Annotated in this window: 61 protein-coding genes, 11 tRNA genes, 1 riboswitch and 1 other annotated feature (1 of these 74 only partly in view); of the genes, 54 read left to right on the plus strand and 18 right to left on the minus strand. The window is 49.1% G+C overall.

Annotated features, from left to right (window positions below; all coding sequences use genetic code 11):
• Positions 1–16 precede the first annotated feature (16 nt).
• The 21 genes from ACQKPA_RS26470 to ACQKPA_RS26570 all read left to right on the plus strand — a co-directional run bounded on the left by ACQKPA_RS26470 (position 17) and on the right by ACQKPA_RS26570 (position 10,785).
• Positions 17–93, plus strand: a tRNA-Asp gene (locus ACQKPA_RS26470).
• A gap of 67 nt (positions 94–160) precedes the next feature.
• Positions 161–236 (plus strand) — tRNA-Phe (locus ACQKPA_RS26475).
• Positions 237–258: 22 nt separating this feature from the next.
• Positions 259–334, plus strand: a tRNA-Thr gene (locus ACQKPA_RS26480).
• Between the two features lie 4 nt (positions 335–338).
• A tRNA-Tyr gene (locus ACQKPA_RS26485) sits at positions 339–423 on the plus strand.
• A 6-nt stretch (positions 424–429) separates the two neighbouring features.
• Positions 430–503, plus strand: a tRNA-Trp gene (locus ACQKPA_RS26490).
• 24 nt (positions 504–527) lie between these two features.
• Positions 528–603 (plus strand) — tRNA-His (locus ACQKPA_RS26495).
• A gap of 16 nt (positions 604–619) precedes the next feature.
• Positions 620–694: transfer RNA gene (locus ACQKPA_RS26500), tRNA-Gln, on the plus strand.
• Positions 695–709: 15 nt separating this feature from the next.
• Positions 710–784: transfer RNA gene (locus ACQKPA_RS26505), tRNA-Gly, on the plus strand.
• Positions 785–795: 11 nt separating this feature from the next.
• Positions 796–869: transfer RNA gene (locus tag ACQKPA_RS26510), tRNA-Cys, on the plus strand.
• 12 nt (positions 870–881) lie between these two features.
• Positions 882–958 (plus strand) — tRNA-Arg (locus ACQKPA_RS26515).
• 8 nt (positions 959–966) lie between these two features.
• Positions 967–1,046 (plus strand) — tRNA-Leu (locus ACQKPA_RS26520).
• Positions 1,047–1,476: 430 nt separating this feature from the next.
• Positions 1,477–1,776, plus strand: a complete 300-nt coding sequence (locus ACQKPA_RS26525) for a LiaF transmembrane domain-containing protein (protein ID WP_071222348.1) — start codon at positions 1,477–1,479, stop codon at positions 1,774–1,776.
• Between the two features lie 68 nt (positions 1,777–1,844).
• The gene (locus tag ACQKPA_RS26530) at positions 1,845–2,522 is read left to right on the plus strand and encodes a PspA/IM30 family protein (RefSeq protein WP_071222349.1); all 678 of its coding nucleotides are present in this window, start codon (positions 1,845–1,847) and stop codon (positions 2,520–2,522) included.
• 2 nt (positions 2,523–2,524) lie between these two features.
• The gene (locus tag ACQKPA_RS26535; protein WP_427495466.1) at positions 2,525–3,004 is read left to right on the plus strand and encodes a PspC domain-containing protein; all 480 of its coding nucleotides are present in this window, start codon (positions 2,525–2,527) and stop codon (positions 3,002–3,004) included.
• A 1-nt stretch (position 3,005) separates the two neighbouring features.
• The gene (locus tag ACQKPA_RS26540; RefSeq protein ID WP_071222351.1) at positions 3,006–3,692 is read left to right on the plus strand and encodes a PspA/IM30 family protein; all 687 of its coding nucleotides are present in this window, start codon (positions 3,006–3,008) and stop codon (positions 3,690–3,692) included.
• A gap of 169 nt (positions 3,693–3,861) precedes the next feature.
• Positions 3,862–4,506: a cell wall-active antibiotics response protein LiaF gene (liaF, locus tag ACQKPA_RS26545; RefSeq protein WP_427495467.1), complete on the plus strand. Its 645-nt coding sequence runs from the start codon at positions 3,862–3,864 to the stop codon at positions 4,504–4,506.
• Between the two features lie 41 nt (positions 4,507–4,547).
• Entirely contained in the window at positions 4,548–5,621 is a 1,074-nt protein-coding gene (locus ACQKPA_RS26550; RefSeq protein WP_427495468.1) for a histidine kinase, read from the plus strand.
• Entirely contained in the window at positions 5,605–6,249 is a 645-nt protein-coding gene (locus ACQKPA_RS26555; protein ID WP_006212655.1) for a response regulator, read from the plus strand. Before ACQKPA_RS26550 ends, ACQKPA_RS26555 begins: the two co-directional genes overlap by 17 nt.
• A gap of 300 nt (positions 6,250–6,549) precedes the next feature.
• A complete protein-coding gene (locus tag ACQKPA_RS26560; RefSeq protein WP_427495469.1) occupies positions 6,550–7,398 on the plus strand; it encodes a YwmB family TATA-box binding protein in 849 nt (282 codons plus the stop codon).
• A 137-nt stretch (positions 7,399–7,535) separates the two neighbouring features.
• A complete protein-coding gene (zwf, locus tag ACQKPA_RS26565; protein ID WP_427495470.1) occupies positions 7,536–9,083 on the plus strand; it encodes a glucose-6-phosphate dehydrogenase in 1,548 nt (515 codons plus the stop codon).
• A 121-nt stretch (positions 9,084–9,204) separates the two neighbouring features.
• Positions 9,205–10,785 carry a peptide chain release factor 3 gene (locus tag ACQKPA_RS26570; RefSeq protein WP_071222356.1) on the plus strand — a complete coding sequence of 527 codons (1,581 nt, stop codon included), beginning with the start codon at positions 9,205–9,207 and terminating at the stop codon, positions 10,783–10,785.
• 85 nt (positions 10,786–10,870) lie between these two features.
• On the opposite strand, the gene sspI is transcribed toward ACQKPA_RS26570, so the two are convergent.
• Complete coding sequence (gene sspI / locus ACQKPA_RS26575; RefSeq protein WP_071222357.1) at positions 10,871–11,107, minus strand: small acid-soluble spore protein SspI; 237 nt, start codon at positions 11,105–11,107, stop codon at positions 10,871–10,873.
• A 140-nt stretch (positions 11,108–11,247) separates the two neighbouring features.
• On the opposite strand from sspI, the gene ACQKPA_RS26580 reads away from it, so the two are divergent.
• From ACQKPA_RS26580 to yunB, 6 genes are all read left to right on the plus strand, one after another.
• Positions 11,248–11,910 (plus strand): potassium channel family protein, encoded by a 663-nt coding sequence (locus ACQKPA_RS26580; protein ID WP_427495471.1) that lies wholly within the window; start codon positions 11,248–11,250, stop codon positions 11,908–11,910.
• 74 nt (positions 11,911–11,984) lie between these two features.
• Positions 11,985–12,782: a TrmH family RNA methyltransferase gene (locus ACQKPA_RS26585; RefSeq protein WP_427495472.1), complete on the plus strand. Its 798-nt coding sequence runs from the start codon at positions 11,985–11,987 to the stop codon at positions 12,780–12,782.
• A gap of 229 nt (positions 12,783–13,011) precedes the next feature.
• Positions 13,012–13,437, plus strand: a complete 426-nt coding sequence (locus ACQKPA_RS26590) for a DUF1801 domain-containing protein (RefSeq protein ID WP_427495473.1) — start codon at positions 13,012–13,014, stop codon at positions 13,435–13,437.
• Between the two features lie 187 nt (positions 13,438–13,624).
• Positions 13,625–14,050, plus strand: coding sequence for an SRPBCC family protein (locus ACQKPA_RS26595; protein WP_427495474.1), 426 nt, complete (start codon positions 13,625–13,627; stop codon positions 14,048–14,050).
• 3 nt (positions 14,051–14,053) lie between these two features.
• On the plus strand, positions 14,054–14,425 hold the full coding sequence (locus tag ACQKPA_RS26600; RefSeq protein ID WP_427495475.1) for an ArsR/SmtB family transcription factor: 372 nt from the start codon (positions 14,054–14,056) through the stop codon (positions 14,423–14,425).
• 108 nt (positions 14,426–14,533) lie between these two features.
• Positions 14,534–15,508: a sporulation protein YunB gene (gene yunB, locus ACQKPA_RS26605; protein WP_427495476.1), complete on the plus strand. Its 975-nt coding sequence runs from the start codon at positions 14,534–14,536 to the stop codon at positions 15,506–15,508.
• Positions 15,509–15,614: 106 nt separating this feature from the next.
• Here yunB and ACQKPA_RS26610 read toward each other — a convergent pair whose 3' ends face one another.
• Positions 15,615–16,661, minus strand: coding sequence for a M23 family metallopeptidase (locus ACQKPA_RS26610; protein WP_427495657.1), 1,047 nt, complete (start codon positions 16,659–16,661; stop codon positions 15,615–15,617).
• A gap of 258 nt (positions 16,662–16,919) precedes the next feature.
• On the opposite strand from ACQKPA_RS26610, the gene lipA reads away from it, so the two are divergent.
• A complete protein-coding gene (gene lipA, locus ACQKPA_RS26615) occupies positions 16,920–17,813 on the plus strand; it encodes a lipoyl synthase (RefSeq protein WP_071222365.1) in 894 nt (297 codons plus the stop codon).
• A 27-nt stretch (positions 17,814–17,840) separates the two neighbouring features.
• On the plus strand, positions 17,841–18,380 hold the full coding sequence (locus tag ACQKPA_RS26620) for a YutD-like domain-containing protein (protein WP_427495478.1): 540 nt from the start codon (positions 17,841–17,843) through the stop codon (positions 18,378–18,380).
• Between the two features lie 63 nt (positions 18,381–18,443).
• Here the strand turns inward: ACQKPA_RS26620 and ACQKPA_RS26625 are convergent, their stop codons facing one another.
• Positions 18,444–19,247, minus strand: coding sequence for an NAD kinase (locus tag ACQKPA_RS26625; protein ID WP_009591431.1), 804 nt, complete (start codon positions 19,245–19,247; stop codon positions 18,444–18,446).
• Positions 19,248–19,311: 64 nt separating this feature from the next.
• Positions 19,312–20,541, minus strand: coding sequence for a sporulation integral membrane protein YlbJ (ylbJ, locus tag ACQKPA_RS26630; protein ID WP_427495479.1), 1,230 nt, complete (start codon positions 20,539–20,541; stop codon positions 19,312–19,314).
• Between the two features lie 407 nt (positions 20,542–20,948).
• Between ylbJ and ACQKPA_RS26635 the strand changes: the two genes are divergently transcribed.
• Positions 20,949–21,326 carry a globin gene (locus ACQKPA_RS26635; protein ID WP_071222368.1) on the plus strand — a complete coding sequence of 126 codons (378 nt, stop codon included), beginning with the start codon at positions 20,949–20,951 and terminating at the stop codon, positions 21,324–21,326.
• Positions 21,327–21,372: 46 nt separating this feature from the next.
• Positions 21,373–22,068, plus strand: coding sequence for a DUF2225 domain-containing protein (locus ACQKPA_RS26640; RefSeq protein WP_427495480.1), 696 nt, complete (start codon positions 21,373–21,375; stop codon positions 22,066–22,068).
• Between the two features lie 66 nt (positions 22,069–22,134).
• On the opposite strand, the gene ACQKPA_RS26645 is transcribed toward ACQKPA_RS26640, so the two are convergent.
• Complete coding sequence (locus ACQKPA_RS26645; protein WP_427495481.1) at positions 22,135–22,365, minus strand: hypothetical protein; 231 nt, start codon at positions 22,363–22,365, stop codon at positions 22,135–22,137.
• Positions 22,362–22,541, minus strand: coding sequence for a YycC family protein (locus ACQKPA_RS26650; protein ID WP_427495483.1), 180 nt, complete (start codon positions 22,539–22,541; stop codon positions 22,362–22,364). The genes ACQKPA_RS26645 and ACQKPA_RS26650 overlap by 4 nt, the downstream gene beginning before the upstream one ends.
• Positions 22,542–22,685: 144 nt before the next feature.
• On the opposite strand from ACQKPA_RS26650, the gene ACQKPA_RS26655 reads away from it, so the two are divergent.
• Both ACQKPA_RS26655 and ACQKPA_RS26660 read left to right on the plus strand, forming a co-directional pair.
• A complete protein-coding gene (locus ACQKPA_RS26655) occupies positions 22,686–24,479 on the plus strand; it encodes a M3 family oligoendopeptidase (protein ID WP_427495484.1) in 1,794 nt (597 codons plus the stop codon).
• 287 nt (positions 24,480–24,766) lie between these two features.
• Positions 24,767–25,171 carry an O-methyltransferase gene (locus ACQKPA_RS26660; protein WP_427495485.1) on the plus strand — a complete coding sequence of 135 codons (405 nt, stop codon included), beginning with the start codon at positions 24,767–24,769 and terminating at the stop codon, positions 25,169–25,171.
• A gap of 93 nt (positions 25,172–25,264) precedes the next feature.
• Here the strand turns inward: ACQKPA_RS26660 and ACQKPA_RS26665 are convergent, their stop codons facing one another.
• Positions 25,265–25,486 carry an alpha/beta-type small acid-soluble spore protein gene (locus tag ACQKPA_RS26665; RefSeq protein WP_007131961.1) on the minus strand — a complete coding sequence of 74 codons (222 nt, stop codon included), beginning with the start codon at positions 25,484–25,486 and terminating at the stop codon, positions 25,265–25,267.
• A gap of 208 nt (positions 25,487–25,694) precedes the next feature.
• A complete protein-coding gene (locus ACQKPA_RS26670) occupies positions 25,695–26,687 on the minus strand; it encodes an aldose 1-epimerase (RefSeq protein ID WP_427495486.1) in 993 nt (330 codons plus the stop codon).
• 176 nt (positions 26,688–26,863) lie between these two features.
• Positions 26,864–27,106: a binding site (T-box leader), on the plus strand.
• 89 nt (positions 27,107–27,195) lie between these two features.
• On the opposite strand from ACQKPA_RS26670, the gene trpS reads away from it, so the two are divergent.
• Complete coding sequence (gene trpS, locus ACQKPA_RS26675; RefSeq protein ID WP_100539248.1) at positions 27,196–28,182, plus strand: tryptophan--tRNA ligase; 987 nt, start codon at positions 27,196–27,198, stop codon at positions 28,180–28,182.
• Positions 28,183–28,194: 12 nt separating this feature from the next.
• On the opposite strand, the gene ACQKPA_RS26680 is transcribed toward trpS, so the two are convergent.
• Positions 28,195–28,362: a hypothetical protein gene (locus ACQKPA_RS26680; RefSeq protein ID WP_164817467.1), complete on the minus strand. Its 168-nt coding sequence runs from the start codon at positions 28,360–28,362 to the stop codon at positions 28,195–28,197.
• A 121-nt stretch (positions 28,363–28,483) separates the two neighbouring features.
• Between ACQKPA_RS26680 and ACQKPA_RS26685 the strand changes: the two genes are divergently transcribed.
• The 3 genes from ACQKPA_RS26685 to ACQKPA_RS26695 all read left to right on the plus strand — a co-directional run bounded on the left by ACQKPA_RS26685 (position 28,484) and on the right by ACQKPA_RS26695 (position 30,623).
• A complete protein-coding gene (locus ACQKPA_RS26685; protein ID WP_015737431.1) occupies positions 28,484–28,702 on the plus strand; it encodes an alpha/beta-type small acid-soluble spore protein in 219 nt (72 codons plus the stop codon).
• A 285-nt stretch (positions 28,703–28,987) separates the two neighbouring features.
• On the plus strand, positions 28,988–29,926 hold the full coding sequence (gene cyoE, locus ACQKPA_RS26690) for a heme o synthase (protein ID WP_100539247.1): 939 nt from the start codon (positions 28,988–28,990) through the stop codon (positions 29,924–29,926).
• 79 nt (positions 29,927–30,005) lie between these two features.
• Entirely contained in the window at positions 30,006–30,623 is a 618-nt protein-coding gene (locus ACQKPA_RS26695) for an SCO family protein (protein WP_427495489.1), read from the plus strand.
• 126 nt (positions 30,624–30,749) lie between these two features.
• Here ACQKPA_RS26695 and ACQKPA_RS26700 read toward each other — a convergent pair whose 3' ends face one another.
• Together ACQKPA_RS26700 and ACQKPA_RS26705 are read right to left on the minus strand one after the other, a co-directional pair.
• On the minus strand, positions 30,750–31,097 hold the full coding sequence (locus tag ACQKPA_RS26700; protein ID WP_216530885.1) for a toprim domain-containing protein: 348 nt from the start codon (positions 31,095–31,097) through the stop codon (positions 30,750–30,752).
• Positions 31,098–31,529: 432 nt separating this feature from the next.
• Positions 31,530–32,702: an MFS transporter gene (locus ACQKPA_RS26705; protein WP_427495490.1), complete on the minus strand. Its 1,173-nt coding sequence runs from the start codon at positions 32,700–32,702 to the stop codon at positions 31,530–31,532.
• 181 nt (positions 32,703–32,883) lie between these two features.
• Here ACQKPA_RS26705 and ACQKPA_RS26710 point away from each other — a divergent pair, with 181 nt between their 5' ends.
• From ACQKPA_RS26710 to ACQKPA_RS26720, 3 genes are all read left to right on the plus strand, one after another.
• Entirely contained in the window at positions 32,884–33,330 is a 447-nt protein-coding gene (locus ACQKPA_RS26710) for a hypothetical protein (RefSeq protein ID WP_427495491.1), read from the plus strand.
• A gap of 110 nt (positions 33,331–33,440) precedes the next feature.
• Complete coding sequence (locus ACQKPA_RS26715) at positions 33,441–34,589, plus strand: transglutaminase domain-containing protein (protein ID WP_427495492.1); 1,149 nt, start codon at positions 33,441–33,443, stop codon at positions 34,587–34,589.
• A gap of 143 nt (positions 34,590–34,732) precedes the next feature.
• A complete protein-coding gene (locus ACQKPA_RS26720) occupies positions 34,733–36,784 on the plus strand; it encodes a peptidoglycan D,D-transpeptidase FtsI family protein (RefSeq protein ID WP_427495493.1) in 2,052 nt (683 codons plus the stop codon).
• Positions 36,785–36,847: 63 nt separating this feature from the next.
• On the opposite strand, the gene ACQKPA_RS26725 is transcribed toward ACQKPA_RS26720, so the two are convergent.
• Positions 36,848–37,309, minus strand: coding sequence for an SRPBCC family protein (locus ACQKPA_RS26725; RefSeq protein ID WP_427495494.1), 462 nt, complete (start codon positions 37,307–37,309; stop codon positions 36,848–36,850).
• 257 nt (positions 37,310–37,566) lie between these two features.
• Here ACQKPA_RS26725 and ACQKPA_RS26730 point away from each other — a divergent pair, with 257 nt between their 5' ends.
• Genes ACQKPA_RS26730 through ACQKPA_RS26740 form a run of 3 tightly spaced genes read left to right on the plus strand, consistent with a single transcriptional unit; the run spans position 37,567 to position 40,482 of the window.
• Entirely contained in the window at positions 37,567–38,313 is a 747-nt protein-coding gene (locus ACQKPA_RS26730; protein WP_427495495.1) for a Cof-type HAD-IIB family hydrolase, read from the plus strand.
• A 7-nt stretch (positions 38,314–38,320) separates the two neighbouring features.
• Positions 38,321–38,800: a DUF456 domain-containing protein gene (locus ACQKPA_RS26735; protein ID WP_427495496.1), complete on the plus strand. Its 480-nt coding sequence runs from the start codon at positions 38,321–38,323 to the stop codon at positions 38,798–38,800.
• A gap of 56 nt (positions 38,801–38,856) precedes the next feature.
• Positions 38,857–40,482: a putative polysaccharide biosynthesis protein gene (locus tag ACQKPA_RS26740; protein ID WP_427495497.1), complete on the plus strand. Its 1,626-nt coding sequence runs from the start codon at positions 38,857–38,859 to the stop codon at positions 40,480–40,482.
• Between the two features lie 83 nt (positions 40,483–40,565).
• Here the strand turns inward: ACQKPA_RS26740 and ACQKPA_RS26745 are convergent, their stop codons facing one another.
• Positions 40,566–41,957: a DUF2515 family protein gene (locus ACQKPA_RS26745; protein ID WP_427495498.1), complete on the minus strand. Its 1,392-nt coding sequence runs from the start codon at positions 41,955–41,957 to the stop codon at positions 40,566–40,568.
• A 138-nt stretch (positions 41,958–42,095) separates the two neighbouring features.
• Between ACQKPA_RS26745 and ACQKPA_RS26750 the strand changes: the two genes are divergently transcribed.
• The 7 genes from ACQKPA_RS26750 to ACQKPA_RS26780 all read left to right on the plus strand — a co-directional run bounded on the left by ACQKPA_RS26750 (position 42,096) and on the right by ACQKPA_RS26780 (position 48,880).
• A complete protein-coding gene (locus tag ACQKPA_RS26750) occupies positions 42,096–42,440 on the plus strand; it encodes a thioredoxin family protein (RefSeq protein ID WP_071222388.1) in 345 nt (114 codons plus the stop codon).
• A gap of 241 nt (positions 42,441–42,681) precedes the next feature.
• The gene (locus ACQKPA_RS26755; RefSeq protein ID WP_427495499.1) at positions 42,682–43,656 is read left to right on the plus strand and encodes a COX15/CtaA family protein; all 975 of its coding nucleotides are present in this window, start codon (positions 42,682–42,684) and stop codon (positions 43,654–43,656) included.
• A 557-nt stretch (positions 43,657–44,213) separates the two neighbouring features.
• Complete coding sequence (locus ACQKPA_RS26760; protein ID WP_427495500.1) at positions 44,214–44,933, plus strand: Cthe_2314 family HEPN domain-containing protein; 720 nt, start codon at positions 44,214–44,216, stop codon at positions 44,931–44,933.
• Positions 44,934–45,054: 121 nt separating this feature from the next.
• A riboswitch (SAM riboswitch) is annotated at positions 45,055–45,201 on the plus strand.
• A gap of 107 nt (positions 45,202–45,308) precedes the next feature.
• On the plus strand, positions 45,309–46,325 hold the full coding sequence (locus ACQKPA_RS26765) for a methionine ABC transporter ATP-binding protein (RefSeq protein ID WP_427495501.1): 1,017 nt from the start codon (positions 45,309–45,311) through the stop codon (positions 46,323–46,325).
• Positions 46,325–46,993, plus strand: coding sequence for a methionine ABC transporter permease (locus ACQKPA_RS26770; RefSeq protein WP_427495502.1), 669 nt, complete (start codon positions 46,325–46,327; stop codon positions 46,991–46,993). Before ACQKPA_RS26765 ends, ACQKPA_RS26770 begins: the two co-directional genes overlap by 1 nt.
• Before the next feature lie 66 nt (positions 46,994–47,059).
• Positions 47,060–47,902 (plus strand): MetQ/NlpA family ABC transporter substrate-binding protein, encoded by an 843-nt coding sequence (locus ACQKPA_RS26775; protein WP_427495503.1) that lies wholly within the window; start codon positions 47,060–47,062, stop codon positions 47,900–47,902.
• Positions 47,903–48,106: 204 nt separating this feature from the next.
• Positions 48,107–48,880, plus strand: a complete 774-nt coding sequence (locus ACQKPA_RS26780; RefSeq protein WP_427495504.1) for an SDR family oxidoreductase — start codon at positions 48,107–48,109, stop codon at positions 48,878–48,880.
• 185 nt (positions 48,881–49,065) lie between these two features.
• Here the strand turns inward: ACQKPA_RS26780 and ACQKPA_RS26785 are convergent, their stop codons facing one another.
• The gene (locus ACQKPA_RS26785) at positions 49,066–49,311 is read right to left on the minus strand and encodes a NifU family protein (RefSeq protein ID WP_006212609.1); all 246 of its coding nucleotides are present in this window, start codon (positions 49,309–49,311) and stop codon (positions 49,066–49,068) included.
• 82 nt (positions 49,312–49,393) lie between these two features.
• On the opposite strand from ACQKPA_RS26785, the gene ACQKPA_RS26790 reads away from it, so the two are divergent.
• On the plus strand, positions 49,394–49,642 hold the full coding sequence (locus ACQKPA_RS26790) for a YuzB family protein (protein WP_427495505.1): 249 nt from the start codon (positions 49,394–49,396) through the stop codon (positions 49,640–49,642).
• A gap of 55 nt (positions 49,643–49,697) precedes the next feature.
• On the opposite strand, the gene ACQKPA_RS26795 is transcribed toward ACQKPA_RS26790, so the two are convergent.
• Complete coding sequence (locus ACQKPA_RS26795; RefSeq protein ID WP_427495506.1) at positions 49,698–50,756, minus strand: NAD(P)/FAD-dependent oxidoreductase; 1,059 nt, start codon at positions 50,754–50,756, stop codon at positions 49,698–49,700.
• 157 nt (positions 50,757–50,913) lie between these two features.
• Positions 50,914–52,020, minus strand: a complete 1,107-nt coding sequence (gene mqnE, locus ACQKPA_RS26800; RefSeq protein ID WP_113060088.1) for an aminofutalosine synthase MqnE — start codon at positions 52,018–52,020, stop codon at positions 50,914–50,916.
• 392 nt (positions 52,021–52,412) lie between these two features.
• Between mqnE and ACQKPA_RS26805 the strand changes: the two genes are divergently transcribed.
• Positions 52,413–52,772: a HesB/IscA family protein gene (locus ACQKPA_RS26805; protein ID WP_071222399.1), complete on the plus strand. Its 360-nt coding sequence runs from the start codon at positions 52,413–52,415 to the stop codon at positions 52,770–52,772.
• 171 nt (positions 52,773–52,943) lie between these two features.
• Here ACQKPA_RS26805 and ACQKPA_RS26810 read toward each other — a convergent pair whose 3' ends face one another.
• Positions 52,944–53,153 (minus strand): hypothetical protein, encoded by a 210-nt coding sequence (locus ACQKPA_RS26810; protein WP_071222401.1) that lies wholly within the window; start codon positions 53,151–53,153, stop codon positions 52,944–52,946.
• Between the two features lie 221 nt (positions 53,154–53,374).
• Here ACQKPA_RS26810 and ACQKPA_RS26815 point away from each other — a divergent pair, with 221 nt between their 5' ends.
• Together ACQKPA_RS26815 and ACQKPA_RS26820 are read left to right on the plus strand one after the other, a co-directional pair.
• The gene (locus ACQKPA_RS26815; protein WP_427495507.1) at positions 53,375–54,037 is read left to right on the plus strand and encodes a YheC/YheD family protein; all 663 of its coding nucleotides are present in this window, start codon (positions 53,375–53,377) and stop codon (positions 54,035–54,037) included.
• Between the two features lie 298 nt (positions 54,038–54,335).
• The gene (locus ACQKPA_RS26820) at positions 54,336–54,479 is read left to right on the plus strand and encodes a sporulation histidine kinase inhibitor Sda (RefSeq protein ID WP_006212600.1); all 144 of its coding nucleotides are present in this window, start codon (positions 54,336–54,338) and stop codon (positions 54,477–54,479) included.
• 200 nt (positions 54,480–54,679) lie between these two features.
• Here the strand turns inward: ACQKPA_RS26820 and ACQKPA_RS26825 are convergent, their stop codons facing one another.
• Positions 54,680–55,554, minus strand: partial view of an NAD(P)/FAD-dependent oxidoreductase gene (locus tag ACQKPA_RS26825; protein WP_071222403.1) — the 3' portion only. The gene runs 127 nt beyond the window's last position; 875 of the gene's 1,002 nt are visible here — the last part of the coding sequence; its start codon lies beyond the right edge, outside the window; its stop codon occupies positions 54,680–54,682.

Raw genomic sequence — 55,554 nt, forward strand, 5'->3', positions numbered from 1 at the left:
AGCGATAATGCCTCGTGGAACTGTGGTGTAGAGGCCTAACATGCCTGCCTGTCACGCAGGAGATCGCGGGTTCGAATCCCGTCAGTTCCGCCATTATTACAACTTTGGGATGAGATGAGTATCCGATATGGGTTCCGTCAAAGTTCGCGAAGAGCTTTAAGGCTCGGTAGCTCAGTCGGTAGAGCAGAGGACTGAAAATCCTCGTGTCGGCGGTTCGATTCCGTCCCGAGCCACCATGTACGTTTTATAACTTTATATGCCGGTGTAGCTCAATTGGTAGAGCAACTGACTTGTAATCAGTAGGTTGGGGGTTCAAGTCCTCTCGCCGGCACCATTCTGGAGGATTAGTGAAGTGGCTAAACACGGCAGACTGTAAATCTGCTCTCTTCGAGTTCGGTGGTTCGAATCCATCATCCTCCACCAGTTTTTAGGGGCATAGTTTAAAGGTAGAACAGCGGTCTCCAAAACCGTTAGTGTGGGTTCAATTCCTGCTGCCCCTGCCAATCGTATCTCAGTGTTTTAATATGGCGGTCGTGGCGAAGTGGTTAACGCACCGGATTGTGGCTCCGGCACTCGGGGGTTCAATTCCCCTCGATCGCCCCATATTACAAAATCATATTGGGGATTAGCCAAGCGGTAAGGCAACGGACTTTGACTCCGTCATGCATAGGTTCGAATCCTATATCCCCAGCCATTGATTTTTATGTTTGCGGACGTGGCTCAGCGGTAGAGCATCGCCTTGCCAAGGCGAGGGTCGCGGGTTCGATTCCCGTCGTCCGCTCCATTTTTATTTCTGGCGCCATAGCCAAGTGGTAAGGCACAGCTCTGCAAAAGCTTTATCCCCAGTTCGAATCTGGGTGGCGCCTCCATTACAAACTTATGTGCCCTTAGCTCAGCTGGATAGAGCGTTTGACTACGAATCAAAAGGTCAGGAGTTCGAATCTCTTAGGGCACGCCATAATGTAAGCCGGTGTGGCGGAATTGGCAGACGCGCGCGACTCAAAATCGTGAGGGAAACCGTGGGGGTTCGAGTCCCTTCACCGGCATCATCCAAAAGGAATGTAGACGATAAACGTCTGCATTCCTTTTTTTGTTGCATCTACATCGATTGCTTCTTCGTGATTTTAATATTAGACTCCATTCTGCATGCCACCTCTCCAGTTACCTTTACAGGGGGCTTTTCTATCACCTTCAGAGCTTCCTCGAGCTACACTCCTTAAACTAAACTATCATTAGAAACCACGTCTCATTATTAGGTAAAACAAAGATTATCAAGTCGGACTCATCTACACAGGCTAACCCATCGTATAATCGATCCAGTGCAGGGTTGGACGTAGGTCTGTAGAAGGCCCCGCCTTAGGTCTAGGTTCAAAAACCGTCCCCAGGCCGTTTTAGCGAAACTCGAAATTACCTAGAATAGAGTCATAAGGTTGAACAAATGAAACAACGATCAAACAACAGAAAGGCGGTGTATAAATGAGAAATTCAAAAGGAAATGGAATGAGTATCCTGTTGATTGGTGTAGGGATCTTGGTTCTCCTTGGAGTATTCGGTCCTCTGCTTGGATGGTTGTTCAGTCTTCTAATTCCAATCCTGATGGTCGCTTTGGGATACTACGGGATCCGGAGAGGTAACACCTTGATGGGATGGGTTATTCTCGGTATCGGTGTGATCTGGTTGATGGGTAAACTGTCTTGGCTGATCGGTCCGATCTTTGGAATTATCTTGATCATCTACGGGTTGTCCCGATTGAAGAATGGTAGACCCCGTTATTGATAAAAACCACTACATTAAATAACACGCATGAACAACAGATCATGATAGATGAGGAGGGCTAAGCCAATATGAGTGTTTTCCGGCGGATAAGAGACATAACCGTAGCAACATTGAATGAAAAGCTCGAGCAGAGCCAGGATCCGGTTCGATTGATCGACCAGTTCCTACATTCAACCAGACAGGACATTGCTGAGGCTGAGAAGCTGCAGCAGCAATGCCAAGTACATTCCAGACAGCTGAAGCAGCAGGTGGATCAAGCCGAATCCATGCGATATAAACGCGAAGAGCAGGCACTGCTTGCACTGAAGGCTGGCGAAGAACATCTTGCCAAGCTGGCATTGCAGGAGAAACTGATCTATGAGGAAAAGATCGAGCAGTATCAAGGCCTGTTGTCCTCAAGCCTGGAGTCGTTAAAAGAAATCGAGGAGCAGCTCGGCGAGCTGCGGATGGAATATCAGACGGTATACAGCAAACGTCAATATTATGTTGCCCGAGTGGAAACCCTTCGTCTTCAGCAGAAAATGAATGAACGTACGGGCTCCTACGGCGGCGGTCATGACGTACCGAAGATGTTCAATCGCCTTGAGGACCGTATCAGCGACTGGGAACTGGAAGCCAGAAGTCTTCGCGATTTACGCCGCATGGGGCAGGAATACATGGAACAGGCTGGTGAATCGGTCTCCACTGTATTAGAAAAAGAACTTGCCCGCCTGAAGCAAAAGCTGAATAACAGCGGAAAGGAGTAACCATGACTAGATTGTACCGTTCCACCCGAGACAAAATGTTCACAGGGTTGATCGGCGGTATATCCGATCATTTCGGAGTCGAATCTACCTTACTTAGAATCATATTTGTAGTCAGTATCTTTTTCACAGGCGGTACAACGCTGTTGATCTATCTGATTGCATCCCTTGTAGTACCTAAGGAGCCGTATTATCACGATCCGTATGGTCCACAGGGCAGACATGGCGGCGGATACCGTTACAACGATCATCCGGGCCCTGGACCAGGCTACAACAGCTATAGCGATTCTTATGGACGTCAAGGCTATCCTAATGAGCATAGTAGCTTTGGTCCCAAATATGACCGTCCCAATGGCACAAGAAACAACGCGTCAGCGGATTCCGACCTGGATGCGATGATGAAGGATATTGAGAGAAAAGCAATGCAAAAAGAAATCGAAGAACTGAAGAAAAAACTTTCGAACTATGAGAAGGGAGATAAATAACATGGGAGTATTTAAAAGAATTAAGGATATGACGAAAGCATCGGTGAATGAACTGCTGGATAAAGTAGAGGATCCGATCGTAATGTTGAACCAGTACCTGCGCGACATGGAGGCAGAAATTCATGAAGCAGAGGTAACGGTTGCGAAGCAAATGGCTAACGAGCGTCGCATGAAGCAGCGTGTCGATGAGGCAGTGAAGATGGCGGCACAACGTGAAGCTCAAGCTGAATTGGCTCTGAAAAACGGTCAAGAAGAAGTGGCTCGCAAGCTGCTTGAAGAAAAAATCTATTTTGATCAAAAAGAAACCGAGTACGTGGAATTGCACCTGCAATCCGAGACTCAAGCAAAAGAGCTTGTAGCTCAGCTGCATGAAATGAAAGACGAGTTCTACAAAATGCGCAACAAGCGTAATGAGCTTGTAGCCCGCGCTCAAATGGCTAAAGCGAAGAAGCAAATGTCTCAAGTGAGCAGCCTGCACACGATCGAAAGCGGCAGTGCTTCGATGGGCTTCCACCGCATGGAGGAAAAAATCATGCAAATGGAAGCAGAAGCTGATGTGCTTCGCGCCCCATACCGTCCTAACAACGCAGTATACACAAGCCCCGTGGACGCTGAGAAGCAATTGAAGGTGGATGAGCAGCTGCAAGCTTTGAAAAACAAAATGGGGAATTCTTCGAAGTCCGAGTAATTCCTTAGCAAGTCAGCAAAATAAGATTAAACCGTATTCGAACACCATGTTCATATGATATGCTATACGAATGAGATTGTCGTATAGTACAGGCAAAGCCATACAGTGGGGAACGTCTCACTGATATGGCTTTTCCGAGCTTATATCTTGGTCATCAAGGAGGTGCGACATGGACAGAAACCGCTGGATAGCAGTTGGTTTAATCATCTTGGGTTTTATTATGCTTTTCGGCCGATGGTTTGGTTTCTTCACCATTGTCGCCCTGTTACTTATGTTTGCAGGTGTCCTTCAGATCAAACATGGACATGTGAAGAAGGGATACATTCTGCTCGGTGTAGGTGCCGTACTGCTGCTGCTGGAGCATCTCATGTTGATTATCGGCATCAGCTTGATATCGCTAGGTATTTTTTATGGCAAGTCCAAACGAGCTCATACCACGACGAAGTACATTCAGAAGCAGAACTTTATGTCCAACTTTGATTGGGACCGGGCTCCGTGGGTGATGCGCAGTCTGAGTGTGTGGCATGTGCTGGGAGAGGCGGATGTGGATCTGTCCCTGGCCCTTCCGGAGGAACGCCAAACGGTCCTGATGTTCCATGGAATGCTGGGGGATATTGATCTGATGATCCCGGACTATTATGGGGTGGAGATCGAAGCATCCATCCTGTTTGGCTCCATTCATATGGACGACCGGAAGGAAACCGGCATATTAAACCGCGTGCGGTATAAATCACCCAATTATGAGACCAGTGAATATAAAGTGAAATTTATTGTTTCTTATTTAGGCGGAGATTTGAATATAAGAATGACATAATAAACGTAAGTTTTGTGTAAACCATTCAGGAGGGTTGCCCCGTGGAAACGGAAAAGAAAGCAAATATGATTACCCGAAGTATGCGTGAGGGGACCCTTCTGGGATTGGTTGTCATGCTCGTTGTCCTATATTTATTATATACATATGGTTATCTTCAACCGTTTGAGACGTGGAAGAACCGGATCGAAGCCGGCATTACCATCGTATTGCTGCCGATTGGGCTGGGTGCAATCTATGGCTTCTTCCAGGGATACCGGGTAAAACGACGGGTCGATCTTGTGAGGGAAACGCTGGTGAACTGGGAAAAAGGCAGCCTTACGGACGTCATGCCAGACATCGGCGAAGACGAAGTGGGCCGGCTTGGAGAACAGCTGGTGAAGATCAGCAAACGCTGGGAGGATCAGGTGTCTTCCTTGCAGCGGTTATCTACAAACAATGCCCAGCTTGCCGAGCAGGCCAGGGTTACGGCGATTGTGGAAGAGAGGCAGCGTCTGGCGCGCGAGCTCCATGATGCGGTTTCTCAGCAGCTGTTTGCCATCTCGATGACGGCAACCGCTGTGGGCAGGACGCTGGATAAGGATTTTGACAAAGCGCAGCGCCAGGTGGCTCTGATCGAGGAAATGTCGGCTGTGGCCCAGTCCGAGATGAGGGCGCTTCTTCTTCATCTGCGGCCGGTTTATCTCGAAGGAAAGGCACTTGAGCAGGGGCTGCGTGAACTGATTAAGGAACTGCGAATCAAAGTACCTATGGAAATTACGTTTGAAATGGACGATGACATACATTTGCTCAAAGGGATCGAAAATCATCTGTTCCGGATTATCCAGGAGGCCATGTCGAACACCCTCAGACACTCGAAAGCGGAGAAAATGGATATCCGTATTCACCGCAGGCAGAACACCGTCCGGGTGATGCTGCGGGACGATGGGATCGGATTTGAATTGGATGACAAGAAACAGACTTCCTACGGTCTATCGACAATGCAGGAACGGGTGACGGAGATCGGGGGCTCGGTACAATTCATAACAGCACCGGGTAAAGGGACTCGAATTGAGATCGTTGTGCCACTCATAAATGATGAACGCAAACGGGGGGATGTAGATGGAAACGCCGATTAAAGTGCTGCTGGTGGATGATCATGAGATGGTCCGGATCGGTTTAGCGGCTGTGCTTGGTACTGAGGACGGCATCGAGGTGGTTGGTGAAGCGGGCAGCGGCGAGGAAGGGATACGTTTAGCGCAGGAATATCATCCTGATGTGGTGCTGATGGATTTGGTGATGGACGGAATGGATGGAATCGAGACGACGCGCCAATTGATGAATCAGTTTCCAAATCTTAAGGTCATTGTACTGACCAGTTATCTGGACGATGAGAAGATGTATCCGGTTATTGAAGCAGGTGCGTTCAGTTATTTATTGAAGACATCCCGTGCTTCTGAAGTAGCTGATGCTATACGTGCAGCCGCACGCGGGCAGTCGGTGCTGGAGTCGCAGGTTGCCTCCAAGATGATGAATCGATTCCGGCATCCGCAAAATGAAGCTCCGGCGCATAACGACCTTACGGACCGGGAAATGGAAGTGCTGCGACTGGTGGCGCAGGGCAAGTCGAATCAGGATATTGCTGATGATTTGATTATAGGCATCAAAACCGTGAAGTTTCATGTAACGAATATTTTAGGCAAGCTGGGGGTAGAGGATCGAACCCAGGCTGCCATCTACGCTTATAAAAATGGGCTGGCTGAGTAAGGAATGCCGGCTCTTTTTTATGCGATGGTCGTGACATAAACATATCCAAGATGCTGAGAAGTTGAGCGTGGTAAGCAGATCCATGATGCGATGCGTGAGTTATACACATATCCATGTAAACAATGAGAGACAGACTTAAAGACTCCCGAATCGGGAGCTTTTTTATTTATTGACAGGGAAGAAGGAATCTCTGCATACCGCCCGATGAAGAATCTTTTTAAAAAGCGAGGTATAAATCCGTGGTGCCGAGGCCATCCTTTTACTAGATTGATAGATTCGGACGGGGAGGCGTGACTGACCATGCGGAAGATGCGTATACAGATCATTGTGATGATGTTGTTGCTGTGCGGGGCAGCAGGTATGATGGCGGGTTTTGCGGGAACAACGGACAGCTATCGAAACGAATCCGCTCCGCATGCAGGAGAAGCGTCAACTTCAGCATCGGGTGGAACGGGAGAAACAGATGTCAATGGAACAACTAGAGCTGGGGAAGCAGCAGAAAGCGATCTAACGCTTCTGGCGGCGCTTGGGCAAGAGCATATGGAGCCTTCGGCAATACTCACGGTAAAAATTCAAGGTGAAATGATAAATTCCATTCCCAAGGATCAAGCTAAGACAGCAGCCGAAGAGTTGGCTCGTTCCATGGGGGTTTCCGGGGTTACAGCAGCCGAGCTTCATGGAAATGACGTGTTTCAAGCAGAGGGCGTTCTCTCTGGCGTATCCGTTCATCTGGATTGGGCCCTTACGAAGGAAGGCCACAGTTATATCAGAGTCATGCTTGTCGGAGAGGCGGCAGTGCAGACCCGGGAAATGATGGTTCTCCAGCAGCAGATTCAAGAGCAGATGGAGCAAGCAGGCATACCATATACATGGAATGCAGCCATTCAAGGTTATGCATCGAAGACAGGAAGTGTTGAGGGGACGATGGCTCAGGTCGAAGAGGCCATAGCCCAAAAGCTCCCGCTTCATTCCGTTGAGGATTATGCGGATGACAAGACGCTAAGCCGTTCCTATGAGGCACCTTCACTGCGCAATTTTGTGAAGAGCGGCGACATGCCCATTCATATGCAGGTCGCGGTGCATGAAGATTCGGTGAAGAAAAGCAGTAGAATAACGATCGGATTTCCTGTCATTACAATAGAATACTGAAAATAATATCTGAAACTCCGATGAAAAAATGCGGAATGAGATAGCATACTTGATATGAATATGCTAAAATGTCATCACATCGTGTTACGTGCCGATGCATAAAAATACACTATAATTCATAGAAAGAATGAGGAGCCATGGCTGAAAATCAAAATCTAGATACAATGAAGACACCGGGAGCTGTTTTTTTCATCTTTGGAGCGACTGGTGATTTGGCAAGACGTAAGTTGTTTCCGGCGATCTACAGTCTTTATCGTGAAGGAAAACTGGATGAGGATTTTGCGGTAATCGGCGTGGCGCGGCGTCCGCGCACCCAGGAAGAGTTCCGGGAGGACGTATATCGTTCGATTCAGGAATTCTGCCGATATAGTTCGGAACAGGATAGTGAATGGAATGCATTTGCACAACATTTTGAATATAAATCTTTAGATATCAACAATATTGACGGTTTCCGTGAGCTTCGCGAACAAACGGAGCAATTGGAAACAAAATTTAATATACCGGGCAACCGATTGTTCTACCTGGCACTTGCACCGGAATTGTTTGGCAGCGTGTCGTTTAACCTGATGAAGGGCGGTATGCTTGACGGAGAAGGATGGAACCGTCTTGTGATCGAGAAGCCTTTCGGTTACGATCTGGAGTCGGCTGCCAAGCTGAATGAAGAGATCCGTAAAGTGTTTAAGGAAGAAGAGATCTACCGGATCGACCATTATCTCGGTAAAGAAATGGTGCAGAACATCGAGGTTATCCGTTTTGCGAATGCTTTCTTCGAGCCGCTCTGGAACAACAAGCATATCGCCAACATCCAAATTACGCTTGGCGAAACGGTTGGAGTTGAGGAGCGAGGGGGATATTACGACCATGCGGGGGCACTAAGGGATATGGGCCAAAACCATATGCTGCAGCTGCTGACCATGATTGCGATGGAGCCGCCTAGCCGTTTGCTCGCAGAGGATATCCGCGATGAGAAGGTCAAGGTGCTTCGCTCCTTGCGTCCGTATGCCACGCATGAAGAAGTGAAGAACAACGTGGTTCGCGGTCAGTATACAAGCGGTTCGGCCGGTGGCAAAGATTTGCCGGCTTACCGTGAAGAGGACAAGGTTAATCCGGAATCCAATACGGAAACGTATTTTGCGGCCAGAGTATTCGTGGATAACTTCCGCTGGGCCGGGGTACCGTTCTATATCCGCACAGGCAAACGTCTTCCGGTTAAGACAACCGAAGTGGTTGTAGAGTTTAAACGGATGCCAACCAATGTATATTTGGGCCAAAAGCATTCCCTGGAGCCTAACCTTCTTGTTATCCGCGTCAATCCGATGGAAGGCATTTACGTGAAGATTAACGCGAAGAAGCCGGGATCCGAGTCCGAGATCGCTCCTGTAGCGATGGACTTCTGCCAAAGCTGCATCGTGGGCATTAACTCTCCTGAAGCGTATGAGCGTCTGCTACATGACGCTGCTCGTGGAGACTCCACCTACTTTACGCGCTGGGACGAAGTGGCTTCGGCATGGTCCTTCGTGGACCGTATTGCCAGCGCATGGAGAGAGAACCAGGGCGAGCTGGAATCGTATCCTGCTGGCTCGTGGGGACCTGCCAAGGCAGATGAGCTGTTGAAGGAAGACGGATTCCACTGGTGGCCGGTAAACGGTCAGCTCGAGGATAATGTGGTGTGGTTGAAAAACTAAGATCATTTTCTAAAATTTACGTGTTAAAAATCATCCTCATGCGCATGGCGCATGGGGATGATTTGCGTATAAATTGTGGTACAATGATATACATGACTTTAGTTACGAAGGGATAAGTGAAATGGCAAAGCAAATAGATGAACTGCAGCAGGAAGTGGATAAGCGCCGCACGTTTGCGATTATTTCCCACCCTGACGCCGGTAAAACAACACTGACCGAGAAGCTGCTCTTGTTTGGGGGCGCCATTCGTCTGGCTGGATCGGTTAAAGCTCGTAAAGCGAGCAAGCATGCAACGAGTGACTGGATGGAGATCGAGAAGCAGCGGGGAATCTCGGTTACCTCGTCTGTTATGCAATTTGATTATTTAGGGCATCGAATTAATATATTGGATACGCCGGGTCACCAAGACTTCAGTGAGGATACCTATCGTACACTGACCGCCGCTGACAGCGCCGTCATGTTGATTGACGTAGCCAAAGGGGTCGAGGCCCAGACTATCAAGCTGTTTCAGGTTTGTGCGAAGCGGGGCATTCCGATCTTTACCTTTATCAACAAACTCGACCGCGAAGGGCGCAGCCCGTTTGATCTGATGGAGGAGCTTGAGCAGGTTCTCGGCATCCGCTCCGTACCGATGAATTGGCCAATCGGCTCCGGGCGTGACCTGTGCGGCGTGTACGACCGGGTTAAAAATCAGGTTGAATTGTTCCAGGGCGACGACCATTCCACGATTAAGGTACAGAAGGTCGAAGGCTATGAGGATCCGATCATTCGCGAGATGGCAGGCGATTACCTGCATGATCAGTTATGTCAAGACCTCGAGCTGCTGGATGTTGCCGGAGACCAATTTGATCTGGAAAAAGTTATGCAGGGTCAGCTAACGCCTGTATTCTTCGGCAGTGCGATCAACAATTTCGGGGTACAGACCTTCCTGGAGAACTTTCTTCAGCTTGCGCCGAAACCGGAGCCGCGCCGCAGTACGGAGGGTGTGGTGGAACCAACCGATGAGAAGTTCTCCGGATACGTATTTAAGATTCAAGCCAATATGAATCCGGCTCACCGGGATCGTATCGCTTTCCTGCGAATCGTATCGGGCAAGTTCGAACGCGGTATGAGCGTGAAGCATGTTCGAGTAGGCAAGGAAATCAAGCTGGCGCAGCCGCAGCAGTTTTTGGCGCAGGATCGAGATATTGTGCAGGAGGCATACCCTGGTGATATTATCGGTCTGTTTGACCCGGGCATTTTCCGGATTGGGGACTCACTCAGTCAAGGTCGTGAAGTTGTATTCGACGAGCTTCCAACGTTCTCACCGGAAATTTTTGCGAAAGTAACGGTGAAGAATGCGCTGAAGCATAAGCAATATCAGAAGGGGATTGATCAGCTGACGGAAGAGGGTACCATTCAGGTATTCCGCACCGTGAGTTTTGACGAGACTATTCTCGGGGTTGTCGGACAGCTCCAGTTCGAAGTCTTCGAGTACCGGATGAAGGGAGAATACGGCGTTGATGTCCAGCTTCAACGCATGCCGTATCAGTTCGCCCGCTGGATCGTGGATGACAATATTGATCCGTCCAAGTTCCGGATAAACTCAACGCTGGTCAAAGACAAGAAGGATAACTATGTTGTCTTGTTCGAAAATGAGTATGCGATGAGAACCGCCATCGACAAGAATCCAACCGCCCAGTTTCTTGAGACCGCTCCGTAAGCAATGTTATAAATATGCAATATAAAAGGAACAATCCCCCAGCTTTCACAGCGTAGGGGATTGTTCCTTTTTGTTGACCATGGGATTATCCTTGAAGGTTGCCGGGCGTAACGGTTTTCAGATGATCATGGAGGGAAGAGACAAGGCTGTTCTGCTGGGTAGCATCCATGTCTTTCCACATCATTTCAAACATTACACCGAGTCCCGGCAGGGCAGCTTCAGGCCCGTCAACGGAACCCTCGATCATGGAGCGCAGCTCTTCTTCGTCCTGATTGTGGACTTTATGAATGACGGCCTGCCTTAGATCTAACAATATGGACATGGACATGTTCCTCCTTGTTATGAAAGGGTCATTGTGTAATGTGCCCGTTCCAGGGCAGTTACATTCAAGTATTCGGGACAGTATGATATACTATTATCATTATGATTATGGATGACCTAGGCTCGTGGGGGGATATATAAATGGCTAAGAAGCAGTACGCAGTAATCGGTATGGGGCGTTTTGGCACGAGTGTTGCTAAGGAATTGAGCAGCATGGGATTTGATGTATTAGCCGTAGACGCGAGCGAACAGCGCATTCAGGAAATCGCGAGTATGGTCACGCATGCCGTATCGGCGGATTCGACCGATGAAGAAGCGCTTCGGGCGCTGGGCATACGGAATTTTGATGTGGTTGTCGTGGCAATCGGGGAGGATATTCAATCCAGCATTTTGACTACGCTGATCTTGAAGGATCTTGGCGTACCGGCCATTATCGTGAAAGCGAAGAATGAGCTGCACGGAAAAGTGCTGAACAAAATCGGTGCGGACAAGGTGATTTTCCCTGAACGGGATATGGGGCTGCGGGTTGCCCATCATCTGGTGTCACCGAATATTTTGGATTATATCGATTTGTCGGACGACTACAGCATTATGGAGATGCTTGCTACAGGAGATCTGGTCGGTCACAATCTGATAGAGCTGGATATTCGGGCACGATTCGGCTGCAATGTCATGGCGATTCGAAGTGATGCGGACATGAACATTTCGCCAAGTCCGGATGACCGGATTGAGGAAGGCGATATTCTCGTTATTGTAGGGCATAAGAATGACTTAACGAAGCTGGAGCTTGCTTATTCGAAGTAAAGCTGTCCGTTACGGGTATGCTGGGTTGAGTGGGGCTCGTTGTTATATATAAGTAAAGAACGGATGGATTAACCATGGAGATACTATCGCCGCAGAATGCCAGAGTGAAGGGCTGGGCACAGCTGCAGGAGAAAAAACATCGAGACAAGCAGAACAAGTATGTGGTGGAAGGCATTCATCTCGTACAGGAAGCCCTGTCATCCGGAGTGGACATCGAGTGTGTTGCGTATGATGTGGAGAAGGGCATTCCCCAGGAACTTCGTCATATATCGGATACAGGACAAGGTGCTGAATGGATTGGCGTATCCCATGCCGTCATCTCGAAGGTCAGCGATACGCCGTCACCGCAGCAGGTGTTTGCCGTGGTCCGCAAAGAAGCACGTCAATGGCAGGACCTGATCCTGCGCGAGAACGGTTTGGTCATCGTTCTGGACGGTCTTCAGGACCCGGGGAATGTAGGTACCATCATACGAAGCGCAGATGCCGTAGGGGCTGCTGGCGTGGTTCTGGGACTGGGCTGCGCGGATTTGTACAACCCCAAGACGCTGCGCTCTACCATGGGATCCCTGTTTCACCTACCGGTGCTGGAGGGCGATCTGTTGAGCATTTTGCCCGAAGCCAGGGAACGGGGTGCACGATTGGTTACAACCCTGCTGGAAGGGAAACATTCCTGCTTCGATTATGATTTCAAAGGGGCAAGCTGGATCGTGATTGGAAGCGAAGGGCGCGGTGTCTCACCTGAGGTTGCGGAGCTCGTGGACGATGCGATCCGTATCCCCATGCCGGGGAAAGCCGAATCGTTGAACGCGGCTATGGCAGCGTCGGTGCTGATGTACGAGGCTTTACGGCAAAGAGATTACGCAGGTCAATAAAGACGGAGCGGCTCGACAAAGCTGGAAGTGATTAGAAATCAATGGCTAATCATATCCGGCTTTTTTTGTTTTAGATATAAGTAAGCATTAGAAGCTTCACTCCTTATATCGCAAGAAAAACTTCGGCTAAATGCGGTCTGTTTTCTAGACAAGTACGTCGATGACGTTTTTCTTGTTTTTGATAAGGCTGGTAATAATAACAGGAGGATTCGAAAGGAGTTAAACCCCAATGTACGAGCAAAAAACCAAAGAAACCGATCACAGCGTGGTGGAGTTTATAGAGCAAGTGGATTCGCCGAAAAAACGGGAGGATGCTTATCGTTTGCTGGAGATTTTTGAGGAGACGAGCGGTTTTCCGGCCAAGATGTGGGGACCCAGCATCATCGGCTTCGGCTCCTACCATTACCGCTATGCTACCGGGCACGAAGGCGATGCGCCGTTTGTAGGTTTCTCGCCGCGCAAGGCGAAGATCAGCCTGTATTTTGCGCCGGGCGATGAGAAGCGGGAGGAGCTGTTGACGAGTTTCGGTAAACATACGGCCGGGAAAGGCTGCGTGTATATTAATAAAGTGGCGGACATTGATGTGGAAGTCCTAAAGCAGCTGATTCGCGAATCGATTGCCTTCTTGAACAAGACTTACCCGGCTCAGTCCTAGCGAGCTCAAGCCATGAGAAGCTGGCAAGGTGCCTGGTTTACAAGGCTTTAAGGGAGGCAGGACTAGGGTGTGATGATTTGGTACAGGTGAATATTGCTATTTGACGTAAAACCATTTGGTGTCCTATAATCGATTAAGGGAAACCAAATGGTTTCATAATATTAAACATGAGTGAGGTTTATGTGATATGGACAACCCATCAAACGGCAAGCTGCCGGATATTCGTCATACGCTTGTGCTGAAAGCGCCCATCGAGAAGGTGTGGAAAGCCGTGGCAACGGCTGAAGGGACTTCAGCCTGGTTTATGCCTAACAATTTTGAGCCGGTGGAAGGCTTTGAGTTTCAATTGAATGCAGGCCCTTTCGGCAATTCACCATGCAAGGTCACGCTTATTGACGAGCCTAACCGTTTGTCTTTTAACTGGGGCAAGGATTGGAGTGTTACGTTCGAACTGGTACAGCAGGGAGATCATACGGAATTTACGCTCATTCACGGCGGATGGACAGCGGATCAAGTGACCGAGTTCGGGGAAGCACACGATATCGTGCGGGGCCGTATGGACAACGGCTGGGCAGGCATTGTTCAGAAGCTTGCGGGCTACGTTGAGGCCTAATCCATGTCGCAAGCTGCTCCGAAGCATGATGTTTATCAAGCTATCGCAGATCCGACACGCCGTAAGCTGCTTGGCTTGTTAAGTGATAAGGAAATGCCGGTTAAAGAAATTACAGGGTACTTCTCCATGACGCGGACTGCCGTCTCCAAGCATCTCCGAATTCTGGGGGAAGCGGGCCTTGTGCAGGACCGCAAGGTTGGACGTGAAACGCGCTATCGGCTGGATGCCGAACCGCTTAAGGAATTAAAGGATTGGCTGGCTTATTTCGACCGCTTCTGGGAGAATAAACTGTCGATGCTGAAATATTATGTGGAGGATCAAGAAGACAATCCGCAGTCTTTCTTGAAATTAAATATCCATAAGGAAGAAGAGTGAGGATCCCATCCTTGCTCTTCTTTTTTGCCGTTTGTCCGCATACCCTCTATACAGGAGAGCTTGCCATGGTAAACATGCTCCTCGGGGCGTAAATAGGGGGGACCAAGCATGAGACGAAAGAGATGGGGAAGCAGGCGTTTGGCCTTTCCGTCGCTGTCGTGGCCTAAACCAAGGAGAGCTTTTAAACCACCGCGCAGAGGCTTTCGGCCCGTACCGCAGAGCCGAGGGCGTCCTCAGGCTGCCAAACGACGAAGCACGAAAAAATGGTGGCTGATCGGCGCTCTGCTCCTTGTGTTTGGGATCGTTGAGTTTTTTATGTATATTGAGCAGAATCTGCGGCCGCCGATCATGCATTTAGCCCAAATCAGGGTTAAACAGATTGCCACTGAAGCCATCAATAAAGCCATCACCTCTCAGGTGACGCAGGGCAAGGATTTCGATAATCTGGTCAACTGGAAAACGGACAGCTCGGGCAAAGTGACGGGATTCATGCTGAATTATGCCGAGCATTTAAAAATCACGTCCCATACAACGGAGGTTGTTCAGAGCACACTGGACGATATCCATAAGCGTAAGGAGCAAATTCCCTTGGGACAGGTGCTGAAAAGCCCGATTATCGCTTCATTCGGTCCGCAAATTCCTTTAAAGATCGAACCGCAGGGAGCGGTGAAGGTTCAACTGGATACCAGGCAGCAGGGTGCGGGCATTAATATGATTTTGGTGGAGGTATTCGTCCACATTGTAACGGAGGTAGCGGTTGTCGTTCCTTTTGACATGGAGCCGCAGATTGTGGAAACCGATATTCCCATCTCTTATCTGCTCGTGGTCGGCGACGTGCCGATGTATTATTATGACGGGCAAGGAAAAGCCGTCGGCGAGAATAAGGCAAGCGCGCCGAGCATAGCGATACCGCCGCCCGTTACCAATGAGAATAGCCATAATACGGAGCAGGAAATCCCGCCTGTAACTCCGCAGGTAACAACGCCGACTAATCCTCCAGATGGAACAACGACACCTCTGGAACCTTCACCTGGCGGAGCAGACTTATCCGGGCAAACGGAGGAAAACAACACTGGAGGCTAAGAGCGCTGATTAATTAATTTGGCGCCAGCATATGGAAGCCTGTTCCATGATTCACTTCGCTGTTATGGATGTCCTTAACGGAGAAAACGCGCCCCCTGGGTTGAACTCAGGAGCGCGTTTTTTTCTTCGAGCGTTTTTCTTCCATTTCCCAGTGCTTCAGCAGCGGGTAAGGATCGAATGCCCATTCGGTCAATCCGGTATCCCGGTAGATGCCGTAATGGAGGTGTGGAGGGAACTTGCCTTGGGTTCCCGGCTTGCCATAACCGGAGCTCCCAACCCAGCCAAGGGTTTGACCCGGCGTAACGACATCCCCGAGTGAGATTCCTTTGTCAAAGCCTTGCAGATGGGCGTAATAGTGGTAATGGTTGTTCAAATCACGGATGCCGATGCGCCATCCGCCATATTTATTCCAGCCCTTGATTTCGACAACGCCGTAACAGGTGCTTCGAACGGGGACTCCGTATGAGGCAAACAAATCCGTTCCCTCGTGAACCCTTCTGCCTCCCCAGTTGCGTCCCATGCCAAATGTGCTTCGGTAGGAATAGTTGCTTTTGACCGGGAGAGGAAATGCATGGTCAAACAAGTCCAGCTTACCAAAGGTCTCGTACATTTTGGCGTATTGCATGACGCGCTGAACAGCCCGCGTATTCTGGTAGTATGACCAGAGTCCGATGCTGAAGTCATCGGCAGCATGACCGTAGGGGGCGAGCCTTGCCGCAACGGTATATAGCAGGTCGATATCATTATTCGAATCTGCCTTGCCATCTCCATCCCCATCCAGCCCGATGCCGGAAAACACGCTGATCGACGTCGGGTTTACATCTTCCTGATTGGGATTTAACGCCCCGGCCCATCTTGTAGAGGGAATGAAGATTCCGAGCGTCCGGTCCGGATGTTTGCGATCCTTGGGGTGGACTCTAGTTAGTGTCCGTTCATACTGGTCAATGGCAGCCAGGCGATACCAAGGAATTTGGGTAACGGTGGAAATCTCATCATATAACGACTTCCGGTCTGCAAAAATGGCGTTAGCATCCGTTGTTTTCACCGTATCGTCAGCGGTGTTAACCGCAACAGAGGCGGATGCGGACACAGGCCCGCATATGCAGCAGGCAGCTGTCAAGGCAGCCACAGCTGCAGCAGTGCAGCGAATCATAATGCCGCTTGCGCTCAATGGTTGAAAAATCCTCAATGTGTCCTTCTCCTTCCTTTTGGATTGTCATAATTAAGGACGGACAGTCATGCCTACACTGTAGGGTGAATCGAAACAAGGATTTTTATCCATGCCGCAACTAGATCAATCTCATATCGATGCGAAACAAGTAATATGATGGTTTTCATGATATAATATGGGACAGCAAACGATGGGGTATGTCTTGAGTTACATCAATAAATTCGAAAGAAGGTTTTTTCTTTGTCTAAAACCAAACAGCCAAAACCTGACTGGATTCGAATCAAGCTGACTACTGGCGATAATTATAAAGAAATCAAAAGCATGATGCGATCCAAGACACTGCACACGGTGTGTGAAGAGGCTCGCTGTCCGAATATTTATGAATGCTGGGCTAACCGTACGGCAACCTTCATGATCCTAGGTGATATTTGTACCCGAGCCTGCCGATTCTGCGCTGTCAACACGGGTCTTCCAACGGAACTGGATCTTCAGGAGCCGGAACGCGTAGCGGAAGCGGCGGAACAGATGAACCTGCGTCACTGCGTAGTAACAAGCGTAGCACGGGATGATCTGAAAGATGGCGGGGCCTACATATTCGCTGAGACGGTAAAAGCCATTCGCAGACGTCTGCCGCTATGCTCGGTGGAAGTGCTGATTCCGGATTTTATGGGAAGCGAAGAAGCGCTTAAAATCGTAATGGATGTGAAGCCGGACATTCTGAATCATAACATTGAGACGGTCGAGCGAATGTCGGATCGGGTACGTGCCAAGGCCAAATACACCCGTTCCTTGCAATTGCTGAAGAATGCCAAGGCGATGCAGCCTGATATTCCGACCAAATCCAGCATAATGCTAGGTGTCGGCGAACAATGGCATGAGATTCTGGAAGCGATGGACGACCTGCGTTCGGTAGGTTGCGATATCATGACGATCGGCCAATATTTGCAACCTTCGCCAAAGCATCTGAATGTAGAAAAATACTATACGCCGGAAGAGTTTGCGATCTTGAAGGAAGAGGGAATGAAGCGCGGATTCAGCCACGTGGAGTCCGGTCCTCTGGTGCGCAGCTCCTATCATGCACACGAGCAAGTGAAATCTGCAGAACGCAACAAGGAAGAGACCGTGCAGTCTTAACCTTTGGAAAGGACGGGGAAGCTTTCAATGATCGTTATCGGAAACAAAAGTTATGAAGTGTTAAAGGACCATCGAAACGGCTGGAATCTGGAAGCTTTCCGGGAGCGGTACAGCGAGGTGCTGGACCGTTATGACTACATCGTGGGAGACTGGGGTTACAATCAGCTTCGGCTTAAAGGTTTCTATCGGGATAATCATCCTAAGGCTGCCAAGGATTCCACCTTCTCCAGCATGTCCGATTACATTAACGAATACTGCAATTTTGGTTGTGCTCACTTTGTGCTTCAGAAAACCAAGGAGCAGAAGGATAGCAAAGAGCATTCCAATTCCAAAGAGCCTGTGGAGATACGTGAAGCATCCCCCAAGGAAACCAAGGGTGAGGGGGAAGCGAAGGAAAGCAAGGAAACCCAGCAGGAGGGTCCCAAACCGGGCAAGGAGCACAAGGAACAACGCGAGCGGCGCGAAGCGAAGGAATCCAGACGCGAGCCGCGCGATCCTAAGGAATCCAAAGAGAAGGAAGCAAAGCCTTCCAAGGAGCCTAATCCTCCGGCTGAACAGCCGCAATAAAAAAGAACGGTTACCAGTAAGACTGGTGGCCGTTCTTTTTTTAGGTAGTCGTTCTTCTGAATATTAGCCAAGAAATGCATCACGGACACGATTCCAGAACGGGAACGGCCGATAGCGTGCAAAACTGACCTGCTGTTCCGCCACTTGACAGCGCACGGATACAAGGTCGTCAATCGAGATATTCACATGATCGATAGTAAGCAGCAAACGCTGTTCTTTACGCGAGAATATATCACAATGATGATGCTTAGGCAGGAGCAACGGTGAGCCCAGCGTACGGAAAATCCGATTGTTAATCGAGGCGATTTCCGCGATCTGCAGAGCATCGATGGAAGGATGCACCATCGCTCCGCCGACACTTTTGTTATAAGCTGTACTGCCGGATGGCGTGGACACGCAAATCCCGTCTCCCCTGAACATCTCAAAGGTTACGTCGTTGATGTCAATCTGCGCGACAACGGTACCGTCAACACCTTTAAGCGTGAATTCGTTTAAGGCAATGTAAGAGGACGTTCCTGATTTCTTATGAATTTCCAGTTGAACCAGGGGGTACTTGACGAGGCGCGGCTTCACGTTGCCGTGTTCGCCTTCTCCGCTCATATGATCAATTAGCTCTGTCAGTTCATCGGCCTTCCAATCAGCATAGAATCCCAAGTGGCCCGTGTGGACACCGACAAAAGCGAGGTCAGGAATACGGTCTATAAAAGTATGGAAAGCATGCAGCATCGTACCGTCTCCGCCGATCGAGACCACAATCTCCGGAGATTCTGCATCCAGCACAAACCCCCGCTGTTCCGCCAGCTTGTGAAATTGCTGGGTCAGCTCGACAGACAATGGGTCACCGCGGTCCAGAACATAATATCTCAAGTTGATAAGCTCCTTTGTAAGGTTATATAAAGATGATAATCAATCTTGGAGAAGAACACAATGTTCACCTTGGGAATTTGCGGATTTTCTGCTGCAGTCCTCGAATGATCTGAATAAACAAAGCAACCGCAATCAGGAAACCGAGCAGGATGCAGAAAGCCGCCATAATATGGGTATACCCGTTTAGGGCGGAATCCGAAACAGCCGGAAGGGCCATGGTCGGTATCGAAGATCCCATGACACTTCTCCACAGCAGCAATACAGCGATCGCGGCAATCACACCATGAATCAGTCTTGCAATGACAAAAGGGAAATATCTGAGGTTGGTAGAGTTGAGGATGCTAATGATCTGGGCATGAACGGACAAACCGCCCCATGACAATATAAAGGCAGCCGCGGCCGCTTTGTATGGCAATGGAATTGCAGCCCCCGCTTCCCCGGCATATCGGGCACCGAGTGTGACCTCAAACAATCCGCCTACGATGGCAGTGGATAAGGATTCAGGCATCCCAACCAGAGATAACATCAAACTGATGACTTCAGTTAGCGCAGGCATAACGCCGGCGCGGGTCCAGAGTTCAAGAAACACGGAGAAGAAAACCACAAGCCCGCCGACGACGATAATGAGCTGAAGCGATGATTGGATCGCTTGTCTTAACAAAGTGCCGAGGTCCCGGCCATCCTGCTCACGCGCCGCATGCATGGCATGCAGGGCGGACTTGAGCCTGCTTGTCTTAGCCTGGGACAGGCGGAGTGAATCGGTTGCTGTTTTGGATTCATGCCTGCCATGAAATCTCATAATCAAGCCCACAAGGAAACCTCCGCCATAATGGGACAAGGCAAGGATCAAGCCGATCTTGGGATCATGAAAGAAGCCGATGGAGACGGCGCCAATTAGAAATATAGGGTCAGAAGAGGTGGTGAAAGCAACCAGCCGCTCACCTTCCTCCCGGTTTACCATTTTTTGTTCCCATAGCTTGGCGGTTAATTTGGCGCCGACCGGGTATCCTGAAACATATCCCATTGCTGCAACGAATCCTCCTGCGCCCGGAATACGAAATAACGGTCTCATCATAGGGTCCAGGAGGGTGCCAATCAGGTGCACCACGCCAAACCCCAGCAGCACCTCTGAAATAACAAAGAACGGGAACAGGGAAGGGAACAGGACGTCCCACCATATCGACAGGCCACGGAGTGCGGATTGAAGCGCCGCTTCGGGAAATAAAGCCATTAGGACAATTACGCTGAGCAGTGCCGTCACGAGCATGAGCCAGCCCATTTTTTTCATGGTCATAATAAGGAATACGCCCCCTGGCATCGATGTGAATGATAGAAATATAGGTCGTTGTTAAAAATCTATGCAGGATATAGGACAAACAGTATAAAAAACATGAGAAAGCGGTTACAATTATGCTTTATTTTCGGGGATCTTGTGCTATAATAAAAAGCATCAAAGCACATCTTTCGTATTATGTTTGGATGGAGTGATGATCATGAGCATAGTCGCAGGTATCCTAGTATGCGCCTTCGTTTATGTTATACGTGCTTCTCTCGTCCAGAGTGAAGAGGACTGGCGCAGTTATTAATAAGTTCTAAAAGGTGCTAACCATTGCTTAGCGCCTTTTTTTGTTGTTTTTTGGTATAATGGATAGGTACATCCAATCGAAAGCGTAACATAAAACAGATGGGAGATTAGCGGATATGAATCCGAACTTAAGCATCTATGATAACCTCGGGGGTGCCGAGGGTGTACGTTCGCTCGTCGAAGCCTTTTATCCGAGAGTGCAGCAAAATGAGCTGCTTTCGCCATTGTTTCCGGAAGATATTATGCCGGTGATGGAGAAGCAATATATGTTCTTGAGCCAGTTTTTTGGAGGGCCAGCCTTGTTCTCGGAAGCATTCGGACATCCGATGATGCGGGCCAGGCACATGAAATTCCCGATTACGGATCGCCATGCCGAAGAATGGCTTGGCTGCATGGCAGGAGCCCTAATCGAAATTGGCGTGGAGGATGAATTACGTGATTTTGTGCTGCAGCGTCTGTCCGGACCCGCCCACCATTTCGTGAATACTCCTTAGTTCCAAAGACCTGTATTGAAACACGAATGAAGGGATGGCGAATGGCGTGAAATTGGAACCCTTGTATTCCATCAAGGTGGTTTGCGCGCACTGTGAGCATGAATATGCAACATCCAGGGTGAGACCCAGCTTTAAAAAGGCATACCGTACAGATACGGATTTTTGCGCTTATTATAAATCGGAGAACCCCGATTTTTACGTGGTGCGGATCTGTCCTGAATGCGGTTTTGCCTCAACGGAAAACTCGACCCTGAAATTGAATGAACGGCAGAAGGCGCTCTTTCACGAGCAGGTCGGATGCCGCTGGGAGAAGCGGGATATGGGCGGCTCGCGCAATCTGGAGGATGCCCTGGAGTCGTACAAGCTGGCTCTCCTCTGCGCCCAAGTCATCGGGGAGCGGGATCGCATTGTGGCCAGCTTGCTGCATCATATCGCTTGGCTGTACCGGTATCAGGGCAACGAGGATCAAGAGAAGCGGTTCTTGAGTTATAGCCTGGAATCCTATGTTCGAGTGTTCGAGCTGGAAGGGGTAGGGGCGAATGATGCTAGGCTGCTGTACCTGATCGGAGAGATCCACCGCAGGCTGGGACAGTTTCAGGAGGCGGTTCAATGGTTCTCCAGAGTGGTCCAGGATGACAAGATTATGGACGCCGCGATGATACGCGCATCCAGAGAGCAATGGAAGCTGATATCCGAGCAGATACGGGAGCAGAAGAACGAGGCACTCAAGGCAAAGTCATAATGCAAATAGCCCGCTGAAGGGTGAGTCAGCAGGCTGTTGTTAACACGAATAGCTAAACTCACGAAATCAGCGTAATCGCTGATCCGTGAGCAAGTAGTCGATGTCGCTGTCCAGCACGGTTACTTTGTCGTGGCAGCAGGGGAAGATCAGCAGCTTTTTTTTTCCTTCCCTTACGCTTATCAGCTCTTTGGGTTTCATTGGCAGCAATACATTGTCGGTTCCGCAGAATGGGCAGCTGTGTACATATACGTCGTTTCCAACGACATCATAGGGCCAAGTATTGGAAAAAGGAATCATGAGTTCTCCGATGATGGTGACTCATCGTCTTTTTTCGTTGCTTCTTCATTCTTGGCAAGCTCGGCAATTTTCTGCATTAATATATGCTGAGGCATATGCATCAGCTGTTCCAGCGGAACGCCCAGCTGCTTGGACAGTGTAACCGCCGTCTCCGGTGATATTTGCAAAGGTCTCATGGCTTCTAGCTCCTCCAGCAGTAAATTGGTTGTAACAGTGATAACATAAATTGAGTTATATATAGTTATACACTTTTCCCTAAGTCCGCACAAATGGTATTCCGCTTGAATTCAAATTTTATCTCGAAAGGTGATGAATGTTCAATGGCACTTCAACAAACTTGGGATTTGGAATCGATATTTCCAGGAGGCTCTTCCTCTCCGCAGCTCGTGGGCTTTCTTGAGGCACTTGAGCAGGATATACATAATCTTCAGCAAGCCGTTAAAGCATTGACCGTTCCGGAAACCATGGAGGCCGCATCCAGCCTTGAACGCTTCCTTGAACAATTTCAGAGTGCCTATGCCCGCATCCGTGAAGTCTCTGCATTCGTGGGTTGCCTGACCGCCCAGAATGTGAATGACAAGAAGGCGGTTCAATTATCCGGACGGGTAACGTCGTTGTCCGCGACCCTGCAATCGGTTAAGAACCAATTCGATAACGTTCTCCGTGGTATGAATGACGAACTCTGGACTGCTTGGACCAGTAAGGATAAGGTGTCCGAGCTTGATTTCGTATTGAACGAAAGCCGTAATCTCGCTAAAGAGAAGATGAGTCCCGAGTTAGAGAGCCTGGCCCTATCGCTTGGCGTAGACGGTTACCATGGATGGGGAGAGTTCTATGATACCATCGTTAAGAAAATCCAAATCCCGTATGAGGAAGACGGTAAGACGGTCGTGTTGTCCGCAGGACAGGCATTCAATAAAATGCATGATCCTCGCCGGGAAGTGCGTCAATCCATGTTTGAAAAGTGGGAGAAGGCATGGGGAGACTCCGCTGATTACTGTGCGGATACCCTGAACCATCTATCCGGCTACCGCCTGAAGCTTTATGAGAACCGCGGCTGGGAGGATGTCTTGAAGGAGCCGCTTGCGATTGGCCGGATGAGCCGTGAGACCCTGGATACCATGTGGGCGGTCATTCAGGACACGAAGTCGGTGCTTGTGGAATACCTGAACCGAAAAGCCAAGCTGCTTGGTCTGGAAGGTTTGTCTTGGACTGATGTAGATGCCCCGCTGCGTACTTCCGCAACCAAAATCTCATATGACGATGCCGCTGTTAACATTGTGGAGCAATTCCGCAAGTTCAGTCCGAGATTGGCGGATTTCTCGCAAATGGCGTTTGACAAGAGCTGGATTGAGGTTGAGGATCGTCCCGGCAAGCGACCTGGCGGTTTCTGTACCTCCTTCCCGGCAAGCGGCCAGACCCGGATCTTCATGACGTTTGGCGGAACGGCCTCGAACGTTTCGACCCTGGCTCACGAGCTCGGCCATGCCTACCATCAGCATCTGATGGGGGGAATTCCGGTGCTTAACCAAAAGTATGCGATGAATGTTGCCGAGACGGCATCTACTTTTGCCGAAATGATTGTTTTTGATGCGATGGTGAAGGGAGCCGGCAGCGAAGAAGAAAAGCTGGCTCTGCTGGAAGAGAAAATTCAGAACAGCGTAGCTTTCTTTATGAATATTCATGCGCGTTTCTTGTTCGAAACCCGCTTCTATGACAAGCGGAAGAGCGGTCTGCTCAGCAGCGAGGAAATTTCGGAATTGATGGTGGAAGCGCAGAAGGAAGCCTATTGTGATGCTCTGACATCATACCATCCGCATTTCTGGGCATCCAAGCTTCATTTCTATATTACCGGAACGCCGTTCTACAATTTCCCGTACACCTTCGGTTATATGTTCAGTACGGGCCTCTATGTTCGGGCATTGGAAGAAGGTCCGAGCTTTGCGGACAAATATGATGCCCTTCTTCGCGACACCGGCGTGATGTCGGTGGAGGATCTGGCGAAGAAACACCTGAATGTGGATCTGACCCAGCGGGATTTCTGGCAAAGTGCAGCAGATTCCTGCGTATCCGATATAAGACAATTCCTGCAAATGACGGAGCATATGGCGTGATTTGTTGATTTTCATCGGAAAAACAGATGAAGAATTTCCTTGGAGGACATTTTCCTCTTAATACATGCATTTTCCAACCTATGGAGGAGCCCGATCGGGCTTCTTTTTTTGTCGTAAAAGAAAGAAAGTTGACGCAATAAAGGAGTGAAAAACTAAATTATTTGTGCAATTTTAGTAATAAATACCCAAATGTGTTGAATATTGTTGATACATTGATTCCTTTACCCTATAATGAGTCATAAGCCCTAATAATAGGGAAGATTTACTAATAAAGGAGGGGAGAAGGGATGGTAAAACTAGATCAATTATCACTGGCTAGACAGCTGGACATCGTGTTTAAAGAGCTGGAAGAAGAGTTGGCAGGTCTAAGTTCAGGGACAGTATTTGTACAAATACGAAATAATGTAATTGGTAAATTTGGCATACGGCATAATCCATTGTCTGGGCGTAACGGGATCATAGCTCCGCTAGAGGAGGGGCTAAGTGAGGCTCAACAATTCTCTTTTCGTTCAATGGCGCTTGAAAGTCTGAAACATAAACGCCATTGGACACATGGCGAAATCAGTTATGAATTTATGGTACGACAAGGCATCGTCGTTGTGGACGCTGTGCTTGAATCCAACTATAACATGGCAACCTTGATGATTCGGTACCCTCGTAATACATATGCCGAAGCTGCTTCGGAATCCTGAAATCATTTATCATATAGAACATATAACGAAAGAGGCGATCTTTGGGGAGAAGATCGCCTCTTTCTAATTACGGCTGGAGGGAAGAGATGCGAATTACAGGTTCGAACGACCCGATAATTGCTGCTCAGCCAATTGAACCAGACGTTTGGTGATGTAACCTCCCAAAGAACCTGTTTCACGGGAAGTATAGTTACCCATGTAACCGTCTTGTGGAAGCGTCACACCCAGTTCTTGAGCAGCTTCTACTTTCAATTGTTGAAGAGCTGCAGTTGCTTGAGGTACGACAAGATTGTTAGAAGAACGACCTTGAGCCATGTCATGTCACCTCCTTTGATGTTGTATGTGGATATTATGACTGAATCCTAGGAATCTCATTCGTGCTGGAGGCAGATCATTGGCTGGTAAAATTATCCGATTGAAAATTGTCGTTATCTTAAACAAACAAAGAGCAGCCCTCTGAAACAAAGGGCTGCTCTTGTTGAAACATTAAGTACATGAAGATCTTATGGTTCACCGGAATTTGCTATTGCCCTTGCTCCGCCTCCGGTGTTGTTTTTTGGATGCTGATCTGGGTATTCAGGTTCACGGTCTGTCCCGGTTCCAGATGAATCAGTCCGGTTTCTTCATCCGGCAGATTCAAATTGGGCGCGTTCGGAAGCCAGGTATACGGCTCGATGCAAAGGAAGTCCTCTGCGACGCCTTTCGTATAGAGCACCCAGTGCTTGAAAAAGGCGCGGTCAGCCGAATAAAGGATTTGATAACCATCATCCCGTTGAAGCATGGCTTCAGCCGGTTTGCCCTCTGGAATCTTTAATATCGTATCCAGGTCGGCTTCCTTCAGGTTTAGTCCGGAATTCAGATGTTCCAGATGGCCTAGCGGTGAAAGATCTCCGGTTGGGATCAGTTCATTATTCAAGGTATAAATGCCCTCTACCGGCAGATCCAGCGTCCAGCGATGCGGCTCACCATCAAGCAGGAACCACGTATGGTAACCCATGCCGAACGGGACAGGGCTGGAACCCAGATTCGTTACACGAAGACTCTGCGATAAGCGGGTCTCCTGAAGACGGAAGGTCATTTCCAGCTTCAGCGGTACTGGGAATTGGGCGATCCATTTCGGATCATCCGAAGAAATGAACTCTGTCGAAACGGCGCACCCATCATCCTCTTCCTCTATGTCGCTGACACACCAAGCCTGTGATCGGTGGAGACCGTGGATATGATTGTCGTTCGCGGTATTTTGATCAAATTGATACGATGTTCCGCCGTACTCAAACTGGCCTTTGGAAATCCGGCCTGGCGGAATGAGCATCGGGATGCCGAAGTGGTATGGCTTCTGAAGATAGAAGGCAAGCTCACTTTCATCTGGTTTTCGGAGGATTTCGCGTGAGTTTTCAAGGTCTTTGATTCCAATGACATTGTTACCAAGACGAGGAAGGAGAGTCACTTCAAGACGGCCGCTGTTTAAAATATAGGTGTCGTAACCATTCCACTGGCCTTTGGTCACTTGATTCATATCGATGCTCCTTTACTAACAGAAATCATGGTCTGGACGATTAACCACATCATAACAGATTTTTGCGGAAAGGGTAAAAGAAATGCTTCAAAACATGGGGCGACTTGATTCTAAAATGGAATTGACAAGGGAGAGCAAGAGTTTTATCATTGCATGTAATAGTGATCCATAATGATTGAAACACGATGACAAGGACAAGTAAGCAGGTGCGGCCCATCCTTCAGAAAGCCGGTGGTTGATGTGAACCGGTGGATCCGCTTTGCTGAATGGACCTTTGAGTGCTAGGCTGAACAGGGATTATACTGTTATTCCTTAATATGCCGGCCGGGTATTCTCCGTTACAAGAATGGAAGGCTGCAGTTTAAGTATCAGAGTTACTGGAGCGAATAAGGGTGGCACCACGGTCTCACGTCCCTTGCGGATGTGAGGCCTTTTTGCGTTCATATATGTTCCCCTGAGCGGGGCAGACTTTGGATTAAAAAATATTTAAATAAATGGAGGGCAAGTCATGAAAACTGTATTATCGGGAATTCAGCCGAGCGGGAATTTGACACTGGGCAATTATATCGGAGCCATTAAAAATTTTGTTAAGCTCCAAGACGAGCATGATTGTTACTTTATGGTTGTTGATCTGCATGCCATTACGGTACCGCAGGAGCCAAGCTCGCTCCGAGATCGCTCCGAATCGGTGGCGGCACTGTACGTAGCAGCCGGAATCGACCCGAATCGCGCCAATATATTCTTGCAATCCCATGTTCCTCAGCATGCCGAGCTGGGATGGATTATGACAACGATGGTGAATATGGGCGAATTGGAACGGATGACGCAATTCAAGGACAAATCGGAAGGTAAAGATTCCGTAGGAGCCGGTTTGTTTGTCTATCCAGCGCTCATGGCTGCAGATATATTGCTGTATAATGCCAATCTGGTACCGGTAGGAGATGACCAGAAGCAGCATTTGGAAATCACGCGCGATTTAGCTGCACGGTTCAATCATCGGTTCGGTTCCTATTTCAATATTCCGGAACCGTTCATTCCGGAAGTAGGCGCACGAATTATGTCGCTGGATGATGCTTCTAAGAAGATGAGCAAGAGTAATCCGGTTGAGGGCAGTTATATTGCGATGCTGGATACGCCGGACCAAATCCGCAAAAAGATCAGCCGGGCTACAACCGACTCCGGTGCCGAAGTGGTCTATGACCCGTCCGCTAAACCAGAGGTTAGCAATCTGATGAGCATCTATTCGGAGTGCGCTGGGGTGTCCTTGCAGGAAGTACAGGCGCGTTTTGAAGGAAAGATGTACGGGGCATTCAAAAAGGAGCTTGGCGAAGTTGTAGTAGCCGCTCTGGAACCACTTCAAAACAGATACTACGAAATTCGCCAAACCGGTGAAATTCATGACATTCTGGCCAAGGGAGCAGAGCAGGCACAGAAGACTGCAGCCCAAATTCTGGATGGCGTCAAGGACAAAATGGGCTTTCTGGCTCCTAAATAAGCAGGACTCTTCCTAAGAAGGCCTGCGCTTGGATTTGATAATGAATCCCCAGCCTATGTTGAGAATGGAGAGTAGAGCCAGACCGACAGCCAGAAATCCGTTGTAGCTGATGGATATGGCGGAAGCGGTCAGCAGGACGATCGAAGAGACCGCAAACCATAGGGATAAGCCTTTACTCATATGAAAAAAACCTCCAAAGATAAAAATTTAAAAAATACGTATAACGTTGCAAGAAGGAGCCATAATAAGTTTGCAAGCTTGCACTGGAATAACAGACATTCAGTGAAGGGAGATATTTAATATGGCACGCCGCAGCAACAATTTGGTTGTACCTCAAGCTACTGCAGCATTACAACGTTTGAAACTCGAGGCTGCTCAAGAACTAGGCGTAACGATTCCTCAGGACGGTTACTATGGTAACTATACTTCCCGTGAAACAGGATCCCTGGGTGGATACATTACAAAACGTTTGGTACAGCAAGCAGAACAGGCTCTTTCGGGGTCTGGCCGCACGCTGTAATCTCTTTTTCATAACGTGAGTATGGAAGCCCGGAGCGCTATGATTGCGCTCCGGGCTTTGTATTCATATTAAGGATTCGACACCCACCTTTGTTACATAGACAAATTGTGCCTTAAACAACGGCATAACGTCAAGATTATATCGCTTCCAAATGTCACTGAATTGTCATATAGATGGATCGAATTCCGAATGATTGCTAAACACTTTTTACTAATGATATGATAAACTTTATAGCGGAGGCAGTACTTCCTCCATAACGACAGATACAAGGAGGAACGTTTACACGTGGATAATCACTTGAGATACCAGGCTCCTTCAGAATCCGCAGCACTTGCCTCGGCAGCGCCTGCACCTCCCGATAAGGCGGGGACTTGGAAAGATTTTATCACGGTGACGAAACCCGGAATCATCCGGTCAAATTTGATAGCGGCTTTTGCCGGATTTTGGCTAGCATCGCGTTGGGATATCCAATTTGGATTGATGATTATGACACTTCTCGGAACCGTGCTTGTTATGGCTTCGTCCTGTGTTTTCAATAACTATTTCGACAGAGAGCTCGATATGAAGATGGAGCGTACACGGAATCGCTCACTTCCAACCGGACGGCTGACACCTAAGGTTGTTCTTTGGTATGCCATCATTCTTGGAATCGTCGGACTAGCTATGCTATTCCTGTTCTCAGGGGTATTGGCAGGCATATTCGGAGCAATCGGAATGTTTGTATACGTTGTGGTATACACATTATGGTTAAAGCGCTCATCAACTTGGAGCACATCGGTAGGCGCTATTTCCGGAGCGATGCCTCCGGTGATCGGCTATGTGGCCGTAACAGGAAGCGTAGATATGGCTGCAGTTTTGCTGTTCGCTCTACTGTTTCTCTGGCAGCCCCCGCATTTCTGGGCGCTGGGCATTCGCCGCGTTGAAGAGTACCGCGCAGCAGGCTTCCCGTTGTTGCCGGTTGTAAAAGGAATTAAACGCACAAAGTATCAGATGATTCCTTACCTAGTACTTCTTATACCGATCCCCATCCTGATGTACGCGTATGGGTATGCCGGTATATTCTTTCTGGTTATCGGACTCCTTCTGGCGATTTGGTGGCTCTACGCCGCACTCCAAGGTTTCCGTGCCAAGGACGATGAAGCTTGGTCCAAAAAAGTATTTATTATCTCCATCAACTACTTGACCTTGAGCCTGATCGTTCTCATACTCAATACCACCTTTTAATAGGTTGAAGGGCTTAAACGCTGCACTAAACCTGATAAGAACAGGGATTGCCTGAGACGAAGGGAGAACGGGGAAGGTCATGAATGCATTCAAACGTTACAAATGGACTTGGGTACTACTCGCTGTCTGTGTAATAGCAGCTATTTACCTGGTATACAACTCGCTAGGATTAGGAAAAGAAAAGTTTCCTATCGTTCGTGAAGTTGCCGCTTACTCCATGGAGAATGTGGATGGAAAGACGATCACATCGGATGATACCAAAGGCAAGGTAAAGCTCATGTACTTCTATTTCACCAGCTGCCCGGATGTATGCCCGATTACGACACTGGTTCTTTCGCAAATACAGGAAGACTTGAAGAAAGAGGGCCTCTTCGGTAAAGAGGTTAACTTCGTGTCCATCTCCTTTGACCCGGAAACCGATACCAAAGAGAAGATTAAGGAATTCGGGGACCGCTTCTATGCTGATTATAACGGCTGGTACTTCCTGCGCGGAGATCAGGAGGAAACTCGGAAGCTGATGCAGGACTCCTTCAAAATCCCGCTGCTCGGCAATAACTCGACGAATTTCACACATGGCAATTCCATTGCATTGGTTGACCGGGATAACAATATTCGGAAGACCTATAATGCAGCAGACCCGGCCCAAGTGAAGACCGAGGATATTGTGAAGGACATTAAGACCTTAATTAAGGAATAACTTATAGGTAAAACCAAAAGGCGCGCTCTATCGTTAAAGATGGAGGACGCCTTTTTGATTTAAAATAGGGATTTCGGATGTATATAGTTTGTTAATGAGAACTTGGACAAATTAGACAAGGTTTCATCAGAACTCAGCAGGAGGCGGGTAAATAATGAACTCTTCCAGCCCGGCCTTCTCTAACTGGGCAATCAGGTATTCGTCAGGCGTACCTTCAACTCCGGCGTAACCCCGGCGCGTATAAATCTGTTCGGCATCAGGGAAGATGTCGCGCAGGGCACCGCGAATTTTCTTGCCGGAGCTGTCGTTATCCATAAAAAGATAGACCTCTTGATCCTTCACCTGTTTATGAAGGCTTTCAAGCTTGGCGGTGTTTAACGTTCCGAACGTGCACAAGATGGTTATATCTGATGTCAGCAATCGGCGTAGACGACTTCGGTCGTTCTTGCCCTCTACAATGAGGAATATCGGCATCTTTTTCACCTCTGTCATGATACGGAGTTCTTTGGCGGCATTCCCCGGGAAATGATAATCTGCCGTCGAATGATGGTTGTGTCGAATGATGTATGTATAGTGTAACTTGTTTTTTACCGATCATGCAAAGCAGGCAAAATAAACGGCCATCCACTGGATGGCCGCAACGAGGTTAACCCATGTATTCTAGTAGAAACAGCTCAAGATGATGACGAGCAGAATATACAATACAAGAACCATCCCTACAGAATTTCCATGGCCTCCTGTATGACAATGTTTATGATGATGAACATGACTCATGATTACTTCACCCCTTGGTTAGATGTACGTGGTCATTTGCCACACTGTATCTTATGTGGATTTACCCATATGGATTGTGTATTGGCCCATCCGCATCTTTTTGGGCGCTGACTCAAGCCAGGTACAGCTTCCTTAGACGGTTGAGATGGGGGCTTCCGGTGAGATGGCCGTTAAAGGTGCTTCACGATTGCGTTTGGGGAGCAGCAGCAGAACGGTCATCAGCATTAGAAACGCAATGAAATAAGGTGACACCACCGTTCGGAGCTGTCCAGCCGCAATAGGGCCGACAAAGGAACCAAGCGACATGGCGATGGATTGAAATGAGAATACTTTCCCGAGTCTGCCTCCGCCGCTTAGCTCGATGAACAATGAGGATAATGCCGGAAACAGCAATCCTTTAGCTAGCCCGAGTGCAAACAGGATGATCATAATCGGTACATGGTCAGCTGCGGCCAGAGCGTAGAAGCAAATAGCCAGCCCCAATACGCCGATGGCTACTCTGATATGGGGCGCATAACGATTGAGAAACAGCATGCTTAATGTGACCAAAGCTCCAAGACTAATGACGGAGAATAGAAGTCCGGTGGACATAATGCTTGCCAGCCCGCTTTCTCGCAGCGGTATTTCAAAAAACAGGATTCCTTGAGAGCATGCGATAGCAAACGGGATCAAATATAAGCGCAAGCTAAAAGGAAGCCGCGCCGGTGTCCCGTTGTTGATCGGAACAGCAGCCTGACCTTTATCCTTAGCAGTGGCTGACAGAGGCTTCGGGAGACTGAGAAACGCCATCAAGCCGGTGAAAATCAAAAGCCAGCCCAGACTCTGGAATGTACCGGAAAATCCTGCTTTGGCTACAATGAAAGCGCCGGCGGCCGGGGACAAGACAGAGGCAAGAGTGTGTATTACGCCATGACCGGACATATATTTGCCTTGCGTAACAGGATCCCGGGAGAGTGACGCAAGCAGTGCCAGACAGGCCGGTGACAAAAAGGCCAGAACGAATCCGCTGATCGAGCGGAGCACGAGCAGCTGCCAGGGCAATTGAACATGAGCCTGGAGCAGCAGAATCACACCAGCGGCGGTTAAGCTGAAAATAATGTAGCGTCTGCTGCCGTGCCGATCGATCAGATTGCCTGCAAGCAGATTGCCAGGCAGATGGGTCAGAGCATAAATGCCCATCATCCAGCCGATAAACGTAGGGGCTGCGCCAAGAGAGATGGCAAAGGGCGTCAGTACAGGATACTGAGCATGCAAATCAAAAAACGCCAGAAACAAAAACATATAGAGCCATAAAGCGGTTTTCAATATGGCACCCTCCTATCCGGCAAAAGTTGATATGTTACTACTACTTGTACGTTCGAAAGGGCAAGCTTATACCTTTTTGTGAAAAGACCCGGTTGGCTGACAGCTTTGCGGGGTATCATGTATAATTAATAAGACGGCCATGAACCGCCGCTTGTGAAACGATGAACGGGAGTGAATTGAATTGGATACTCAGGTCTGGATTGAATTTCTCAAACAAAACTGGCTGGTCATTGCCATCGCCTTAATTATCTTATTTATTGTGCTGAATGTGGTGAGAACCGTCATTAAGTGGGCGCTGGCCGTACTCATCATTGGGGGATTGTTGGTGTACAGCGGTATTTCACTGGAAAAAATCGGCGATGTTGTAACCACAGTGAAGGAAGAAACGGTGGATACGATTAAAAAGGAAGCGCTGAACATGATGATGAAAGAAGCGAAGGAAGCAAAATATACTTCGAATGGGGACGGTACCTACTCCATTAAAGCTCCCAATCTGGAGCTGAAAGGAAGCGCCGGTTCCGAAGAGGTTGAAGTCACTTTCCGCGGTGTTTCGGTAGGCAAGTGGGATATCAACGATACGATCCAGAGCTTTATCGACGATGCCAAGAGCAATACAGCCTCTAAATAAAAAAAGATAGAACGCAATCGGAAGCGAATGTACGAGGGCGGCAGCGTTGTTAGTGCTGCAGCTCGATTACATCGATTGACAAGACATCATGGGGAGAGGAGGGGATACCGTTGATGTCGGCATGGAAGGATAGTGTGCTGGGTGGGAACGGAATCACCATCTTGCTGCTGCTGATTGTGGCTTTTTCACTATTACAGGGATGGAGTCGCGGAGCCTCCCGGTCAGCCGGGAAGCTTGTTTTTTTTCTGGGGGATGCGGTGCTGCGCCTGGTCGGGCTTGCGATCTCCGTTCCTTTTACACTATGGTTATCACCTAAGGCAGGCGATTGGCTGGGTACGGTCTCCACTTTACCGAATCGAGAGCTGCGCTTCTGGGAACAGATTTATTATACAGCCGTAAAATCGCTGGCGGATTTCCCGCTGCTGCGGTTTGCGGTGCTGTTTATGTTAAGTTACGCCCTTATCGTGTTTATGCTGCGTCTGCTCGTTTCCCTGATCATGGGGGGCAGGCTGGGACTCTTCGGAACGAGAAAAGATACATCGGCATCGCTGCTGAGCCGGCTAACAGGTGCGGGAATTGGCGTCATCATGGGCGCAGCGCGGAGCATTATTGTTATTGCGATCTTATTCATCTACGTCAGTCTTAATCCCGATCACGCTTTTAGTCGGTACGTTGAGGCTTCACCCGTTTATCAGCAGGGGGCGAGGGCAGTTATAGAGCCTTTGTCGGGCTCTCTCGTCCGCGAGAAGCTGCCAGTCTTTACCCAATCGGTTCAGGAAGAATTGAACGGGATCATTCAGCGGAAGTATGAGGTCATCGACCACAAGATTCCCGAGGGCATTGAGCAAACGGCAGCCCATGTCGTGAAGGGTGCGGCAACCGATGAAGAGAAAGCGCGAAAGCTCTATGATTGGGTTGGCAGCCGGATAACATATGATCACGACAAAGTGACCTTGTATGAAGAGCAGCGGATATGGAAAGAGCAGACGCCGCAGGATACGTACGATACAAGGTTAGGCGTGTGCATTGATTATGCCCGGCTTTATGCCATGATGGCCCGGTCTCAGGATCTGAAAGTACGGGTCGTAACCGGCAGGGGATATAATGGTCAAGGCGGTTATGGTCCGCATGCCTGGAATGAGGTCTACTTGAGTGAAGAGAAGCGATGGATACCGCTGGACCCGACCTGGGCACAGAGCGGAAACTGGTTTAACTCGCCTCGCTTTAACGAAACGCATATTAAAGAGCAGGTATTTTGATCGGTGTGTTGATATGGATAAGGGCGGACTTTGTAACAAGAGAAGTCTGCCCTTTCCCATCAGGAGGGCCCTTCCAGATGAAGTGGGGGGGCGATTATGTTAATATGGGTTTATGTGATTGTGGATAAAGGGGAGAAGCATACGTGAAAGGGTTTAGGCCGGATAAGCGCAAACAAGAAGAACGAGATGCCGGCAGTCAGTTTAACTTGCGGGTTAATCTATTTTTTTTCAGCACTTTTATCATATTCTGTGTCGTTATTATACGTCTTGCTATACTGCAGTTCGTTGAAGGGCCTGAGCTAAAAGAGCTCGAAACCGGCGGGCAGGTTAAAAATTTCCCGCTACAGCCGATCCGGGGCAGCATCATCGATGCTTCCGGAACGCCGCTTGCCTACTCGACACCCTCCCAAGCACTGTATTTAACGCTGTTAAAGGATTACAGTTCATCCGAGCGAGGGAAGAAGAACCGTCCGGAGATCGAAAAGCTGGCTGAGGAAATGGTCAAGGTCTTCGAACAGTATGGTGATCCAAAAGCCGAAAAACTTACGGTGGATGATGTGATCAAAGCGATGGACCTGGAGTTCAACAAGCAGCCGGGTTATGAGCCGAGACGCATTAAAGCGAATCTTTCAAACAAAGAAGTCGCTTATTTCATGGAGCATAAGAACGAGTATCCTGGAGTAGAGGTTGTTGAAGAAAGCCAACGTCTATATAACCCGGACCAAATCGCCGTTCAAACGATTGGTTATTTAAGAGAGTTCCGCGGAAATAAGACACTTCCTAAATATAAGGAGATCGATGAGCAGAACAAAACGCAAAAAGATCCGGGACTCATCTACACGGAGCAGGAGAAGGTCGGTGTAGACGGACTCGAAATGATGTTCCAGGATGAGCTGCGCGGCAAGAACGGATATATCGGTATTCCGATTAATCCCCAGAACATGGCGGACGGGGTGCCGACGATGATTGCCCCGGAGAAGGGCTACAATATTCATACGACGATCCACAAGGATATTCAGAAGGTCGCACAGCAGGCGATCATTGATCAGCTGAAATGGCTACACGCCAATCCGGTTTCCGGTAAAACGCATCCGGATGCGCTAACGGGTTATGCCGTAGCGATGGAAGTGGATACCGGCAACATTGTCGCTATGGCCAGCATGCCGGATTATGACCCCAATGTATGGGAGAATGGAACCGACGATTGGGAAACTGTTATGAAGTATTACGGAAACGGGACCATCTCTCCATATAACTCCGGCCGATCCGGAAACAATCTCGAGTCGGTTGTGCTGTTGGGTTCAACAGTAAAGCCATTAAGTGTACTCATTGGACTTAATGAAAAATTGTTCGGTCCGAACGATTATTACTATGATGGCGGTGCTGCATTTTTTGGTAAAGATAATTCAAGGGTTCAGAACTCCGGTGGAAGAGCTTACGGATCTTTAAGTCCAAGAAGTGCGATTGAACATTCTTCAAATGCCTTCATGGTTGACTGGGTTGGGGAAAGATTGTGGAACAAATATGGCTCTGAGTCCGTTAAAAAATGGGATGGATACATGAAGAAATTCGGGCTTGGGGTATCTACCGAATCCGGTCTGCCAAAGGAGCATAAAGGAATCATCGAGTATACCAATATCGAGCAGGCGGGAAGTTATCTGGCTGCCATGGCATACGCTTCATTCGGACAGTCCGGTAAATATACGACGCTCCAATTGGCTCAGTATGCCAGCACGCTTGCCAATCGGGGAGAACGCATTCGGCCTCAGCTTGCGAGCAAGATTGTGGATCAGGATGGCAATGTGATCAAGGAATTCAAACGCGAAGTATTGAACAAAGAAGAATTTCCTCAGCAGTATTGGAATGAAGTCATCGCAGGGATGAATACGCAGGGGCTCCGGGCTTTCGAAGATTTCAAATATGATTTTGCGCGGAAAACCGGAACATCCGAGCAGGATGTCTATATAAATGGTAACAGAAAGAGATTGGAAAACGGGGTGTTTATCGCCTTTGCTCCACGGCAAAATCCGAAGCTGGCCGTCGCCGTGGTCATACCGGAAGCCGGCTTCGGTTCCCAGAGTGCCGCGCCGGTTGCCCGTAAAATTTTCGACGCGTATGACGAGATTTACGGCCTTGACGGAACGCCTCACCCTAAAAAAACCGAGGGTGAGAATGGGGATGGCAGTAACGAATAAGAGGATATTTACAAAAACGGCAGCCAAGTGCCCTAAATGGGTTGGCTGCCTTTTCTTTATCCGTTACACATGGGCGTCCGGGGCTTTGTCCGCCACCAGATTCAGGACGACGTTAAACTCCAGCAGCGCTTTGAGGCCGCAGAGTACCATGGTGTATCCTCCCATGGAATCAATAGCTCCCTTTACCATTTCATCCCCACTGCCTGTAAATCCGGAGTGGGTAATGGCAACGAAGGTCTCATGATCGCCCCGTGGCGTGAATGTCCACTCGGTTTTGGTCTGGTCCGAAGACTCGATCGCGATGCGGCGGTTGACTTCGATATGTTGAACATACACGTCATCATGTACCCCATACATCTCCCAATCCCAGCGGATATGGCGGCCTTCCTCCAGCTTGCCGCTGCTTTTGGTAAACCAGAACTTGGTTGTCATCTCAGGGTCGATGAAAGCCTCGAATACTTCTGAAACGGGTCTTCGAATCAACATCTCTGCCGTCACGACAGGGGTCTCATTGAGTTTGGTCATATGATTTTATGACTCCTTTTGAGGTTGTCTTCAGTAATATCGTAGCATAAAGGAAATCATATTCTTTCTTTTACATTGCTCATTTATTTCAAGGGTCGTGCGCTTTGTTCGAGAGCTTGGGAAATACTACTTGAGGCTAGCGTTACCTCGGTTTTGGCATGTCCGGGGGCTACTATTCATAGGGAATGTTTTGACGCCCTGCCTTTTGTGGTAAAATGTCGTTATGTTTGTTTGTGATTCGTAAGGGGGTTAATACCATGAAACATAAATATCGATTGTTGGCACTGGATATGGACGGTACGCTGCTGCGGGACGATCATGAAGTGTCTGAGGAAACGGTGAAGTGGATCAAGGAAGCGGTACGGCACGGTATTCATGTCTGCCTCTCGACAGGCCGGCCGTTTCAGGATGCTTATCCGTATGCCAAACAGCTTGAACTGACGACACCGATGGTAACGGTGAACGGAGGCGAGGTATGGCGTGCGCCATATGAATTACACCGCCGTGCATTGCTCGACAGCAAGCTCGTGGAGCAAATGCACGCACTGGCCATTGAAACCGGATCATGGTTCTGGGCGTATTCAGTAGAAAGATTGTATAATTCTGAGAACTGGACCGACGATATCGCGAATCAGGAATGGCTGAAATTCGGTTACACCACGAATGATCATGAGGTACGCCACAACATTCTGATGCGCCTGCAGGATATGGGCGGACTGGAGATCACGAACTCCTCGCCGGATAACCTGGAAATCAATCCGCTCGGCGTTAACAAAGCGACCGGAATCGGACAGGTGTGCGAGCTGCTCGGCATTAGCATGTCCGAAGTCGTAGCCGTAGGCGACAGCTTGAACGACCTGGCTGTGATTCAGCAGGCCGGCCTCGGCGTGGCCATGGGCAATGCCCAGCAGACGGTTAAGGATGAAGCGGATCTTGTGGTTTCCAGCAACAATGAGGACGGTATCGTTGAGGTCATCAGGGATCATATTTTGATCGAAGGGTGAGATGTTGATGGACGTATTGGGCTGGATTATCGTAATCGCTCTGTTTATCATTGGGATGGCCGGGGCGATTTACCCTATTCTGCCGGGGGTTATCGCCATTTACCTGGCGCTGTTTGTTTACGGCTGGTTCTTTACATTCGAGCATTACAATACATGGTTCTGGATTATTCAGACGATTATTCTGGTGGTGCTGTTCATTGCCGATTATGCGGTTAACGCCTGGGGGGTTAAGAAGCTCGGTGGTTCCAAAGCCTCGATATGGGGAAGCACCATCGGACTGATTATCGGACCGTTCGTTATTCCCGCTTTTGGATTGATTATTGGGCCGTTCCTTGGTGCATTTCTGGGTGAAATGCTGGCAGGCTCGGGAGCAAGCAAATCCATGAAGGTTGGTTTCGGATCGGTCATTGGATTGTTCAGCAGCATTGTGGTGAAGGTTATTTTACAGCTCGCGATGATTGTTATTTTCTTCATTTGGATTTTCTAATAGACGCTTAGGAATCGCTGTAAGAGGCGCTTTGGAGGAGAAAGAAGGGTACGGTTTTGTCAAAGAAAGAGTCATTTATTAAAGGCACGATCATCTTGGCCGCTGCTGCGCTGGTAGCCCGGGTCCTGGGCCTTGCTCAGCGGGTGCCCCTAGAGCATATGCTGAATGATATTGGGGATGCCTCATTTACGATCGCCAATAACGTATATTTAATGCTGTTAACGGTAGCAACGGCCGGCATTCCCAGCACGCTCAGCAAAATGGTATCCGAGCGTCATGCTTTGAACAAGCCTGCGGAGGCCCGGCGTGTCTATCATGCTGCACTTATTTTTGCCGGAGCAGCGGGTGTTGTGATGACGCTGCTGCTTTATTTCGGAGCACCTTATTATGCTACCCATATTGCTAAGCAGCCGGAGGCCGCCGCGGCCATTCAGGCACTCGCCCCAGCGCTGCTGCTGTTTCCAGCCATCGCCATGATGCGGGGATACTTCCAAGGGCGCAATAATATGACCGCTGGCGGGATATCGCAGATTATCGAGCAGATTGCACGCGTTCTGACAGCGATCGGCCTGGCTTACGTGCTGCTGCGGATGGGATACGACGATACCTGGATTGCTGCCGGGGCCTCCTTCGGTGGCGTGCTCGGCAGTATCGGAGCATTTGCGGTCATGCTGTACTTCACGGTAAAACTTCGCCGAAGTGATCGTGAGCTCAAGATGCCGGCGGCGGACCGCTCCATTCCGCTTGGCGGGATATACCGGGATATATTCACGCTTTCTATACCGATTGTGCTGTCTTCCCTGGCGGTTCCGGCTGTTAACTTCATTGACAGCTCTATTGTTAAGCCACTGTTGATCGGGCAGGTTGGCCTAGGGCAAGCAACCTCAGCCCTCGCGGTATTGGGAAACCGGGCGCAGAGCGTGGCAGGGATTCCGCCGATTCTAGCCATTGCCCTCAGCACCTCGCTCATACCGATCATCTCTGCCGCTTTTGCGAAGAAAGATCAGGAGCATTTGGAACAGCAAGTATCGCTGGCTATGCGGGTTGCCATATTGACGGGTATGCCGATGGTGATTGCGCTATGCGTTGCATCCTATTCCATTAATGGTTTGCTGTTCAGTTCCTTGGGCGGCAGCGGGATTATTGGATTTCTGACGTTCGGTACGATTTTCCAGATCACGATGATGACCACAAATTCCATTCTTCTTGGAATCGGCAAGGCCAAGCTCTCGATGATTCACGTGATGATCGGGGTTGTGGTCAAGCTTGCAGCCAGCTTCCTGATGGCTCCGTTTTTTGGGATTTACGGTATCATTGGAAGCACGGCGCTCTGTTTCCTTGTCATTACGATGCTGAATATAAGATCGATTAAAGCGATTGTATCCTTCTCCATCCTGGGCAAACGCTGGACGGGCTTCGTGCTGACGGTGCTTGCTGCCGGGGGAATCGGATATGGCTTGAATCTGGCCGGTATTCAGATGGTCGATGTCATGCCGGCACGGTTGGCGTTCCTGCTGACTTGCCTGGTTGTAGGCGTGGCCGTGGTCATCATATATCTTGTCCTCCTGGTGGTGTTTGGCGTATTGCGTCAATCGGAGCTGAGCAGTTACCCGCGCCTTTTGCAGAAGGTGTTCCGTCCGCTTATGAGGCTGCAGCCTGCACGTATGCGGGAGCGGGGATAAAGACATAGACTTAGTTTCACTCATCGTGTAAATAGAACCGAACAGAGACCTTCCTTGCAGTATCGGGATGGTCTCTTTTCATTTTAATGCGGATGGAACTGATCAGACACATCATGCACGATGGAGGTTTTCTCCAGAGCGGCCCGATGGGCGTGGGTGATATCCGGCAGCAGAGGCCGTAACGGTTTGCAGATATGCCTAAACATCGCCCGGCCTTGAAACCAGTCGTACCGGGGAATCGGTTCGGGGGGTTCATCCTCCCAGATCTCCTCAAGATAAGGGCTGTACAGACGCTGGCCACCCGGGAGCCATTCTGATGTGATGAGGTCAGATCCAGCGTGGCCATGATTCATGGCTTGCTCAAGGGTCGGCGTAAACAAGGCCGGCCAGTATTCAGCGCGCGATCCCTGGTGCTTGGTGGATCGCGCGAAGGCCAGCACAGCTCGGTAAATCTCCTCATACCCAAACAATAAAGCATACAGCGAACGGCCTGCCTTGATCCGAATGGACAGGTCGTCAAACTTGGGGATGGTAAGCCCGGCCAGCGGCCTGGTTGGGGATAGGGGCTTTTGCCCAGCGCTTGTCCCCGACTCCGTTCGATGGACTTGATCCAGCGGAAACACGATTTGATTCAACCGGGTCAGCTCATGCACCCGAAAGAAGGGATCCTCTAGAATATGTTGTCGGTAAAAAGGATTTCTCGCCACACGCCCCTCAATATAGTTCTGCTCATTAATGATGAGTGCCACCGTAAGCAGCGAACTGCTCTGATCCTGCCAGAACTGTTCCCAGAACGGTGTCATGAACGATGAAACATGAAAGTGGGGGAGTAAATGAAATAGGGGCTTGCCTTTATTTCGACTGTGTATATAGAGAAGCAGCTGGGGGTAGGCGTCCTGGAAGATCAGCGCATTGCAGCGCTCCAGGAAACGGTACAGATTGCTCTTGAATGTCGAATCCATGAGATCCGACATCAATCCGCCCTTCAGATCGCTCATATTCCACCCGGCATTACGCGATACCATATGGGCCAGTAGGGCCCAATGCAGCTCAGGATGCGATACATAACAGTCCAAATAGGCTTGCGTGCGCGTTACGTTGCTCCGATTAGCTGCGGCTGCGGCCTCCTGAATATGATGAATCAACTGATGCTCTTCTTGAGATAGCTGAGCATCCACACCTGGTTCATGAATCCGAATCTCGCTATACCCTTGCATGGAAGGGAACGGAAACGGGGAAACGCTCTGCTGCAGATAGGGATGGGAGGATAGGATTTCCTTGAGCTTTACGCGAACTCCCCTTACCACTGCAGGGTCCCATTGCAATTCGTGTCTGCTTGTCCGGAGTTTTAAGGAGAATCGCCATGATGCGATCATCCCTGACCATGATTCTGTCAGGGCCTGCGGAATGGCTGCCGCCCATGACCATAGGTCTTTGCTCTGGTTTTTTTTATCTTTGACTCCGTTCGAGTGCATTCGGGGGTCACCTGCACTTTCTGATGGTTAATCCCTGCCTGTGAACATCATAATGTCAGTATGCTCTAAAATTTGACTTCCACTCAACATTTTGATTCACTAAGGGTGAAGGAACTCGACGTAAAGGGGAGATAATCAATGGAAAAAATCACTTCGGAAGCAGAATTTCAGGTTGCAATCCAGTCTCCGCGATTGACTGTTGCCGTATTTAAAGCAGACTGGTGCGGCGATTGCAAGTTTATCGATCCATTCATGCCGGAGGTTGAGACAAAGTTCTCAAATCAATTGACTCTGGTAGAGGTTGACGTCGATGCTGTCGGTGACGTGAGTCAGCAGCAAAATATTTTGGGTATCCCCAGCTTTGTTGCATACTCCGATGGACGAGAGCTGGTTCGCTATGTTAACAAACTCCGCAAATCGCGCGAGGAAATTGAAGATTTCCTGCAGCGTGCCGTGGATGTATACAGTACGATTCATAAGTAAGGGTGACCATAGCACCGCCGCCTTGATCTATAACTGGCGGCGGTGTTGTTTTATATCGACTTAAGGTATGGCATGAAGTCAAGTACCTGGATCATGAAGGTTTTTCTCATTTTTGAACATTTTGTCACAATCGCTCAAGTGACCGTAGCGGTAGAATCAGGTATAATGAAATGTGGACTGTGTACGATGCGATCCTGTAAAGGTTTAAATAGTGAATGATTATGAGCAGCAGGTGAGATAAGTGAACGATAAACAATTAAAATGGCTGAGTTACATCACATGCTTAATTATGTTCTGCGCAACGTTCGGAGGCATGGTTGTGACAAAGACGGGCTCGGGACTCGGTTGCGGCCAGGAGTGGCCGCTGTGCAACGGTAAATTTGTTCCCGCTTACACGGTATCTTCCATGATTGAGTATTCCCACCGGGCTGTCAGCGGAATGGCGGGTTTGGCGGCACTCGCATCATTGATTGCGTTCTGGAAGTACAAGCGGGATCGCCGGGATTTGATGGTTTATGTTATCGGGACCTCGGTATTCGTTATTGTACAGGCGATCATGGGTGCGCTTGCGGTGGTTAAGCCTCAATCGGCTGCGATTATGGCGCTGCATTTTGGCTTCTCGCTGATTGCTTTTGCTAGTTCTGTCATGCTGGCTCTGGGTATGCGGCGGGTAGAACAGGCGAAGGGGCCTATTGACCTGGAGGGTCTGCCGCGAGTGGGCAAGAGCTTCCGTAATTTAGTATGGGGCACAACCTTGTACAGTTACATCGTGGTTTATATCGGTGCATTCGTCAGCCATACCGATTCCCGGGAAGGCTGTTCCGGCTGGCCGCTGTGCAACGGGGAAGTGATCCCGGAGCTGAGCGGAGGGGTCGGCATCGCCTTTATGCACCGCGTGGCGGCGCTTCTGCTGCTGATCGTTGTGGCTGTGATGGGGCATTTTGCATATTGGCGCAACCGTGACAACCGGGAGATCCAGATGCTGGGCATCTCGGCAACCGTGCTCTGCCTGCTGCAGGTGTTCAGCGGCGCCCTCATTATGGCAACGATGCATAACGAGGAGGTTTACGTATTCTCCGCACTGGGGCATACCTTGCTGATTTCCGCTTTATTCGGCGTACTTTGTTATTTAAGTGTCAGGGTTTGGCAGCTCAGCAGGCCGGTTAAAACCGAAATGCGGCCGGATCATAGCATGCCCCGTGAAAAAATCGTATAATAAGAAGCAAAAATCATGAAAAAAAGATCGAATTTAAGGCAACATATGTTATGCAAAGTCCCCGAGCCAGCGTTCGAGGGCTTTGTTGTATAGTGAGGTGGGGAGTCGATGATAACCAAACCATCCGCTAGACCTGTCTGATATCAAGGAGACGCTGGAAGCAGTATTGGGAAGGTTTGATCCGGCAACGGATTAGGTAATATTTATTGAGACATCACATGGACTATACAAGGGGCGAACTAATTCATCGCAGTAAGCGGTGCTTATGGAAAGCAGCTATCCGATTCGCGAGCCGCCGCGTAATTATGACGAAGGCGATATCGTGGGGATATCGCAAAGTCGCTTCATGCTATGGGGGTTGTCTCGTCGTTTCGGGGGCATCCTATAAGAACGATCCTCTGGTCATGGATGAAAACGAATGATGTAACCGGGATACCCGGATGAGTTATTTCCGCGTGAGGATATCGTGAAAACGGTTGAAACGCGGTGGAATCCCTATTTTGGCAAATAGCGATCCAAGAACCAAGGTTAATCTGATGACGCGAGGGGGTACCGCCATGCTTCGAATGTTACTTGGGGAACAACCCCGGCAGAATAACGGCCTGCTTGAGGAAGCCATTGAATCGATGGTCCAAACAACCCGGCTGCTGCAGAAGGAAATGGAGAAAAATCAGGACCCGACACATGACTTTCGCAAGCTTGAGATTTGGACCCGGGGGTTGATCGTTTCCCTGGATGAGCTGGAACAGAGCTGGAATGCTGCCAGGCATTTCAGTCAATCGGTCAAATCGGGTTACATCGATGACATGTCGATTCAGGAGCAAGGGGAATATCAACGATATGTGTATTTTTACAAAAACGGCTTCATCCGCGTATTCTCGATCCTTGACAAGCTGGGGACGGTGCTGAACGATTTGTACGATCTCCATACCTCCAAGGTGAAGGCGCATTTCTCTTATTTTACGGTCCTGCGGCAGTTTAAATTCCTGAAGACCCACGGAGAGCTGGCCAAAGAGCTGGAAGCGATCAAGGAGCGTTACAAAACACCGCTGAACACGCTCCGGAAACGGCGGAACGCCGAAATCCATTACATGAATTCCGAGATGCAGGATGATTTGTGGCAGCGTCATCAAGGGCTGTCGGACAAGGTCGAGCTGGAGGATATCGATCAGCACCTGGACGATCTCAAACAAGGTGTTGATATGGTATGCCGGAGTCTGGCGGCCTCTTATAAATATACGAACGAGCTTTGGGGAAAAAATGGAGTCAGGGCTTAGGCACAAAATCGCCATGAAATTCCTTTTGACAAAAACCAGAAAAGAATCTATACTAACTATTGCATTCATTAAATGTTATCAAATCAGATCAAATTAATCGGAAAAATTTCATATCGATATTTTCTTATCGAGAGAGGCGGAGGGACAGGCCCGATGAAGCCCGGCAACCGACTCTAAGCGTGTAATTGCTTAACGCGATGACGCTTGGAGTGACATGGTGCTAATTCCTTCAAAGCTATGGGACACCCTTAGTTTTGACAGATGAGAAAAGGCGTTGACTTTTACGTAAAGAGGGCCCTTTTTGATTCTACAAAAAGAGGCTCTTTTCTTTTGGGTAAATAGATATGAAGCTACGGAAAAAGGAGGATAATCGGATTGATTGAGCTCAAGCAATTGACGAAGCAGTACGGAAAAGCCGGAACTTTAACAACTGCGTTGTCCGAATTGGATTTGTCGATTGAAAAAGGAGAAATTTTCGGAGTGATCGGACACTCCGGTGCAGGTAAAAGTACATTGATCCGTTGTATCAATTTGTTGGAGCGTCCCACCTCGGGCGAAGTGTGGGTGAACGGTAAGAACTTAACGTCGCTTGGCAAGAAGCAGCTTCAGGCGGAACGCCGCAAAATCGGCATGATTTTTCAGCACTTTAACCTGTTGTCATCGGCGACGGTGTACGATAACATTGCGTTTCCGCTGCGTCTGATCAAGACGCCGAAGGCCGAACTGGAACGCAAAGTATCCGAGTTGTTGGCTTTGGTCGGCCTGGAGGCGCATCGGGACAAATACCCGTCCCAGCTATCAGGGGGCCAGAAGCAGCGCGTGGGTATCGCCAGAGCGCTCGCGAGCGATCCGGAAGTGCTGCTATGCGACGAAGCGACCTCTGCGCTTGACCCGCAGACTACGGATTCGATCCTGCGCCTGCTGCTGGACATTAACAAAAAGTTTCATCTGACGATCGTGCTGATTACCCATGAGATGCATGTGATTCAGAGCATATGCGACCGGGTCGCGGTCATTCATCAGGGCGGCATCGTGGAGCAAGGGCCAGTAACGGAAGTGTTTCTGAAGCCGAAGCATGAGATAACCCAGGAATTTATCCGCCAGGAGATGGACAGCGGCGAAGCGCTGCGGCTGGCCATTCAGGGCCAGGCGAACGGACCTTCAAGAGCGGTGCAGATTACGTTCCTTGGATCGAAAACGTACGAATCGATTCTGTCCCATGCCGTCCATGAGACGGGCGTGAATTTTGCAATTCTGCAGGGCACGATCTCTACGATTAAAGAAACGCCGTATGGCCAGCTCATTGTCCGTTTCGAAGGGGAAGAGCGTGCCATCGAAGATACGGTCCGGAAGCTGCTGGAACAAGGATTAGACGTGGAGGTGATTCATTAATGTTCGAACTCGATTTTACCCAGATCGACTGGAAGGAAATATGGACGGCAACCTTGGATACCCTTCGGATGCTGGGGGCTTCGGCCTTGTTCAGCTTCATTATCGGACTGCCGATTGGCGTGCTGCTCTACATGGCCGCTAGATCCACATCCGGTCTGGTACGCTTCGGTTACTCGATCCTGTCGTTCATTGTGAACATCCTGCGTTCGATTCCGTTCATTATCCTGATCGTTGCGATGATCCCGATTACGAAATCGCTTGTGGGTGTTTCTTATGGCGTGCTGGGAACCATTCCACCGCTCGTGATCGGCGCGGCGCCATTCTTCGCCAGACTCGTGGAAACCGCCTTGAATGAGGTAGACAAAGGGGTCATTGAAGCGGCTCATGCTATGGGCTCCTCGACAAACCAAATCATATGGAGGGTTCTCCTTCCGGAGGCTCGCCCGGGCTTGCTGGCCGGGATGACCATTACGATTGTAACCCTGGTATCGTATACCGCGATGTCCGGTCAAGTCGGCGGCGGCGGGTTGGGCGATTTGGCCATCAAGTATGGATATTACCGTTATGAGACTGAGATTATGATCCTGGCCGTCGTGTTGATGATTGTGCTGGTACAACTGCTGCAAATGGCAGGAGATCGCTTGGTCCGACATTTTACAAGAAAATAACGGAATGGATGAGGCATCAAGGAAGACAATATAAAAAAATATATTTTCGGAGGGAGAGTTTTTAGAATGAAAAAATGGACATTGGCATTGATCAGCTTGACCTTGGTTACGGTGCTGGCTGCGTGCGGCAGCAAGCCTGCGGATAACGCGGCTGAGCCAGGGGGAACAACAGGAGGCGGCGCTCAAGAGACCGTAACCTTGAAAGTAGGTGCTTCGCCGTCACCGCACGCCAAAATTTTGGAGCATGTCAAACCGGCACTTGAAAAAGAAGGCGTAAACCTGGAAATCGTGGAATTCACGGATTATGTTCTGCCTAATACGCAAGTGGACTCCAAAGAAATCGACGCGAATTTCTTCCAGCACAAGCCTTACCTGGATAACCAGATCAAAGAGCGCAAGCTGGACCTGGAGTCCGTGATCGCCGTGCACGTGGAGCCGCTAGGTGCGTACTCCAAAACCATTACATCTGTGGATGACCTGAAGGATGGTGCGGTTGTAGCCATTCCGAACGATCCTTCGAATGCTGGCCGTGCATTGACGCTGCTGTCCAAGAACGGTGTCATTAAGCTGAATGATGAAACCAAGCTGGAAGCTACCGCCAAGGATATCGTGGAAAATCCGAAGAACCTGGAGTTCAAGGAAGTTGAAGCCGCGATGCTGCCACGTATGCTGGATGAGCTGGATCTGGCTGTCATCAACACGAACTACGCGCTTGAAGCGGGACTGGATCCAACAAAGGATGCGCTCTTTATCGAAGACAAAGAGAACCCTTACGCCAATCTGCTGGTAGCTCGTCCGGACAACAAGGATTCTGACGCTATCCAAAAATTGGCGAAGGCGCTGACTTCCGAGGACGTGAAGACCTTTATTGAAGAAGAGTACAAAGGTGCTGTCATTCCGGCATTCTAATTCGAGTTCCAAAGCTTGATCATGCTGAATATAAATTGTTCGTATTTGTTAAGAGAGGGCATTATCCAAAGAGACCTATCGGTCTTGACGGATAAGCCCTTTCTTTTATTGTCTCTATGCCCATCTCTGCCGGGTTTGCAAGTTGTTAGGCCTTATTAAATCTTTTATACTGAAGGGAGGATATCCATCTGAGGAGGGAAAGCCTTGAAAGGAAAAGTGGCGCTGATTACAGGCAGTGCGACAGGATTGGGGAAAATGACGGCGCTGTCGTTAGCCCGGCAGGGATGTCATTTGGCTATAAATTATGTAAACAGCAAGGATGAAGCGGAGGCGCTCTCCCGCGAAATCGAGGGGTTTGGCGTGAAATCCATTGCGATTAAAGCCGATATCGCCAGCGAACGTGAGCTGTATTCATTGGTGGATCAGACGGAGGAGCAGCTGGGAAGCATCGATATCCTGGTGAACAACGCAGGTCCGTTCATTCGGGAACGTCGTCTGTTCTCGGAATACAGCCCCGACGAAATCGTACATATGGTGAATGGCAATTTAACCGGCGTCATGCTGCTGGACCACCGTGTTCTGCCTGCCATGCGGGAGAAAAAGTGGGGACGCATCATCCACTTTGGATTCGGACATGCGGGAGAAGCCCGCGCGTGGCCTCAGCGTTCAGCCTATGCTGCCGCTAAAGTGGGCCTGGTATCCTTTACGAAGACGCTTGCGGTGGAAGAAGCCCCGTATGGAATCACCGTGAACATGATCTGTCCGGGGGATATTCGCGGAGCCAATAAAGAGAAGACCATCAATGAGGTATCGGGCATCCAAGACGGGCTGACCCCGCGCGGACGATCGGGAAGCGGGGAGGACGTCGCCAGGGTGATCGAATATTTATGCCTGGATAAGTCGGATTTCATTACCGGCAATATCATGGATATATCCGGCGGACTGGATCCGATCCGTCCGTTGATTAAACCGGAATAACAAAAAATAACCCCACAAAGTGGAGTCCATGCTTCTATGCTTATTCCATATTCTATGCGGGGACCCTAAAACACATAAATGCGGTTAAAGAATTGCTTGTGCTCCGCTGTAAACTTCTTTTAAATCTCAAAAAAAGAGTCTTGGTTCCACGAAGGAAACCAAGACTCTTTATAGTTAAAGAAGATTTAGAATACTTGAACTACTTCTTGAATGCCTTCTACTTCTTCAACCAGGGCGCGTTCAATCCCTGCCTTCAGAGTAATGGTGGAGCTAGGGCAGCTACCGCATGCACCCATCAATTTCAGCTTAACGATGCCGTCTTCAACGTCAACCAGTTCCACGTCACCGCCGTCGCGCTGCAGGAACGGACGAAGTTTATCAAGCACTTCAGCCACTTCATCATATACAGTGGTTTGCGTGTTTTCACTCATCTTGTTCAACTCCTTTCCTCCCTATATTATAGTACATAAACCGGCAAAATAAAATGCCAATCTTAAGGCAGGTCTAATAACAATGTCCATTATCATTGAGTTTTGCACAAGCAATTCCTATTTCGGCACGGATAAAGTTCTGCAGACGCTTGAAGCCAAGTACGATTGTCAAGTCATCGAATACGGCTGCCTGACCAGCTGCGGCCAGTGCTATCTGATGCCCTTCGCTTATGTGGATGGCGAATGGGTGGAGGCCCCCACGGCTGAAGAGCTGCTTGACGTTGTCATCGCCAAGCTGGAAAGCTTTAAGGACAGCGAAGAGGAAAGCTGACGCCGGATACCTGGCATTTCCGTAAGGAAGAACATAGCGTCTGCAGCCTGTGGGTCTAGTAATGACGCTTGGATTTCCAGAGAACCCCGCTCTTCAATATCCTTGGTACCCGGCCCAGAACCGACGTGCTGCCCATGAGTCCAAAGCCCGCATGTTTGCCGAGGGAGCCGAGGGTTCCCTTGAGCTTCAGCGGAGATACCTTTGGCGTATCATCACGCCATATAGCTTTCATGACATGTCCCACTTGCTCGGCTTGAGCCCCGGCCGCTTGCGCGCTTGGGACGAACGGGAGGCTGGCGCAGTCGCCGATCACGTACACTTCCGGATGGGACGGAACCTGATACCACTCGTTCAGCAGTATGCGTCCGCTGCGGTCTTTTGGCAGATCGAGATCCTGTACGACTTTTACGGGCTGAATGCCCGCCGTCCATACAGCCAGGTCGGTTGCGATAGGCACATCCAGATTATACACGGCATCCTTCTCAACTCGGGATACGGAAACCCCGCTGTGGATATCCACATGGTGTTCCTCAAACCAGCGATGAATATAAGCAGACAAACGGTTAGGAAAAGAAGAAAGTACCCGTTGTCCCCGGTCCAAAATGGCGATATTAAGGTCAGGCCGGCTTTCACGAAGATCGGCAGCGAGTTCGATGCCGCTTAAGCCTCCGCCAATGATATGAACATGACCATAAGGTCTGAGGTTGTTCAGGTGCAAATAGGTTTCCCGGGATGCAGAGAAAGATTGCAGGCTAAACGTGAATTCTTCAGCGCCCGGAACGCCATGATATCGGTCCGTACATCCCAGAGCAATGGCGAGTTGATCGTATTCCACGGGATCGTTGTTCGTCAGGTTAACAAGCCTCTTCTCCAGATCGATGGATGTGACTTCACCATATACAATTTGGAGGCGGTCATACACCGGGAATTTAACACGAACTGCGGTATCAGCCACGGTGCCTGCTGCCAGCGCGTAATATTCGGTTTTGAGTCCTTGGTATGGCATGCGGTCGATGAGCACGACCTCCACGTCCGGAGGAAGATAGCTGCTGAATAATTCTTGAATTAGGGCAAGACCACCATAGCCTCCGCCGAGAATGACGAGCTTTTTCATAAATTTCTTCCTTTCTCAAGAGATAAGAAGGTGAGCGCCGATTCGCAAGAAAAACGCCGCTGGAAGCGGCTTAGGTTACCCACGCTATATTATCTCTTTAACCTGTTTTCCGTTTTTTGGAACGTCTCTCGTTTGCTTAAATCCCTGCGGGTAAGACTTATTCGTAAACCTTGATCTCGTTGTAGAAGGTATCGCGTTCAACCGGAATCCGGCCTGCGCCTTGGATGAGCCAGACGAGCTCTTTGCGTGTCAGCCCTTCCGGTGTTAAAGCTCCTGCAGCATGGCTGATACGTTCCTTCAGGATCGTGCCATGGACGTCGGAAGCTCCGAAGCTGAGAGCAACTTGCGTCAATTGCGGCCCGATATTAATGAAGTACGCTTTGATATGGTCGATATTATCGAGCATCAGACGGCTGATGGCAATGGTTTTCAAATCCTCGTAGGCCGAATTGCGGCGCATGATGCCTGCATTCTTATTCTTCGGCTGCATGGACAGCGGAATGAATACCATGAATCCACCCGTTTCATCCTGAAGATCCCGAATTTGCAGCATATGGCGGATCCGGTCCTCATGGCTCTCGATCGATCCGTACAGCATGGTCGTGTGCGTCTTCATGCCAAGCTTATGTGCGGTACGGTGTACGTCGAGGTATTGATCTACGTTGGCTTTGTCCACCTTCATCTTCTGACGGTATTGGTCAGACAGAATCTCGGCTCCGCCGCCTGTTAAAGACTGAAGTCCAGCTTTCTGCAGTTCTTGAAGTACTTCCTTCGTGCTAAGTCCGCTAATGCGAGTGAAGAATTCAATCTCCGCCGCGGTATAGGCTTTCAGAGTTACTTCCGGGAAACGCTCGCTCAATGCCTTCAGGGAATCTACATAGTACTGGAACGGCACATGGTTATTATGTCCGCCAACGATATGAAATTCACGAATGCCCGGATGAATATGCTGCTCGACATACTCGATCATCTCCGCGCCGGAGAGGGTGTAGGAGCCTTCCTCGCCTTGATCTTTCCGGAAATTGCAAAAAGCGCAGTGGGATTCACATACATTCGTGAAATAGAGACTCATGTTCTCAATGAAGTAAACTTTTTTCCCGTTCTTGCGCAAATTGGCTTCATTAGCCAGCTGCCCGAGGGTCAGCAGGTCATCGGTTTGGTACAAATACACACCGTCTTCAAGATTCAGGCGTTCGCCGTTTTGGACTTTCGCAACGATCTCCGCCATTCTCTGATCGGTAAATGGTGTCACAATTGTGGACATGTTCAATCCTCCTGTTCACACTTGACCTGCATAGAAGATCCAGCAGAAAAAGCGATCATAAAGTGAATCACTCCCCTAAGGGAACGGTCCGTTTATAGTGGTATAACAACAAACATCAATAATGGGCTGAATAATTAAGTGAGTTTGTGAAAAAATATACAACTGTGGACCAGCCATAACCTTTGCCGCTTTTTAGCCGAGGGATGTGACAATTATCCAACAGTTGCCGCCCATGTTCCTTCCCTATTATAAACCTGACCCCTCGGGGTAGCAATACAAATAGAGGAATTGAAATTAGGTTATTCATTACATATCAAACGCCATCATAACAACCTTGAGCGAATTCGCGAAGAGGAGTATACTGAAAGAGTGAACGAAAAGGAGGGTGACCTATGATTACAATCAGCGACTCAGCTGCAGAACGTTTGAAAGAAATGCTTGCTGAACAGGAAACGCCCAATATGTTCCTTCGACTGGGTGTCACTGCCGGCGGCTGCAGTGGTTTTTCATATGCAATGGGCTTTGACGATCAAGAAACGGAAGCTGACGTATACATGGACCTGCAGGACATGAAAGTCGTTGTCGAGAAGGACGATCTGAAGTACCTGAACGGTCTTGAAATCGACTTTGAGGAATCCGGCATGACCGGCGGCTTCACCATCCACAATCCGAACGCCACCGTCACTTGCGGCTGTGGTTCGTCATTCCGTACGGCAACGGATGCGGGCAAACCGAACGAAGAGCCTTGCTAACAAGGACTCTCTAGAGGGCTAAAGCCTGAGTCCAACAGTTAAAGACCTCTCCCGGCAATCTTGTCGCAGAGGTCTTTTTAGCGTTATGAGAACATCCGCATCGCTGTATGAACCCCAAAAAAGCAGCCAACTCCGCAATAAGGAGAGGCTGCTTTTTTGGGTTCTTTCTATTCAGACCGGGAAGAAGAAGGTATCGTTCAGCATCAGCACGATCATGCCGGCGGCCACAAGCGAAAATACGATGCAGCCCGCTCCGAGCCCTCTGCGCTTATCCTTGATGAACTTGAAGCCCATGACAAAGATAAGAACGGTGATGGCTGCTAGGGCAACCGACATGCCGACAATGGCAATCCAGTACAATATTTCAAACAATGCTGCCAAGGTGACAAAGCCTCCTTTATAGGTATCCATAGTGATGGATTTAATACGGACAAAGCTCTGTTCTTACTATACGATAGATCACAGCATTTGCAAAGGGAGGCTGCCGTGAGGCAGCAAGAACCTCGATTATTAGGCATACCATCACGGACAATCATCCAAGACAAAGCGCGGATAGGGGAATAGGATAACGTATGTCATGAATAAAAGGAGGCGAAAGCAGCATGGCGGGAAGACAACTGGCCAGCAAGTGGTTGAAGACGGAAGCGCTGCTGACCGATCCGCAGGTTGCTCCCTACATTCCGGCTACCCAGTCGTATGGAGGGGATACCCTGGTCTCAATGCTGGCCGAACACGAAATGGTCGTGATTAAGCCGATTATAGGAACCGGTGGTAACGGAGTCATCCGAATACAAACAGACGGAACGGGATACTTGGTAACCCATAAGAGGCGTACTGTTCATGTAGATACATTGAATTCCCTGATATACGTACTGAGCAGGATGAGGCTGAGACGGCGCTACATGATACAGCAGGGCATTCATTTGGCTCGAATTCAGGGACGTCCGCTGGATTACCGTGTAAAGGTAGTCAAGGATCGAGGGAGATGGGAATTCCGGGCCATGCTTGGGCGGCTCGCGAGCCCAGGGCTTTTTGTGACGAATATTTGTAAAGGGGGGACGCTGCTTCGTTGTGGTCCTGCACTCCGGCTGTCACTGCCCCATATTAATGCGAGGGAAAAGCGCAATGAGATGCGCCACTTAACCAGGCAGTGCATAACGATACTGGAATCCCGCTTTCCGGGTATCGGGGAGCTGGGGTTTGATTACGGATTAGACAACGAGGGCAAGATTTGGATTTTGGAGGTTAATACAAGACCAAGCTGAATTTTTGTTTAATATTCCCAACTGTAGACGTTTATATGATTTTTTAATAGGGTAATAAAAAAATAACCACAATCTACCGATATTATAATTGATCAATTTTTTTTATACTAGAAATTCCCTATATCCTGTGTATAACATTTATCCCCACAATCCACTTTGATATGACCCTGTTTTTTACACTTACCAACAAATTATACACAGGATTTCCACAAGAGGTTGTGGATAAGCGAACAGTTGTTCCGTTTTAGCATGTCTGATATGATAGATTCAGGAAATTTGAGGAAGGGGTGTGAGAGGGATGGCTATGTTGACGGATGAGATGCTTCTCGATTCCTATCATATGGCTGTTGAGTTGAAGTTGGAGCGAGAGTTCATCACTCTACTGCTAGCCGAAATTCATAAACGGAACTTGGACACCGATTCCGGCAGCATCCTGCATTAATCAGATTTTTCGTATATAGAATAGATAACTTACGACATGATACGTATATAATGTGGGAGCTTTCAACCAAGTTCTACATATGGTTTGAAGAATAGAAAAGGTATCTTCGGTTCCGGGGCGAGTGTAAACCCTTTCGGAACGAAGATACCTTTTTTTCTATGAATATATGGATGTATATGAAGTTAAAATTCTAGCTGCCCTTACAATTTCATGTTACTGCTGTGGCCCGGTGCCAATCTGGCCTCAGGATCGAAGTAAACCTTGGCATTGTTCACCGCGGTAGGTGCTTCACCAAATCCAACAGCGATCAGTTTAACCTTGCCCGGATAGGTGGTAATATCGCCGGCTGCAAAAATGCCCGGGATACTTGTTTCCATACGGGAATCCACCACAATGGAGTTGCTTTCAATGGCGATGCCCCATTCGGAGATCGGACCGAGAGAGGACACAAACCCGAAATTGACAATGACATCGTCCACTTCAATCTCTTGCGTCTCTTTGGTCTTAATATGAGAAAGCGTAACCTTCGTAATCGTATCTTCACCATGCAATTCGGTGATCTCGGTTGGTGTAATGATGTTCACCTTCGATGCCATGAGCTGCTCAACACTATGCTCATGGGCACGGAATTTGTCACGGCGGTGAACCAGTGTAACCTGCTCGGCGATCGGCTCGATCATGAGCGCCCAGTCTACCGCGGAGTCGCCGCCGCCGCTGATGAGAACCTTCTTGCCTTTGAAGCGGCTGAGGTCGTTGACGAAATAATGAAGGTTGGTCTTTTCGTATGCTTCTGCCCCTTCAATCTCCAGTCGACGGGGTTGGAACGCTCCTACACCGGCAGTAATAATGACAGCTTTGGCGTGGTGTTCACCCAAATTCGTTTTTACGACAAAATGACGTTCTTCAAGTTTTTCCACAGCCTGTACTTTCTCTTCAAGACGAATGTCCGTTTTAAAGAGCTCCATTTGGGCGGACAGATTGTTCACAAGCTCTTGAGCGGTTACTTTCGGAAAGCCTGCTACGTCATAAATATATTTCTCAGGATACAGCGCAGCCAATTGGCCTCCAAGCTGAG

This window comes from Paenibacillus sp. NPDC093718, from assembly GCF_050279985.1.
In the GTDB taxonomy this organism is placed as follows: domain Bacteria; phylum Bacillota; class Bacilli; order Paenibacillales; family Paenibacillaceae; genus Paenibacillus_AQ.

Coding starts and splice junctions, on each gene's coding strand:
- ACQKPA_RS26525 (WP_071222348.1), top strand. CDS start 1,477: ATGAGAAATTCAAAAGGAAATGGAATGAGTATCCTGTTGATTGGTGTA.
- ACQKPA_RS26530 (WP_071222349.1), top strand. CDS start 1,845: ATGAGTGTTTTCCGGCGGATAAGAGACATAACCGTAGCAACATTGAAT.
- ACQKPA_RS26535 (WP_427495466.1), top strand. CDS start 2,525: ATGACTAGATTGTACCGTTCCACCCGAGACAAAATGTTCACAGGGTTG.
- ACQKPA_RS26540 (WP_071222351.1), top strand. CDS start 3,006: ATGGGAGTATTTAAAAGAATTAAGGATATGACGAAAGCATCGGTGAAT.
- liaF (WP_427495467.1), top strand. CDS start 3,862: ATGGACAGAAACCGCTGGATAGCAGTTGGTTTAATCATCTTGGGTTTT.
- ACQKPA_RS26555 (WP_006212655.1), top strand. CDS start 5,605: ATGGAAACGCCGATTAAAGTGCTGCTGGTGGATGATCATGAGATGGTC.
- ACQKPA_RS26560 (WP_427495469.1), top strand. CDS start 6,550: ATGCGGAAGATGCGTATACAGATCATTGTGATGATGTTGTTGCTGTGC.
- zwf (WP_427495470.1), top strand. CDS start 7,536: ATGGCTGAAAATCAAAATCTAGATACAATGAAGACACCGGGAGCTGTT.
- ACQKPA_RS26570 (WP_071222356.1), top strand. CDS start 9,205: ATGGCAAAGCAAATAGATGAACTGCAGCAGGAAGTGGATAAGCGCCGC.
- sspI (WP_071222357.1), bottom strand. CDS start 11,107: ATGTCCATATTGTTAGATCTAAGGCAGGCCGTCATTCATAAAGTCCAC.
- ACQKPA_RS26580 (WP_427495471.1), top strand. CDS start 11,248: ATGGCTAAGAAGCAGTACGCAGTAATCGGTATGGGGCGTTTTGGCACG.
- ACQKPA_RS26585 (WP_427495472.1), top strand. CDS start 11,985: ATGGAGATACTATCGCCGCAGAATGCCAGAGTGAAGGGCTGGGCACAG.
- ACQKPA_RS26590 (WP_427495473.1), top strand. CDS start 13,012: ATGTACGAGCAAAAAACCAAAGAAACCGATCACAGCGTGGTGGAGTTT.
- ACQKPA_RS26595 (WP_427495474.1), top strand. CDS start 13,625: ATGGACAACCCATCAAACGGCAAGCTGCCGGATATTCGTCATACGCTT.
- ACQKPA_RS26600 (WP_427495475.1), top strand. CDS start 14,054: ATGTCGCAAGCTGCTCCGAAGCATGATGTTTATCAAGCTATCGCAGAT.
- yunB (WP_427495476.1), top strand. CDS start 14,534: ATGAGACGAAAGAGATGGGGAAGCAGGCGTTTGGCCTTTCCGTCGCTG.
- ACQKPA_RS26610 (WP_427495657.1), bottom strand. CDS start 16,661: ATGATTCGCTGCACTGCTGCAGCTGTGGCTGCCTTGACAGCTGCCTGC.
- ACQKPA_RS26620 (WP_427495478.1), top strand. CDS start 17,841: ATGATCGTTATCGGAAACAAAAGTTATGAAGTGTTAAAGGACCATCGA.
- ylbJ (WP_427495479.1), bottom strand. CDS start 20,541: ATGACCATGAAAAAAATGGGCTGGCTCATGCTCGTGACGGCACTGCTC.
- ACQKPA_RS26635 (WP_071222368.1), top strand. CDS start 20,949: ATGAATCCGAACTTAAGCATCTATGATAACCTCGGGGGTGCCGAGGGT.
- ACQKPA_RS26645 (WP_427495481.1), bottom strand. CDS start 22,365: ATGATTCCTTTTTCCAATACTTGGCCCTATGATGTCGTTGGAAACGAC.
- ACQKPA_RS26650 (WP_427495483.1), bottom strand. CDS start 22,541: ATGAGACCTTTGCAAATATCACCGGAGACGGCGGTTACACTGTCCAAG.
- ACQKPA_RS26655 (WP_427495484.1), top strand. CDS start 22,686: ATGGCACTTCAACAAACTTGGGATTTGGAATCGATATTTCCAGGAGGC.
- ACQKPA_RS26660 (WP_427495485.1), top strand. CDS start 24,767: ATGGTAAAACTAGATCAATTATCACTGGCTAGACAGCTGGACATCGTG.
- ACQKPA_RS26665 (WP_007131961.1), bottom strand. CDS start 25,486: ATGGCTCAAGGTCGTTCTTCTAACAATCTTGTCGTACCTCAAGCAACT.
- ACQKPA_RS26670 (WP_427495486.1), bottom strand. CDS start 26,687: ATGAATCAAGTGACCAAAGGCCAGTGGAATGGTTACGACACCTATATT.
- trpS (WP_100539248.1), top strand. CDS start 27,196: ATGAAAACTGTATTATCGGGAATTCAGCCGAGCGGGAATTTGACACTG.
- ACQKPA_RS26680 (WP_164817467.1), bottom strand. CDS start 28,362: ATGAGTAAAGGCTTATCCCTATGGTTTGCGGTCTCTTCGATCGTCCTG.
- ACQKPA_RS26685 (WP_015737431.1), top strand. CDS start 28,484: ATGGCACGCCGCAGCAACAATTTGGTTGTACCTCAAGCTACTGCAGCA.
- ACQKPA_RS26695 (WP_427495489.1), top strand. CDS start 30,006: ATGAATGCATTCAAACGTTACAAATGGACTTGGGTACTACTCGCTGTC.
- ACQKPA_RS26700 (WP_216530885.1), bottom strand. CDS start 31,097: ATGCCGATATTCCTCATTGTAGAGGGCAAGAACGACCGAAGTCGTCTA.
- ACQKPA_RS26725 (WP_427495494.1), bottom strand. CDS start 37,309: ATGACCAAACTCAATGAGACCCCTGTCGTGACGGCAGAGATGTTGATT.
- ACQKPA_RS26730 (WP_427495495.1), top strand. CDS start 37,567: ATGAAACATAAATATCGATTGTTGGCACTGGATATGGACGGTACGCTG.
- ACQKPA_RS26735 (WP_427495496.1), top strand. CDS start 38,321: ATGGACGTATTGGGCTGGATTATCGTAATCGCTCTGTTTATCATTGGG.
- ACQKPA_RS26745 (WP_427495498.1), bottom strand. CDS start 41,957: ATGCACTCGAACGGAGTCAAAGATAAAAAAAACCAGAGCAAAGACCTA.
- ACQKPA_RS26750 (WP_071222388.1), top strand. CDS start 42,096: ATGGAAAAAATCACTTCGGAAGCAGAATTTCAGGTTGCAATCCAGTCT.
- ACQKPA_RS26760 (WP_427495500.1), top strand. CDS start 44,214: ATGCTTCGAATGTTACTTGGGGAACAACCCCGGCAGAATAACGGCCTG.
- ACQKPA_RS26770 (WP_427495502.1), top strand. CDS start 46,325: ATGTTCGAACTCGATTTTACCCAGATCGACTGGAAGGAAATATGGACG.
- ACQKPA_RS26775 (WP_427495503.1), top strand. CDS start 47,060: ATGAAAAAATGGACATTGGCATTGATCAGCTTGACCTTGGTTACGGTG.
- ACQKPA_RS26785 (WP_006212609.1), bottom strand. CDS start 49,311: ATGAGTGAAAACACGCAAACCACTGTATATGATGAAGTGGCTGAAGTG.
- ACQKPA_RS26790 (WP_427495505.1), top strand. CDS start 49,394: ATGTCCATTATCATTGAGTTTTGCACAAGCAATTCCTATTTCGGCACG.
- ACQKPA_RS26795 (WP_427495506.1), bottom strand. CDS start 50,756: ATGAAAAAGCTCGTCATTCTCGGCGGAGGCTATGGTGGTCTTGCCCTA.
- mqnE (WP_113060088.1), bottom strand. CDS start 52,020: ATGTCCACAATTGTGACACCATTTACCGATCAGAGAATGGCGGAGATC.
- ACQKPA_RS26805 (WP_071222399.1), top strand. CDS start 52,413: ATGATTACAATCAGCGACTCAGCTGCAGAACGTTTGAAAGAAATGCTT.
- ACQKPA_RS26815 (WP_427495507.1), top strand. CDS start 53,375: ATGGCGGGAAGACAACTGGCCAGCAAGTGGTTGAAGACGGAAGCGCTG.
- ACQKPA_RS26820 (WP_006212600.1), top strand. CDS start 54,336: ATGGCTATGTTGACGGATGAGATGCTTCTCGATTCCTATCATATGGCT.